The sequence below is a fragment of the Allobacillus halotolerans genome, assembly GCF_018967645.1.
GTDB classification, from domain to species: Bacteria; Bacillota; Bacilli; order Bacillales; family Alkalibacillaceae; genus Allobacillus; species Allobacillus halotolerans.
Window position 1 is genome coordinate 1 of record NZ_JAHLZF010000019.1, and the last position, 52894, is coordinate 52894.

The window sequence follows — 52894 nt, forward strand, 5'->3', positions numbered from 1 at the left end:
TAGTATGGAGGAGTGAGATGTGGAATTATAGGTGTGGTTATCTTTACGCTTACCGACAAACGCGTGGAACCGCTCGATAAACGCGCCGAGCCGCTCGACAAACACGGCCAACCGCTCGATAAACGCTGACAACCGCTCAACAAACGCGTGGAACCGCTCGACAAACGCGTGAAACCGCCCGACAGCTACATAAGGTTCGTAGGAATACCTATGTGAAGAAGGTTATTTCTCGAATTATCATCTATTCTGTCACAATTCATTTAAAAAAATTTCAATTCGCATTATAATAAGATATGGGAAAGAAAAAATTGCAGATTAATGAGGAGGATACTTGAATGGATTATCGTATTGAACGAGATACAATCGGGGAAATGAAGGTTCCAAGTGATAAGTATTGGGGAGCACAAACACAACGTAGTTTTCAAAATTTTCCTATCGGAGATGAAAAAATGCCTGTTGAGATTATCAACGGCTTTGCGATTTTGAAAAAAAGTGCAGCTCGAGCAAATGAACAACTCGGATTGCTTGATTCCGTCAAAGCGGATGCGATCGCACATGCTGCAGATCGAATTTTAAGCGGAGAGTTAACTGAGCACTTTCCATTAGTTGTTTGGCAAACGGGTAGTGGAACTCAGTCAAATATGAACGTAAACGAAGTCATTGCGTATGTTGGAAATGAGTGGCTTGAAGAGCAAGGAAAAGAAGTCCGACTGCATCCGAATGACGATGTCAACAAGTCACAAAGCTCGAATGATACGTATCCAACGGCTTTGCACATTGCTGCGGTTAAAAAAGTCGAAGAGCATGTTTTGCCTGCCCTACAGCAAATTAAACAAACGACGAAGCAAAAGTCGGACGAATATATGGACCTCGTGAAAATTGGACGTACTCACCTGCAGGATGCGACACCAATCACGCTTGGTCAGGAAATCAGTGGTTGGTTCCGCATGCTTGAAAAAACGGAATCCATGATCGTTGATTCGTTAAAATATGTTCGTGAAATTGCACTTGGTGGTACAGCGGTAGGCACAGGAATTAACGCGCATGCTGATTTTGCGGATGTCGTTGCTCAAAAAATCAATGAAGAAACAAATGGTCAATTCGTTTCAGCGAAAAACAAATTCCATGCATTGACAAGCCATGATGAATTAGTTCATACACACGGCGCATTAAAAGGTCTTGCAGCTGACTTAATGAAAATTGCCAATGACGTCCGCTGGCTAGCAAGTGGGCCACGTTCTGGTATCGGTGAAATTACAATCCCAGCAAATGAGCCAGGAAGTTCCATCATGCCAGGAAAAGTCAACCCAACTCAGGCTGAAGCGCTAACAATGGTAACCGTTCAAGTGATGGGGAATGACACGGCAATCGGTGTTGCTGCAAGTCAAGGGAATTTTGAATTGAATGTGTACAAGCCGGTGATTGCTTATAACTTCTTGCAATCTTGTCAGCTTCTTGCTGATAGTATGATCTCATTCGATGAACGTTGTTTAGCAGGTCTTGAACCTGATCACGAAAAAATCGAGCAGTTCTTGAATGATTCATTGATGCTAGTTACCGCATTGAATCCACATATCGGTTACGAAAATGCCGCAAAGATTGCGAAGAACGCACATGAAAAAGGATTGACTTTAAAAGAATCTGCCGTTGAGACTGGCATTCTTTCTGAAGAAGATTTTGAACGCCTTGTTAAGCCAGAAGAAATGACGAAGCCTAACGTGAAATAAGCTAACAATATTTACCGTTTAATTTTACTCATATTATTTTCACCTCCTGAAGAAACTAGAGATACACAGGAGGTGAATGATAATGGCTTCTAACCAAGGAAGTAATTCAAATCAATTGGTTGTACCTGGTGTTGCCCAAGCTTTAGACCAAATGAAGGTAGAAATTGCCCAAGAGTTTGGTGTGCAGCTTGGTCCAGACTCCACTTCACGTTCCAACGGTTCTGTTGGTGGTGAAATCACAAAACGCCTAGTTCAAATGGCTGAACAGCAACTAGGTGGAGGATCTCAATAACCACACAAACAAAAGAGGGTCATGAATACCATGACCCTCTTCATTTATACATATTACTTATTCAGATTCATTTTCTTCTCCAGGAGTCGGAAAGGGTGCGTCATTTTCAAGAATTGGATGGGCCTCTGTGATTTGATTCCGTTCCCCTCGAATATAACCACCGGCCATTCCTTCATTGATCATTCGGTCGATGTCGAGGTCATAAGCATTACGGCCCTCATTTTCCAAATCAAGCGTATATTGATTGGCATCAGAAGAGTTGTCTGCAGCAATCTCTTGATTATACGCTGGCACTTCATCGGGTATATCGCTAGCGGTGATTCCATCTTCACTTTCTTCGGCTTCAGTAACACCGTCTAAATTTAAATCTTGAGCTTTTCGTATTGGATGCTCTTTTCTTTGTTTTTTTGACATGAACAATCCCTCCTCATATATTATCTTTTGACGAAACGGTCAGAACATACCGTAAGCTTACTGGAAAAGAGTTTGTAGTTTGTGCTTAAACAGGTACCAAAAGGGAATGTATGATAAAGAAGAAGTGTCTTAATAAAGCAATGATTTTTATATAAAATTCTCTAGCGCAAAAACACAAGTTCGATAAGGAGTCTTCAATCATGAATTTCTTGATCTTATGTCTCACCATGATTTCCATTGGTGCCTTAATTGGTGGCGTAACAAATTTATTGGCGATTCGCATGCTATTCCGTCCGTATGACGCAAAATATTTTGGAAAATGGAGAATTCCTTTCACACCAGGTTTAATTCCAAAGCGTCAGGATGAACTAGCTAATCAACTCGGACGATTAGTGACCAATTATTTGGTGACAACGGCATCCATTCAATCGAAATTAAGGGAGCCGATGTACCAAGAGCAATTGGAAAGATTCTTGTTACGAAATTGGTATGATTTGAATGAACAAAAATTAACTTTACATCAGCTCATCGATAAAACAGGAGTTCTTTTAACTGAAAAGCGAATTGAAGAAACGATCGAGCAGGCTCTTGAGAAACGACTGAAAGACTTTTATGAGAAGCATAAAAGTAATCCAATCGATCAGTATATTAGCGATGAAATGAATGAGCAGGCACTTCAATTCATCCCACAGATCCGCGTGCAATTACTGGAAAAAGTTGAACGATATATACAAAGTACAGAGGGTAAGCACCAACTTTCTCTTTTTGCCGATCGTTTTTTACGTGAAAAAGGATTCTTAGGAAGAATGGTCATTCAATATTTAGGCGAAAAACGAATAAGTGAGAAATTGTTACCTTCCATTCTTCAAGCCCTGCAATCCGAAGAACTCAAAGAAACAACGGACCGCTTATTGGTGAATGAATGGGAAAGTATCAAAAAATATGAACTTGAAACGATTCGGGAAAAAGTCTTTCCTGAAATCGACGAAAAGCAATTCGCACAAAAGCTCGTCCAAGTCTTCAATGTAAATAAGCAGATTAATCGTCCGCTTTCCGACATGTTGTATCCCTATAAAGAACGTATTGAAAAGACTGTTATCCCTCAAATCGCAAAGCAAACGATCGACCTTTTAGCGACACGGCTACCACGTATGATGAAGCATCTCAATTTAGCAGGTCTCGTTGAAAATGAAGTGAAGAATTTTGAAATCAAGCAGCTGGAGGGTATGTTAATCGAAATCACAAAGCGAGAACTAAAAATGATTACGTATCTCGGCGCATTATTAGGAGGCGCAATCGGTTTCTTTCAAGCGATTCTCGTGTCGATCATTGGTTGATGGACTATTCCTATACACAGAAGATGTTTTTTGTTACAGTTAAAAGAGTCAAAAGGCATGAAAATTGAGGAGGAATCATTGTGGCAAATATTTATGATTTAGCTTATGACTTAGAAAAAGGCTTGCGAGATAGCCAAGAATTTCAAACATTAAAAGAAGCTTATGAGAAAGTAATGGGCGATCCATCCGCTAAGCAAATGTTTGATAATTTCCGTGAAACACAATTGAACTTGCAACAAAAACAAATGCAAGGTGAAGACATTTCCGAGGAAGAAGTTGAAAAAGCGAGACAAGTAGTTGAACTTGTTCAGCAAAACGAAGACATTAATAAGTTAATGGAAGAAGAGCAACGGTTAAATACGGTTATTTCTGACATTAGCCAAATTATCACAAAACCATTAGAAGAGCTTTACGGAACAGGCAACAATGACGTTCAGTAAACGGAAAAAGACCCCAAGCGGCCATTAAGCGTTTGAGGTCTTTTTTTATTATTAATGACATTGTGTATCATTAACGATGAAATAGCAAAAGACGGCCATCCGGCGATACGAGACGATGGGTAATATCTGCATGTCCGTTTTCGTTTAACTTTTCTTTCCCCATATTCGTGGCCGCTTCATCATTTTCTGCTTCAAAGGATTCATTCAATAATGCTTCACCTGTTTGAGCGTAAACGGTTAAATAGTATGTTTGCATGTACTTTTCCCTCCACTTGTATACCCATTTACTTTTAACTATATGGATTTTTGATCATTTTGTAAATAGTGAATACTTATTCACCAATTTACCGAACGTGCATTCGTGTAATTTTTCTGGTAAAATGGAAACAAGAAAATGAGGAGGTTATCTGATGAAACCAACCATTCGTTTTATTCATGCAGCGGATTTGCATCTAGACAGTCCATATGTAGGTATGCAGAATCTGCCTGAACCCATTTTTAAAGACGTCAAAGAAAGTACTTTATTGGCATACAACCGATTAATTGAGTTAGCTATAGAAGAAAAGGTCGATTTTGTTTTGTTTGTCGGCGATTTATTTGATCAGCAATCGACTTCCATTAAATCTGTCATAACATTGAAAAGAGGACTTGAGAAGCTGAAGGAACATGGAATTTATGCTTATATTAGTTATGGAAATCATGATTTTGGTATAGGCGAAAAGGTTGATCTGACATTTCCGGATAATACATATGTTTTTCAGTCAGAAGAGATTCAACGTTTTCCATTTAATAAGAATGGAGAAGAAGTCGCGCAAATTTACGGTTTCAGCTATGAAAAACGAGCAGTCAAAAAGAAGATGATTCGTGAATTTAACTTCGACCGTCCAGATGTTTATCAAATCGGAACGTTACACGGCAGTATTCAATCCAATACAGATCACGATGTTTATGCACCTTTTCAATTAGAAGACTTTGAAAAACATCAAGCTGATTATTGGGCGCTCGGCCATATCCATAAGCGAGAGATCCTTTCAGAAAACCCGTATATAATCTATCCAGGCAATATCCAAGGCCGTCATATTAATGAACCGGGTGAGAAAGGTTGTTATGTAGTTGAAATGAGTCCACACCGGACAGAAGTGGAATTCCACGCATTACAGGAAATCATTTTCGAACAACGAATAATTGAAGATTCTCAAGCAAACAACTTAGAAGAGCTAACGGAAGAGCTTTTTCGGATTAAAGAAAGTTGGAGAAACTCATCTCACAAGTATATTATTCGACTACATTTACATTTACCTGAAACATTTGCATCTACGGTAGAACAACAACAAGTCGATGAATTACTTGAATTATTGAATGAACAAGAAGATACAGAAAAGGATTGGATATGGATCCAAGCGATTTATTGGTCCGTTGATTGGACTTACGATCGTGACGAAATGAAAGCTTCCAATCAGTTTATCGGAGAAGTGTTACAAGCGATTGACGACGATGAAGATCCAATCCGTCATTTAGATATTTTAGCGAACAATCGTGTCGTCAAAAAACATGTAGAGCCCTTTACGAAAGAATCTCTAGAAACAATGAAAAAAGAGGCAGAGCAAATGATTGTAAAAGAACTTATTAAAGATGGTGAATCCTAATGCAAATGAACAAGTTGGAAATCGTTTCTTTTGGGAAATGGAACCGAAAAGTTATTCACCTTAACGAAGGGTTGAATATAATTTGTGGACCGAATGAATCAGGAAAAACATCGATTCGTACGTTTGTAACGTATATATTATTTGGACTTGATAAAGATGTTCGAGAACGGTTCATCTCCAAGTTGGACGGACAGCTTGGAGGAAGAATCCATCTTGTCCGTGATGGAGAAGCGTGGATTGTCGAACGATTCTTGCATCGTCACCGAGGTCAAGCTGTTCTTTATCGGAATGGCGAGCGTGTGACGGAGGACGAAAAGAACCATTTTTATAAAGGAATGGATAATAACTTATTTGCGTCTATCTTTTCCTTCCAAGCTCGTGATTTACAGGCAATCCGACAGAAAAAAGCGGATGAAGTAGGTAAGGTGCTGTTTAATTTAGGATTAACAGGATCAGACCGAATTGTCACTTTGGAAAACAGCTTAGAAAAAAAGGCGGGCGAACTGTTTAAGAAAACAGGTCGAAAACCTTTACTGAATGTTAAAATCAACGAGTTAAAGGAACTCCTCAAGAAAATTGATGAAGTAAAGGCGGATGAAGAGGCTCATCAATCGCTCAAAGAAACGTTGCGACGAACAGAAGAGGAGCTTTCAACCTATGAACAGGAGCAAAAGTCCTTACAAGAATCAATACGCCACCATGAAAAACTACATTCGATTAAAACACAAATTTTAAATCATCAACGATTATCGGACGACTTGAAATATGAACAATGGGTAGAGAATTTTCCACCTGATGCGAAAAGCAGATATGATGATTATAAGTCGGAAGAATTAAAGTTTAAAGAACAGAAGAATATGCATTTGGCTCGTATTGAACGATTGCAGTTGGAAAAAGAATCGCTTCAAAAGCAAATGAAACAAGCCAATTACCCACTGCCATTCGATTCAATCGAGAAGTTGGTTGGGGAATCAAAGCAACTTGAACACACGTTGGAAGAGCTTAACGAAAGCATGCGAAAGGAATACGAGCAATTCAATCGTCTGATGAATCAAGCAGGATTATCTTTTGGACCGAGTGATGTCATTCATATAGATAGTAATCAATATACCGGGGAAACATGGAAAAACATAGCCAAAGAACAAGAAGAATTATCCGAGAAGTCAGCGGATTTACAGGTAAAGAAGCGGACCTATGAAGAAGAAGTAGCGGAACTAGAAGGATTGTTGAATGATGTCACGGAAAAACAGTTACCGCATGACGAAAAAATTGAATTGGAACAGCAACGTGATGCACTGAAAGCAGACCAATCTGCGGGTGAGTGGAGAAAACAGCTTCAAGAAGAAAAAAGCAAGCAAGCAAACGAATTGAATGCCAGCAAGCAAATGTTTAAGAAAATGACATGGGGCATACCAGTAGTGACTGGACTTTTGATCGTTCTCTTTCTAGCTTTATTATTTGAAGGCAATAACAGTGACTGGTTTATTGTTGCTGTACTTTTTAGTATTGGCTTAGTGGGTGCTTTTGTCGGCTTCAACCAATCGAAGAAAATAACTAAAAAAATAGCACAACTACAAGAAGATCAAAGTGAAATGTTGATTCAAACCGATCCTGAGCAATTGAAAAATATTGAACTTACACTCATTGAACAAGACGAGCTCGCTAAAAAAGCAAACCAATTAGAGACGAAGCTTGAATATGCAAAGAATAATCATAAAGAATCCGTAATCGAACAAGATTATTTAGACCATCGAATGAAGCAAATGGAGAAAAAACGAGATGAGGAAATAAATCGTTTCCCATTTTTATCTGCAACAAATAGTTCTTTTTGGCCGAGCCTTTACCAAACCATCACCCAAGCAAAAGAATTAGCAGAGTCTATAAAGAAACAGGAAGAAAAGAAACGAAAACAAGAAGCTCAATTAGAGGAAAATCATAAAGTTGCTCAATCCATTCTTGATCTCTATGACTTAAAAACAGATGAGCGTTCAATATGGGCTCAGATACAAACACATCTTACACGTGAAAAAGATAATGAAAAAGCCCTTCTACGAATCGATCACGATCTCGCAGATCTACAACAGGAACTGAAAGATTTGCATGCGCGATTTGAACCACACGAGGAAGAATGGAAGAATTTATTAGAACAGACCAATGCAACAGACGAGGCTACATTCATTCAGAACGTCACTCGCTATCAAGAATACATCGATAAGTTGCAAAAAAAAGAAGAAGCATATGAATTTGTTTATCAAACATTTTCGGAACAGACGGATAAGATTTTACGAACAGACCATGCATGGGATAAAATTGAAGAAGAATTACGATTTCAATCCATGCGTTTGGATGAAATCCGTGATACAATCAACGAGTTATTAAATCAGCGAGCTGAATTGACAGCACAAATCAAACAATTAGAAGAAGATGGAGAGCTATCAGAATTAATCCATCAAAAGTCTATGCTTGAGGAAGAAATAAGAAGACAATCCAAAGAGTGGGCTACCTATCGCTTGGCCCACAGTTATTTGAAAGAAACAAAAGATCGTTATCAAAATGTTTATTTTCCGGGAATCATGAAAGATACGAGCAAGAATTTCTCTAAGCTTACCGGGAATAAATATGCTGAAGTACAATTTTCATCAGAGTCAGAAACCATAAATGTTTGTGATCAAAATGGTGAATGGTATGAAGTAGGTCAATTATCAGAAGGCACGGCAGATCAGTTATATATTGCTTTGCGGCTGGCATTGAGTAAAGCGCTACACGCAGCAACGTCTTTACCTTTCTTATTGGATGATGCTTTCGTCAACTTTGACCAACAAAGGAAGCAGCATATGTTCTCTCTTCTACAAAAGCAATCATTGGAGCATCAAATCATTTACTTCACATGTGAAACGAATGATACGGATGCTAAGTATGAAGCTAACCGTATTGACTTGACGGATCAAGAACAAAGTCAGAATGGACGTGTGGAACTATTCACATAAGGTTTATAAGTGAAGGTCGGGAGGGTGTACGTTGACAGATGATCGACAAAACAATCAAGATTGGAAAGATTATGAAGAGCTCATTGAACGATATATCCAAGTTATTGCTAAAAACATGAATTTATACGGAATTACGCCGTCTGTCGGACGATTGTATGGAACTTTGTATTTTGCTGAAGAGCCGATGACGCTTGATCAAATGAGAGATGCGCTATTAATGAGTAAGACAAGTATGTCAACGGGTGTGAAAGCATTAGCGGATATGAAAATGGTCACACCGACTTTTCGAAAGGGCATCCGCAAAGACCTCTATCAGACTGAAAAAGATTGGTATAAATCTTTTACATCATTATTCACTACAAAGTGGCGCAGACAAACGGAAAATAATCTCGAAGAAGCAGAAGAAGCGATGCGGCAATTGGAAAAGCTCCAAGAGGAAACGACGGACCCAGCATTAAAAGAAACGATACAATCAGATATTCAAAAACTGGAGTACTCGTATGAATACTATGAGTGGCTCATTCGCTTTGTCCGTGTCGTGGAAACCGGTGAAATCTTTGATTATGTGCCTAGAAAACCGAAAAAGTAAGTGAAACAAAAAGGGGGATAACGGGGTGAAACGAGGTATTGTTGAATTTGATGTTGGGGAACTCTTTGAAGGTTATCTACTGATTAAGACGGTAGACCGAGGGATTACTTCAAACGGAAAGCCTTTCTTGACGATTATCTTTAGAGATCAGTCAGGTGAAATGGATGCAAAGTTATGGGATATCACCAAAGATGATGAGCAAATGTATATTCCTGAATCAATCGTTCATCTGCATGGCGAGATTCGTCAGTTTCGCGGAAAATCACAGTTAAATATTCGTCAAATCCGCTTGACGAATGAAACAGATCAAGTTCGTCTAGAAGACTTTCTTGAAAAAGCTCCTGTTGAGATCGATGAACTAAAGTCTTACATCACGCAAATCATTTTTGAGATGAGTAACCCGAATATACAGCGTATTGTCCGCCAGATTGTCAAAAAATATCAAGACCAATTATTCGTGTTTCCGGCAGCAACGAAAAATCACCATGAATACACTTCAGGTTTAGCCCATCACATCGTTTCGATGTTAAAAGTAGCTAAGCAATTAAAACAGCTGTATCCAGAGATTAATATTGACTTATTGTATGCAGGGATTATTTTACATGACATTGGGAAAGTCAAGGAGTTATCGAACCCCATTTCACCCTCCTATACGCTTGAAGGAAAATTATTGGGGCATATTACAATCATGGTTGATGAAATTACCGCGACGGCTAGCGAATTAGGAATTGAAGGGGAAGAAGTATTAATGCTGCAGCACATGGTGTTAAGTCATCATGGGAAATCAGAATGGGGCTCGCCTAAACCGCCGCTGATTCGCGAAGCTGAAATACTTCATATGATTGACTTGATTGATGCGAAAATGAATATGATGAATCGCGCACTGGATAAAACGAAACCAGGGGAGTTTACGCCTAAAATTTTTCCGCTTGAAAACCGTTCGTTTTACCGACCGACTTTTGAAGAGAACTAATCAAATTTTAAAAGATGAAACTTTTTTCAGCCTACAACCGTAATTAATCTTAACGAAGCGCTTTGTAAATAGTGATGAAATGTTTTTGACTTCGCCTGAAGGCTCGTCAATCGACGAGTCTTTTTCTTTAATGAATGAATTTGGAAAATTACGAACATAATGAATGGAGGAGATTTAATGGAAATACACCAATTTGTAAAAGACATTAAAGATGAGATAGGAAAAGTTATTATAGGAAATGAAAATACAGTGGAATTGATATTAAATGCATTGATCAATGAAGGGCATATACTCCTTGAAAGTGTACCTGGAACCGGCAAGACAACGTTAGCAAAGAGTATTGCAAGAACCATAGATGGCGATTTTAACCGTATTCAGTTTACACCGGATGTGCTTCCGTCAGATGTCACAGGCATTCATTTTTTCAATCCAAAAGATCAGCAATTTGAACTGCGCGTCGGACCTGTTGTCACAAACGTTTTGCTTGCTGACGAAATCAATCGTGCAACACCGCGAACGCAATCAAGTTTGCTAGAGGTCATGGAAGAGAAGCAGGTCACAATCGACCGGGAAACTGTAAAAATTGAACCACCGTTTATCGTGTTGGCGACGCAGAATCCAATTGAATCGCAGCAAGGAACATTTGATCTGCCGGAAGCCCAGTTGGATCGTTTCTTTATGAAATTGGAAATGTCTTATCCTCAAGCTGAGGAAGAACGTCGAATCATGCAAGCTCATCGGAAGGAGACTGAGAGACCAACACCGAGTCCAATATGCACAAAAGAAAATTTGAAAAAGGTCAGCGAGGAAGTTCGTCAAGTACATATCTCTGAAGCGGTTGAAGATTATATATTGGATATCGTCAGATCAACCCGGGAACATCCTTATATTGAGGTAGGTGCCAGTCCAAGAGGAACAATTGCCTTAATGAAAAGTGTGCAAGCCGAAGCTGCGATGCGGAATCGCTCCTATGTTACACCAAATGATGTGAAGAAGATGGCACCACTTGTATTGTCTCATCGAATGGTGTTGACATTGGAAGGAGCGACAAAACATAATCAACAAGAGATTATGGGAGAGGTGTTGCAACAGGTAAACGTACCCGTTGAGCATAGCATCGAACGATGAAACAATTTCAGAAAGATCGTAAAAGCGACCGATTTTTTTATGGGTTCGTAATTATTGGTTCCTTTTTTATCTTTTTTAGCTTTTTCGGTATTTTTGGCATTTATTCTTCGTTAATGCTTGTCGGTATTTTTTTCTATATTATTTACTTGGTGAATCATCTTTATGAAAAATACATTGATCGCAAATTAAAACTCATTAATATACGACAATTAATCCGGCTGTATCCGGGTGAAACTGGACAATTAGAAATCCACTTGCGTCAAGACGGGTGGTTACCTATGTTCGGCGCCCGGCTAATGATGACTTATGATCAAAATATACAGATGGACCAGAAACCAATGTATGAATCTATGAATACTTCGACAGTTGAAAAACGTTTAAACTTATTTGGGAGAGAGACGAAGAAGATTTATATTCCTTTTACGGCGGCAAAGCGAGGAGTAGCGAGAGTTCGGTCACTACGTATTGAAATCCCCTCTCTTTTCGGGTACGGAAAAATTACGCTGAACTTAAAAGAATTAGTCAAAACAGAGATTCTTGTGTATCCAGAAGTAAAAGAGGTTCATATGAATCAACGAAACAAGCATCAAAAAATGGGGGAGTATCAAACGAACTTTTCTATCTATGAAGACCCAGTTACTAGTTATGGAACACGGGATTATGCACCAGAGGATCCGCTGAATCGTATTCATTGGAAATCAACAGCGAAGAAGCAAGTGTTCCAAACGAAAGTCGTCGAACGAGTCAATCAGCGTTCTTGGTTGATTTTATTGAATGTACGAAGTGAGGATAGTCCTACCTTCACGGAACAGATTGAAGGTTTGATCAGTTCGGTTGCATACCTTTGTCGACACGCCACGATGAAAGATATACCATACGAGCTATTGATTAATGTGCCTAAGCGAGGCAACATACCGATTTATCATGTGCCTAATGGAGTAGGAAGGGATCATTATGTCCAATCCTTGGAAGTGTTGGCTCGCGTGAATACACAAGGGCTCACCGCCTCTTTTGATAGTTGTCTAGCATACGGAAAATCAATTGCCCATTTTCATCCTTATGTATTCCATGTAGGTGTTTATGAGCAAGGTCATTTATCTAGCTATCAAGAAATGGAGAAAACAGGTACTTCAGTCTTTGTGATGCATGAAAGGTTTCAATCCGTTTGGCTTGAACCAGTTAAGAGCCATCAGGGGGTGGCCAAATGAATACGTACATTACCATTGGTTACCGTTTTTTGGTTGATGCCTGTTTGATCATGATGGTCATTTATTATTTAAATGTCGACGTCGGCAGGGAAATAAATGTGTCACAGTTAGTCGGATCAGTTGTCATTTTTTCTATAATATATTTTATGTTACACCGAATGCTGAACGGACAACTAACGTTATTTCACTTTGCTTTACTCGTTGTAATTTCGTTCATTGTTAATGCCTGGCTGGGCTTATTACTGTTTCATGCAGTGATCATTGCAAGTTTTCTCACGTGGCGATTGGCGCTTTATTACTTCAAGCCGGATACAGATCAAGAAAAAGGAATGTTGATCACCAGTGTGCTGCTTGGATTTTTTCTTTATTTGCCAGCGGCCTTTCTTGAGAATCCAGATGCTCCTTTCGGTCTATATTTTATTCTCATGAAATTTTTAATTGTGATGGGTGGAAAAATGTTAATTAGAATTATGAACGTAGGAGAAGATGATCATTCTGGATGGACAGCGAAACTAAGCTATGTAGTAGGGATTCCAAGCGGCATTTTAGTAGTCACCTTGGGCTTATTTTGGTTAACGCCTTTCATTATCAGAACTTTTTATTCGCTTTTTAGTTGGCTCACATACCAAATTGGTCTCGGTGCATCTCCGTTATTTGATTGGTTTAATCGACAAGAAATGAATGTAGACGTAACGCCTAGTGGTAAAGAAGAAGATGTTTCACAAGAGGATCAAAATGTTTTGGAACAAGTCCGGGATCAAACGGAAACAATCAGTGCCGAAACAATTATGTATATCATCATTGGTTTATCCTTAATCATCGCCGTTGCATTCTATTATCGGAATCGAAATCGGTTCATTCGAAGAAAGACCAAAATAAATGATAAAGACAAAACAAATATTGAAACCGAGAAGTTACCATACCGCTTCAGTGAGTTAAAAGAGAAGCGAAAAAAGAAAGCACCTAAAAGCGAAATCAGAAAAGCTTTTTTTGAACTCGAGCGATGGGCGGCGAAACATCAGTTAGGCAGATATTATGATGAGACTGTGGAACAGTGGTTGCAACGTCTGCAATTGGATCCAAACCGCTATAAAGATGTTGTTCATTTGTATCAGAAAGTGCGTTATGGAGAACAAAGTGTGACGGAAGACCAGACGCGTCATTACAATGACCAGTTAACCGATTTAAAGAATACACTGAAACAAAAACTGACTTAGAGAAATGTACTCTCTAAGTCAGTTTTTTGCTCTTTATTCATTATCGGACTCCGAATCGTCTTTCGCTTCTTCAGAATCTTGCTTTCCGTTATCTTCATTGGATGAATCGCCCTCATCATCTGTTGATTCAGATTCACCTGATTTGTTGGACCCAAATAAACCTTCATAGTCATCATCAGAGATGTCAATATTTCCGTTATCCAAAGCTTCTTGTACCTTGGAAGTATAACTTTGAGAATCGACCTTGCTTGCCAAAAGTTGCTCGCGTAATTGATCTTTCATTTCATCAAATGGCTGAACTTCTGTTTCTGATTCACGAACATCTTCTACAAGGATTACGTGCCAACCGAACTGAGATTCAACCGGTTCACTGATTTCATTTGTTTCCAGTCCATACATAGCATCTTCGAAAGGCTTGACCATTTCACCAGCTGTTGTATACCCTAAATCTCCACCGTTCGCTGCAGAACCATCTTTCGAATATTCCTTCGCTAACTCTTCAAACGATGCACCATCTTTATATTTTTTGATGATTTCTTCAGCTGTTTCTTTTTCATCGACTAAAATATGTCTCGCTTTACGTTCTTCTTGCATACGTTCATAATGTGTTTCGATTTCTTCATCGGTAATTTCAATGTCAGCAGTCGCTGCTTCGAATTCCAACTTACTAATATAAAGTGCTGTACGGAATTCTTCTTCGTTTCGATACCCCTGTTGATTAATGAACTTAGTGAACTGAGGTCCCAGTTGAGTTTTAAATTGCTCAACTTCCTGTTCGAATTCTTCTTGGTCGATATCAAATTGACCTTCCAGTACAAGTTTCTTCGTCATGCTTTGTAGGGTTTCTTCTCCGTATTTTTCTTCCAACTCAGCATGGAATTCTTCTTTCGAAATAGATCCATATTCTGTTTCGACCACCGTTTCAGAGTCATCTGACTGGCAGGCTGTCAAAACAATCGCAAATCCACCGATTGCCAGTCCTTGAACTATTTTTTTCATCACGATTAACACTCCCTGTATGTATTGATTCTTAGGTCGTTTATGATTGTCAATAAACAACAAAATCATACCTAATCACAAAGATAAATATACCATAAAAATCTTTTTCTGAACATGAGCTAAATTCCGTTAATTGCCTAATCACTCATTTGGTCATTTACATAGTATAGAGTAGTTAAGCAACCAAGGAGGTGAATTTATGTCAGGCAAAGGAGGATACTACGGCGGTGGCTTTGCGTTGATCGTCGTATTGTTTATTTTACTAATTATTGTTGGTGCCGCTTGGTTCTAAGGGATAACGTGAAAAGTGACTGATCTTGGATACGTTCCAAGATCAGTTTTACATATCGACCGTACGATCTTAATCAATATGCTATCCGATCGAAAGCAACCGCGTATACGTATATCAAACGTTCACCATAAAATTTGCCAATAAAAAAGACGAGTCGTTCGCCGACTCGTCTTTTGAATTTGATTTTAGTATAAGTGAAAAACTTCATAATACGAAGAGAATAATAGAATTAGCATCGAGACATTAATTGTCCGGTATACTTTACTGCTTTTTTCTGCTGACATTTCTGATTTGGTACAAAACTTATGCGTCAATGAATTGAATGAGTAGAAGATAAATACAGCGAATCCAATGTAAAAATAAATCATTTTCTTGTACCTCCCAACTTCGGTCTAAACAATTTAATCTCGCACCAGTATATCAAACTCATTTTGTGATTTTTCAATAACTGATTTTTTTGGAGCCCGAAGTATTGAAAATAGCGTCAACCAATCGTGTAAAGACATGCCGATATGAATGGCTGCCATGAACAATAGGATTGGATGATAAGCTGGAATATAATAAGCAAGTATAATTAAAGGTAGTGTAATAATCAAAGTTGGTGCAATAATTGATAGAATTGATGTTCTCTTTGATAACGTTGATTCCATTTGTGCTTTCAATGAAACAATAATTTTATATTTTATTTTCCATTTGAGATGGATTGTTTTATTCGTAAATAATATAGGAGCCACATGCATTAACTTATGCATGATTGGCAACAAAAATAAACTGATAACTACAGTCGCAAAAGGAGGTTCAATTAATTGAACGTGTTGAAATACAATCGAAAACGGCATATATAAAACGATAAAGGCTGAAATTGCTGTTAAGATTGATAGAAGAAGTAACCTATTTTGACCGATTTCTTTCGTGACATTAACTGTTTTCCAGCAAGTCATGTTAAAACCCCCATTCGAGAGAAAGAGTGATAGATTCCTTTATATGCTCTATGCATATTCCTCTCGAATAATACGCCCTATAGAAAGAAAATTCAAGCCTATTTTCTTAAAATCAATATTTTCTTTTTATCCCTGATAACGAACGATTTAAAATATCGATGTAATCCGCACCATATAGCTCTTCAACAATCGTTTCCAGCTCTTCGAATTCAGGGAACTGTCCACCTTCTGATTGAAGAGACAAAGAGGCATAAACAATGGAATTTTTATCAGGATCCATTGCTTGCATTGTTTCGATGAAGAGCTCTCGACCTTCATCAGTCAATTCTACGTATGTGCTTCTTTTATCATTTACCCGCTTGGACAGACTGACCAACCCTCTTGCTTCTAACTTTTTAGAGAAATTAAATGCAGTTGAAACATGCATCATACCTAGTTTTGATACTTCGGAAATCGAGACGCCATCCAAATGGTAAGCGATCAGTAAAATATGATGTTCATTGAGGTTCAAATTAAATGGCTTGATCCAGTCTTGCCAATCTTTTTCAATACGCTTCCAGATTGCTTTCGTCAATTGAGCCATCTTATGCGCGTAAATCAAAGATTCTTGTAAGGAATAAGATTCATTTTTCACGTTGACTACTCCTTCGAATTTAAAAATGAAAGGTGAAAACAGGAAAGTTGGGATAAAATTCTTGGATCTGATTAATGAAAACTTCTTTCATTATAATAACATACTTATTTAGGCGTTGTATAAGGACAGATGAATAAATGAGGTTTATCAAAAGAAATAACCGGGTATTGTTATTATGAAGACTGTGAAATAAACTTTATGCAAGATGAATAAGAATTACATATAAAAAAAAGACCATCCTAGTCGCTATAGAATAGTCATTCAATCTCGTGATGATTCAATTGTTCAAATACCTCTTCAAGTGATTTGTGGAATAAAATGGCCTCATGGATTTTTTCTTCAATAAACACACGCTCCTCAGAGTTACTTAAACCTCGTAGTTTATTTTCGATAAAATTCAGATTGTTCTTTTGTTGTTCAATCGCATCAAGCCATCTGCGTACGTATGTTTTCATAAATTTATGATAAAGATCTTCTTTCGCTTTATATAAATCTTTTCGTTCTCCTTTTCTCCAGACTCTTTCAATTAAATTATAATCAAGCAATGTCCGAGTTGCGTTGCTCATTGCTGTTTTGCTTTTACCTAAAGCTTCTTTCATCTCGTCTAAGTTCATTGGACGATTACTTAAGTAAAGAGTTACAAATAACTGTGACTCTGATGGGTTTAAAGCAAACATCTCCAATGTTTTGGAGAATTCCGAGATAACTTCATTATGAATATCTGTAAGCTGTTCAGTATAGTTTTCCATTGTCATAGATAATGACCCCCTGGCTCTGCTCATATTCACCATACTAAACAATTACAAAAAATGAAAACCTCAAAGTTGAGAGAAAAACGACGTTATATGAAGTATTTAGAAGTATTACCTTTGATAAGTTCGTACAGTTTAAACTGTACAGAAATAATGGACTGATACGACTGTTTTTAGACATTGAACTTTCACACACTAACCTCTATAGTATAAAGAGTGTCGTATTACAGTTCGGTTACAAATTAGTCCATTAGTAGTACATTTAATAGAATAAGAGAGGTGAGAGAATTGCCTGTAATTGAAGTAGATAATTTGTCGAAAATTTTTGGGAAGAGATCAAAAGAAGCTTTATCCTTATTGGATGAAGGCCTTTCCAAAGATGAAATTTTAAAGAAAACAGGCTGTACGGTTGGTGTAAACCGTGCGAAATTCCAGGTAGAAGCTGGAGAAGTATTTGTTATTATGGGACTCTCAGGAAGTGGTAAATCAACACTCGTTCGTTTATTGAACCGGTTGATCAATCCAACTGCCGGAGATGTTTATGTTCATGACGATAATCTATCAACAATGAATAAAGAGGAACTACGTCGTGTGCGTCGTGAAAAAATGAGTATGGTTTTCCAGAAGTTTGGACTATTCCCGTTCCGTACCGTACTTGAAAACACAGTATTCGGAATGGAAGTTCAAGGGATGGATAAAGAGGAACGTGAAAAGAAAGCAACAGAAGCACTTGAGCTCGTTGGACTTGGAAGCTTCATACATCAATACCCAAGCCAGCTGTCCGGTGGTATGCAACAACGTGTAGGACTAGCCAGAGCTTTAGCGAATGATCCAGAGATCTTGCTCATGGACGAAGCGTTTTCTGCACTAGATCCATTGATTCGTAAAGATATGCAAGATGAGCTAATGGATCTGCAAGAAAAAATGCAGAAAACAATTATCTTCATCACTCACGATTTAGATGAAGCATTGCGTATTGGTGACCGAATTGCATTGATGAAGGATGGTTCCATCGTTCAAATCGGAACACCGGAAGAAATCCTGATGAATCCAGCAAATGATTATGTAGAAAAATTCGTTGAAGATGTAGATCGTTCGAAAGTATTGACGGCTGAAAATATTATGCTCCGTCCAGAAACGGTCGATTTTGACAAACATGGCCCTCGCGTTGCATTAGAAAGAATGCGTGAACAGGGACTTTCTAGCATTTACGTCATTGACCGAACCCGACAGTTAAAAGGGTATGTCAATGCGAATGATGTATTGGAAGCAAGAAATAATCAAATCACAAGTTTAAAAGAAATCATTCGAGATGATATGCCGACGGTGGAAAAAGAAACACCGATTCAAGAGATCTTTGATGTTATCCATGATTCCCCTGTACCTGTCGCAGTTACAGAAGAAGGGAAATTACGTGGAATCATTATTAAGGGAACGTTAATCGCCGCCTTGGCAAATGTGAATGGAAATGGGGTGGAAGACAATGCTTGATTTTATTCCAAGTCTTCCAATAGCTTCATGGGTAGATGACGCTGTTAAATGGGTTACCAATACATTTGAATTCTTTTTCGATCCAGTCAAAGATAATTTTGGATGGTTATTGGATATATCAGCAGAATATCTATCTATGATTCCGCCAGTAATTGTTATCCTTTTAGTTGCTGTACTGGCATTCTTTATGAGTGGCAAGAAGTTAGGTTTGGCAGTATTTTCAATTATTGGATTACTGTTTATTGAAAACCAAGAACTGTGGAGCGAACTAATGTATACATTCACATTAGTGCTATACTCCAGTTTGTTGGCAGTTGTGATTGGTATCCCAGTGGGTATACTAATGTCTAAGAGTAATACGGCTGAAAGCATTATCCGGCCAATCTTAGACTTTATGCAGACGATGCCTGCATTCGTTTATTTGATTCCAGCAGTAGCATTCTTTGGAATCGGTATGGTTCCTGGTGTATTTGCGTCCTTTATTTTTGCGACACCACCAGTTGTCCGTTTTACCAACCTTGGGATTCGTCAAGTATCTACAGAGTTGGTTGAGGCATCAGATGCTTTTGGTGCAACCGGTCAACAAAAGTTATTTAAAGTAGAACTGCCGATGGCAAAGCCAACGATTATGGCAGGAGTCAACCAAACAATTATGTTGTCATTATCAATGGTTGTTATTGCATCAATGATCGGTGCATCCGGACTAGGAAGAGACGTGTTGTCTGCACTTCAACGTGCGGAAGCAGGTGCTGGTTTCGTAGCCGGCTTTGCGATTGTTATCTTAGCGATCATTATTGACCGTTTGACTCAAAACTTTAATAAATCGAATCAATAAATAACGTAAATTTTATTAGCGTAGATTCAACCATGGGATTCCCTTTCTCACACTGAGAAAGATCCAATATATTTATTATTTAGTAAAGGGGAGTATTAATTATGTTTAAAAACGTTGGAAAGCGTTTTGCGTTCATCGCTGTTTTAGCATTGACGCTTATCGTAGCAGCATGTGGCGGTTCAGATGGTGATAGTGAATCATCTGGAGATAACGGTGATTCATCAGGCGGCTCAAACGTAGGCGACGGTAAATCAATCGAGCTTGTTTACGTTGAGTGGGATACGGAAGTCGCTTCTACACATGTTATTGGAAAAGTATTGGAAGACTTAGGTTATGATGTGACACTAACTCCACTTGATAACGCTGTTATGTGGCAATCTGTTGCGAATGGTGAGTCAGATGCTATGGTCGCAGCTTGGCTACCAGCTACACACGGAGATCTATTTGAAGAGTACAAAGATCAAGTTGTTGATTTAGGTGCTAACTTTGATGGTGCGAAAATTGGTATGGTAGTACCTTCTTACATGGACATCGACAGTATTGAAGACCTACCAGAAGTTGCTGATGAATTAGATCAAACAATTACTGGTATTGAGCCAGGTGCTGGTGTTGTAAAAGCTTCTGAAAATTCCGTTGAGGAATATGGTTTAGACGGATGGGAAGTACAAACTTCTTCTAGTGGTGCGATGGCAACAGCTTTAGGTGAAGCTATTGACAATGAAGAACCAATTGCTGTTACTGGTTGGTCTCCACACTGGAAATTTGCTGAATACGACTTGAAATATCTTGAAGATCCAAAAGAAGTATACGGTGGTGCTGAAGAAATTAAAACAATGGCACGCCAAGGACTTGAAGAAGACCTTCCAAACGCTTACAAAGTTTTGGAGAACTTCTCTTGGGGCGAAGAAAAATTCAATAACGTAATGCTTGAAATTCATAATGGCACAGATCCTGAAGAAGCTGCTGCAACCTTTGTAGAAGAAAATCAAGATCTTGTTGATGAGTGGACTGCAGACGTCGAGTAATCGACTGTTTGACTTCAAACACATATACCGGCAGAAATGCTGGTATATGTGTTTTTTTGCTCAAAAATTTTTGTTAGGGTAAACACACAAATTCGGGTAAGTTTCGATAACGGCCGTTGGTGTCAGGCGATTCGCTTACGGCGAGTGCTTGTACGAACAAGACATAAGGTGACATTTGAGATAAATTGCATGTCTTCTATACCGTCGGGCACAGTTCGAGCCTTTCTCGGCCGAAAAGCACAAAAATAAAAGGCTGGAACAAGTCAAAGTTATAAACTCATCAGCGTAGGAAATATACGGAGACTTCTGCGGTCAACTAAATGCGGCCACGTCCTGTGGCCAACGTTGACACTAGCCCGTCCTGGGCGTCGGGAGCAAAAGCCTAGGTGAGACCCCGCAGTGCGAAGCACGAGGAGGCTCAACAGCTGCCCGCGATATAGAAGACACTGCGGTTTACCGCAGATGTCGCCTTATGCCCTATGGGTAAAAGCGCAGTATATTTCCGAAGCGGGTATTTCCGCTACACTAAATTAGAATGTTCGTATCTGGATTAACTTTAAAGATTTTGTTCCAGCCTCACTATATCGTATAAATAGAAATAGTGGGTAAAATCATCCGTAGATGATCTTACCCACTAATCTTAGTGTGTTTATTTTTCGATAGGCAGAAGACTCTTTCTTCAAAAATGCAACAGGCATTTTTGGCGAGAGTCGTTCAATGCTACTTTCGGCTTTCACTTATCCTTTTGTCTGATTTGAAGAACTGTTCATTTTTTCTTCCAACTCTTTGATACTATCTTCAATTTGCATTAAATGATTTTGTAAGCTTTCTTGATGGGGTTCAATGGTGTCTTTCCAACTCTCCACAGAAACTTTTATATCTTGGGAAAGGTCTTTCATCAACGCAGCGCCTTCACGAGAAGTTTTTGTAATTTGTTCTTTCAATCTCTTACCGTCTTCTTGTAGTTGATTTGCTAAATCCTTCAGTCGGCTGCTTTGATCTTTCACTTTTCCCCGAAACTCCTCACCAGAATTCGGAGCGGTTAATAAAGAGATCGATGCGCCAACAACACTACCGACTACAACACCAAATACAAGCGATTTTCCGTTTACCATATTACCTAACCCCTTTCTTTTCTCACTGTCATTATATCATTTTTCCCGAGGTTGATTCGAAATAATCATCACATTCAGAAATGTTGTTTTAAAAATGATGTATTTCATGACGACGAAAAAATGGCTACCAAATTGTATACAACAACTTGGTAGTCATTTTGCATGTCCTGTGTGATTTATAGCGCTGAAGAGATTTTCTCTGCAAGCTGTTGCAGTTTCTCAGGTGTATAGTCATCATTATGTTGTTCCCAGCTTACCTTTAAGCCGTCATTTTCGTCAAAACGAGGTAAGAAGTGTAAATGAAAATGAAAAACACTTTGGTCGGCGAAAGAACCATTGTTGTTTACTAAATTCATTCCTTTTGGATTGAATGCTTCTTTGATGCCGTTCGCAATTTTGGGCGCAACTTTAAATAAATCGGAGGCTGTTTTTTCATCCATTTCATAAATGTTTTCGTAATGCTTTTTAGGAATTAATAAGACATGACCTTCTGTAACTTGTCCGATATCCATGAAAGCATAGACGTATTCATCTTCATAAACCTTTGCCGATGGTAGTTCGCCATCGATAATTTTGCAAAAAATACAATCAGACATGAAACTCCTCCTTATTAATTATCTACTTTTATTGTAGCGTAACTCATTGTCGAATGACAGGAGAAAAACACATATTTATCAAAAGCGTATTAATTTTTGTTATGATGGAGGAAGATAGTTTGTGTGGAGAAGTGAGGGATTTAGTTGGAAGAATTGTTGCGGATTGAGAATTTAGTTGGCGGCTACACGAGAGACGATGTGTTGCATGGCCTGTCCTTTCATGTAAAAAAAGGTGAAGTTGTTGGTTTGATCGGTTTGAATGGAGCTGGAAAGAGTACAACGATTAAACATATTATCGGTTTGATGACACCTAAGCAAGGTAGCATCGAAATAAATGGGCAGACAATCCAGGATGATTTAGAAACGTATCGACGAGAGTTTGCCTACATACCTGAGATGCCTATGCTTTATGAAGAATTGACATTGGATGAACATTTGCATTTAACGGGAATGGCTTATGGATTAGATAAGGAAACATATGATGAGCGGGTAGGCTTTTTGTTGAAGGAATTCCGGTTAGAGTCTAAACGAAATTGGTTTCCGGTGCATTTTTCCAAGGGGATGCGCCAAAAAGTGATGATTATGTGCGCTTTTTTGGTTAATCCTTCCCTTTATATTGTGGACGAGCCGTTTGTCGGCTTAGATCCTTTAGGAATTCAGTCTTATTTAGATACGATGAATGAAATGAAGGAGCAGGGAGCGGGTGTCTTAATGTCGACACATATTTTAGCAACCGCTGAGCGTTACTGTGATCGGTTCATTATCTTGCATGATGGGAAGATTCGTGCGAGCGGCACACTAAAGGAATTGCAAGATGAGTTTATAATGCCGGGTGCTAGTTTGGATGATCTCTATGTACGTTTAACGAGAGACGAGGGATAAGATGAACACCAATCAGTTATGGAAGGAACGATTCAATCAACATATAAAAATGCTAAGCCGTTATCTGAAGCTGATGTTCAATGACCATTTAGCATTTGCGCTAATATTTTTTGTAGCGGCTTTTGCTTACTTTTATCAGCAATGGTTGCAAACAGTTCCGCCAGATTTTCCAGTCGAGTGGATTATGGCCATTATATTTGGATTCTTAGTCACATTCAGTTCCGTCCGCACATTTTTGAGACAAGCTGATGAAGTGTTTTTGCTACCTATCGAAAATGAGATGAAGCCATATATAAGAAATGGTTTTATCTACAGTTTAGTGATTCAAAGTTACTGGATTGCTCTCTTTTTATTTGCCTTAACGCCACTGTTGATGGTTGTCAAAGCGGATATTACCATTGGTCGAGTGTTGGTGTTGTTTGCATTCTTTATTGTTTTGAAAATAGGCAATTTATTTGCAGGCTGGTTTACTCAAAAAACACGTGATACATCTTATCATTATCTTGATTACGGTGTACGTTTAGTCACCAATATATTACTAATATTTTTTGTCGTGTCTGAAATTTGGCTTCTAGCTGCTGTTGCGGTAATCGTGTTTATCGGCATCATGTTGGTTCACTATTTTCAAGTCAATGTAAAAAATAGTTTTCCGTGGGATTTATTGATTGAGAAAGAAGAAGAAAAACTTCAGTTCTTCTACCGGATGGCCAACCTTTCAACGGATGTGCCGAATTTAAAGCAAAAGCCCAAGAAACGTCATTGGCTCGTACGTTTAGTCACAAGTTCACTATCTTTTAAGCAAGAGCAAAGTTTTTTCTATTTATATAGTATTACCTTTTTGAGAAGCCGAGACTATTTTGGAATGTACTTTCGATTAATTCTTTTATCGATCTTCTTCGTTTATTGGATTCCACTATTCTGGGGAAAGATTTTCTTTAGCCTTTTATTGTTATTCGTCAGTGGATTTCAGTTCATAACGATTTATCACCACCATAAAGGGCTGGATTGGATTAAACTCTATCCAGTGTCTGAAACTGTGCGAAAAAAAGCAATCCATCAACTGATTTTATTGTTAATGATCATTCAAATTCTAGTGATTTTCCCTGTTTACATTTGGTTTGGGAATATCGGGAATGCATTGATTTTTACTGGTTTGGCCATCGTATTAACCATTTTGTTTGAAACATTTTATTTAAAAAATCGAATGAACCGAATGAGTGATTCTTAAATGAAACTGCAAACGTGTCTTCAAGGTGAAGACCGTTTGCAGTTTTTTGATTTCTGATCCATGAGCACTAATATTGTTCTGGAACTCCTCTTATGAAAAAACTTAATTGGTGGAACCTCTATCCAGTTTGTCCGCACACGATTTGGGGAAGGAAATTAAACATCTTAGAAATTTCGCAAATCTTCTCGTTGGGGGTTCATGGATGGACAAAAACAGAAAGACTTTCAGAGAACTCATAAAAGAAAAAGCGAAAGCAATAGGACCAGGTGCACTCATCGCAGCATCCTTCATAGGTCCTGGAACTGTTTCAACGGCAACTGAAGCAGGAGCCTCATTTGGTTATGCCCTCATCTGGGCAATTGTATTTTCGATTATCACAACGATATTTTTACAAGAAATGGCCGCTCGTCTCGGCGTTGTATCGGGTAATGGTCTTGGAGAAGCCATCCGGGATCAATTTGAAAGACCGTTTCTAAAATATAGTGTGGTCATTGTAATAGGGTTTTCAATCGGTGTCGGTTGTGCAGCGTACTTAGCCGGTGATTTGACAGGTGGTGCCCTTGGGATATCCATGATGACTGGTATTCCGCAAAATTATATTGCACCTGTGATAGGTGGCATCATTTTGATTCTTTGTTTAACAGGCAGTTATAAACGGTTTGAAAAAATATTAGTCACATTAATTGCCATCATGAGTGTGACCTTTTTGACTACCATGATTGTGATTCAACCAGATTTATCAGAAGTATTTCAGGGGGCATTTGTTCCATCAATCCCATCTGGTTCCATTGTTGTGATTGTTGCATTGATTGGTACGACAGTTGTTCCTTACAATCTTTTTATGCATGCTTCCAGTGCAAAGGAAAAATGGAAGAGTCCTGATGATTTAAAAAAGGCTAGATGGGATGTTTTATTGACGATTAGTATTGGTGGTTTAATTACGATTGCGATTATGGTAACAGCAGGTGCGATTATTCGTGGGACTGAAGAGGCAGGAATTGAAGCACTCGCGACTGCATTAGAGCCAACACTCGGTAGTTGGGCCAGTGTATTTATAAGCATTGGCATGTTGGCTGCAGGTTTTTCATCGGCAATGGCTTCCCCGCTTGGAGCAGCTTATACAATAGGTGGCCTGACGAAATGGGGGACAAGCTTTGACCACTGGCAGTTTAAAGCAATATTTTCTACTGTGATCAGTATTGGAATTATCACTTCAGCAATCGGATTCGAACCGATGCAACTGATTCTGACTGCACAAGCATTAAATGGATTAATTTTACCAATCATAGCAATTTCGTTGTTGATTGTTGTGAATAACAAGAATGTCATGGGTAAGCACGTCAATTCCTTGAAGTTAAATATGATTGGCGGAGCGATTGTCGTTATCGTCAGTGGTCTTGGAATTTACAGTTTGGTTGATGCGGTTTCTTCATTCATGAATACAGTTTAATGACTGAGCTCAATCAATTATCCGAATTTGCGCACTTACAGTTCGATGTAAGTGTGCATTTTTTGTGTGAATAACATTTTGATCCTTTAATGCGTTCTTATACGGAAGTTCACAAAGTGGCCGTTTAGTGATAAAATCGTCAAGGTTTCGTATAAAGGGAGCAGGATAGAAATGATAGAACGAAAGAGAAGAACAACATCAAAAAATTATTTGGAACAAATGATTTATGTCATTATAGGGTCATTTATTGTCTCGTTTGCATATAATGGTTTTTTACTGCCGAACTATATTGCTGCAGGTGGCGTGAGTGGGATCAGTACAATTACGGAAGCGCTATTTGAATTAGAACCAGCTTATGTGATTTGGGGCATTAATATCCCGATTCTCATCACATCATATTTTTTATTGGGAAGAGCGGCTACATTCCGTTCACTTGTTGGCTCATTGGTATTGCCTTTCTTCGTATTTTTGTCGAGAAATATTGAACCATTTGCGACAGATCCACTTTTAGCAGGCCTTTTCGGTGGGTTAGGTGTCGGTATCGGTTTAGGAATTGTATTTTTGGGCGACGCATCAACGGGAGGAACGTCGTTGATCGCTCAGTTCATTCACAAATTTACGAATCTATCACTTGGTGCAAGTCTAGCAATCATTGATGGGTTAATCGTCATCACAGCCATGATCGTGTTTGATATTGAACTCGGTCTGTATGCATTGATTGGACTTTACTTGACGAGTAAGTCTATTGATCTCATTCAAACAGGCTTTAGCCGGTCGAAGGCAACATTCATTATTTCGGATGAGTATTTGGATGTTCAAGAAGCGATTTATACGCGTGTCGATCGTGGAGTGACACGTATCACTGCGCAAGGTGGCTTTACAGAGGATCAACGGCCTATATTAATGTGTGTCGTGAATCATAATGAAATTGCTGCGTTAAAACGCACCATTAGAGCTGTCGACCCGAAAGCTTTTGTCATTGTGATGGATTCATCAGAAGTCTTAGGCCAAGGATTCCAAGTTGAATAATGGATAAGTAGAAAAATAGACGCGAACAAAGATGAACAATCTTCGTTCGCGTCTATTTTAATAATACTTACTTTTCTTGAGCCTTTCGGTAGCCATGCAGTAATGCTTTCGCTGCTATAGGTAATGCTCTTTCATCGATATCGAATTTTGGATGATGATGTGGGTAGGCTTCCCGGCCTTCAATCTTTGCTCCAGTAAAGAAATAGGCACCAGGACGTTCTTGTAAGAAATAGGAAAAGTCTTCGCCGCCCATCACAGGAATAATCTCATATGCTTCTTTTACGCCAGGTATTTCAGTGCCTTCTTCAATATAATAATTGGCTTCTTCCACATGGTTAATGACAGGAGGATAGCCTTTGACATAGTTTAGTTCATAGTCAGCACCGTAGCTTAATGCGATTCCTTTTAAGATGGCATGCATTTCTTCGATGACTTGTGTTTGAACATCCTCATCTAAATAACGAACCGTTCCAGTTAGACGAGCTGAGTCAGCGATCACATTAAAGGTCGATCCCGCATGAACTTCACCAAGGGTGAGAACGGCTGCTTTTAATGGATCAATTCGGCGGCTGACGATTTGTTGCAATTCGACGATTGCTTGGCCAGCCATGACGATCGCATCTTTGGTTTGGTGTGGCATTGCGCCATGACCGCCCCTGCCTTGGATAGTAATTTCAAAACGATCGGCTCCAGCCATAAAAACACTTTTCGAAGATTCAATCGCATGAACGGGTGTTGTTGCCCAAAGATGAGTGCCAAATATCACATCTACACCATCAAGCGCTCCATCTTCAATCATTGGTTTTGCTCCGCCTGGTTCTAATTCTTCAGCAGGTTGATGAATTAGAGTTAATGTTCCTGGAAGTTCATCCTGAAAAGGAAGGACAGCTTCTGCAACTGCCAGTAACGTTGCCGTATGACCGTCATGGCCACAAGCGTGCATCACACCGTCACGTTTAGATTTGTAAGGTACATCATTTTCTTCTTGAATCGGTAATGCATCAAAGTCAGCTCTTAAAGCGATGTTTTTACCTGGTTTCCCACCTTGAATGGTTCCGATAATGCCATATCCACCGACATTTTTTCGGTAAGGAATCCCAAGTTTGTCATAACGATTCGCAATAAAGGCAGCGGTTTCTTTTTCTTCAAAAGATAATTCAGGATGTTGATGTAAGTAACGACGATCTTCCACCATTTGATCTGCCAACTGATCAATCTTTTCGTAAACCTGATTCCACACATCATTCACTCCCCACACACTATTTATAAATAGTATATCAGACGAGGGAAGAACTTAGAAAAGGATTTTTTTATTCGAGGCTTGTCATAGGCTAGCTCGTAGTCAGTTAGATGGTTAAAAATCGTGAGGGGAGTTAGCCGCGTCTGCGCTAAGTGAATGTTGAGAGATTAAAAACCCTGAAGCGGACGTGATTAACCCTGAAGGAATAGCAAAAAACCCTGAAGCGGAAGTGGTTAACCCTGAAGGAATAGCAAAAAATCCTGAAGCAGACGTGATTAACCCTTAAGGAGTAGCAAAAAACCCTGAAGCAGACGTGATTAACCCTGAAGGAATAGCAAAAAACCCTGAAGCCAACTCAATTAACCCTGAAGATTACAAAATAAATCACAAACTAACGATTAATTATTATTCGGAAATCGAAAAAAGTTACGTAGCACACAAAGTTACCCCTGTACATGGTTGCGACTACCACGCACAGGGGTTGAACAGTTCTTATTAATTAAAAAAATTAACTAAGTCGAGGGTCTTCTAATAAGCGTTGCATTTCTTCTTTGTGACCTGTTTCATCAGCAATGAAATCTTCCAGTGTAACGACTAATTCCGTGTACCCAAGTTCCTCTGCTTGCTTCTTACGTTCTTCATACCGTTCAATTGTATCTTTTTCATTTTGTAACGCTTCTTCAAGCATCTCTTTTACGTCAGTCAGTTGCTTAACTTTAGCTGGAGTGGTGGTCGGTGTGCCGCCTAGCGTCTTAATCTTTTCAGATAAATATAATGCGTGTCCGATCTCATCAGTGCTTTCTTCTTGGAAAAAAGGCTTTAAAACTTGTCGGTACATACCAGAAACAACTGCCGCATTATAAGTATACATAATGACTGCTGCATATTCGTGCGCTAAATCATCATTCAATCCGTCGATTAATTTCTGTACATTTTGGTCCAAACAAAATCATCCTTTCTGGAAAAATTACTATATTACTTATATACCCTTTGAAATTTGTATTAAACAATGAATCAGCCTCAAGACGGAGAGGAAAACAACCTAAAGAATGTAGGCACGCTATGAATTTTCTTATAAGATGAAGATAATTAAATTTGTAACTATTCAAACAATAATTAAGCGGCTATAATCAAATCATAAGTAGGTGGAAAAATGTATACATTCTTTAAGTGGATGTTTTCTTTATTTTTAATATTTATTGGCGTAGCTTTAGTTCTACGAAATCTCGACATTATTTCCCTGGAAATATTCGACGAAATTTGGGGTGCTTGGCCACTACTCGTCGTATTATTCGGGCTGATTTCCTTCATACACTCATTTCAGGCTCATAAATTTGGTAGTTGGAAGGTTGGTTCATTTCTCATCATATTCGGTGGTTTGCTTTTTGCCGGAAATTACAACTATATCGATTTTAAGTTTTGGGATATCTGGCATTTATGGCCTTTGATTATCGTGTATATCGGTGCTTCGATGTTACTTGAGAATAAAGGGGCCCATGTAGAAGTGAATATGCCGAAGAAGGATAAGAAGATTAAAGAAAGTGTTACCTCTCATCAGCAACAAGACGACAGTCTGAATTATTCTAGAGAGAAAGAAAAAAAGCAAAAAGTGAAATATGCTCAAAAATCCAATCAATTAATCGCAGACCGTAGCTTCAGTAGGGATAATTGGGAGGTCCAATCGATGAGCTTAAAAACGGGTATTGGAAATCTCTACTTTGATTTTTCAAAAGCCTATATTCCTGACCAAGAGTCGAAGATTATATTGAAGGGCTATATAGCGGACATTCAGATGAAAATACCGGAGGAGATTCCTGTGAAAATTTATTCGAAAATATCGATTGGAGAGACGCGTGTTGGCGATGAAGATCAATCCGGATTCAGCAATTCAATTGCGTATAAAACCGAAGACTATGATCAGGCAACACGGAAGCTAAATATCGTGATGAACTATCAAATCGGCGATATTCAAGTCGTTTTTGTCTAGGGGATGGAAGCATGTTTAAACAGTTAAAAAGTATACGATTTCAAATGATTCGTAAAGAATTGAAAGTCATTTATTTCTCATTGTTTATTTTGGCGTTATGTCTCTTTTTTCTATATTCCGTCTATCAACCGATTTGGTTAAGCTTACAAGCTATTTTTCTATCCCTAGGTTTACTCGTACTTATTATGACTCCTGTCGGTATTTATCTAACCTTACAATCTACCAACAACATTAAAAAACGGTTGGATGTCTATTCAGTCTTCCTATCAACATTGTCTGAAGGAAAGTATGAGGCCGAGCTATTAAATCTCGAAGAAAACGATGAACTTGATTTGATTGGAAACGAATTGAACGGTTTAGCGAAGAAGTTAAAGGATCAAGTTCGTTCCCTTCAAAAATTAGCCGATGAGAAAACAGATTTGGCGAATCAAGCGCACGTGGCAGCTACGATTGAAGAACGTCAACGTTTAGCAAGAGATTTACATGACGCCGTCAGTCAACAGTTATTCGCATTGACGATGATGTCGCAAGCAACCGTCAAAACGATAGAAAAAAAGCCTGAAGAAGCGATAGAGCAGGTAAGGGAAATTTCTGAAATTGCTTTACAGGCACAAAATGAGATGCGTGCTTTGTTACTGCATTTGCGACCAATTCAATTATCCGGCGAATCATTAGAAGAAGGGATTAAGAAGCTTACGAATGAATTGAAACAGAAATCGAATTTGCAATTTGATGTGAACATTGATGAATTGCCAGAACTTTCCCAAGCGAAAGAAGACCATTTGTTTCGATTACTTCAAGAAGCGCTATCCAATGCATTACGACATGCAAATGCAACGAAAATCACTGTGAATATTAAGGAAAAGTCCGACGCCATACACATACATATTAGTGATAACGGGATCGGGTTCAACCTTGAAGAACAATCCCAATCAAAAACTTCCTATGGCTTAAAAACAATGAGAGAACGCAGTGAAGAGATTGGCGGAACGTTCCGAATTCGTTCCAAAGAAGGTCAAGGTACGTATATTGATGTTCGTATACCTAAATAAGAAGGCGGGAGAGGTTGTTATGGAACCAATCACAGTCGTTTTAGTGGATGATCATGAAGTTGTCAGAAGAGGTATGAAGACGTATTTGATGACGGAAGAAGATATTGAAATCGTTGGTGAAGCTTCAAGCGGGAATGAAGGGGCTCGGCTCGTTTTAGACTTGAAGCCCGACGTTGTATTGATGGACTTGATCATGGAAAATGGCACCGGAATTGAAGCGACCGAAAAAATCATTGCTGAAAACCCATCTTGTAAAATCATTATATTGACTAGCTTCTATGATGAAGAACAAGTCATTCCAGCATTGGAAGCGGGGGCTTTTAGTTATATGCTTAAAACGTCCGCTGCAGAAGAAATTGTCTCGGCCATTCGAAAAGCGAAACGTGGAGAAAATGTTATCGAACCAAAGGCTGCAGGAGCGATGATGAATAGGTTTCGAACACCAAACAAGGATGCACATGATGAATTAACGCAACGAGAGCGGGAAGTTTTAATATGTATTGGAAATGGTTTGACCAATCAAGAAATCAGTGATGAATTATTTATTGGCATAAAAACAGTCAAAACACATGTCAGCAATATTTTAAGTAAACTAGAGGTACATGACCGAACACAAGCCGCCGTTTATGCGCACCGGAATGGTTTAATGACAAAGCAAACGTAAAATAAATGTAGTAGTTCAGTTTTAAGTGATAATATTAATGCACTTAAAAGTGAACTGCTTTTTCTATATGAGTTCATAGCAACAAAGTATAGTTTCAATTTATCTCTCGTTCTAATTTAAAAAAGTTCAAATATGTATCCAATTTCAATCAAACGAATGGAACAAACAAGCTAAAAGTTATTTCACAGTCTTTTTTTTACTTTAAGGTTCTGTTAAAGTTTAGTGTTGATTTTCTATTGATATAGAACTGAGTTGTTGAATTGTGGATAGCGTTGGTGGCGACTCCTGCGGGTCAACTAAGAGCGAGGTTGGGACAAAATCTTTAAAGTTGACTTAGATACGAACATTTAATTTAGTGTGGCGGAAATACTCGCTTCGGAAATATACTACGCTTTTACCCATAGGGCATAAGGCGACATCTGCGGTAAACCGCAGTGTCTTCTATATCGCGGGCAGCTGTTGAGCCTCCTCGTGCTTCGCACTGCGGGGTCTCACCTAGGCTTTTGTTCCCGCAGAAGTCTCCGTATATTTCCTACGCTAAGTTAGATTGTTATTCGTGTTTCTGAGTTTATAACTTTGATTTGTCCCAGCCCCAACGTTGACACTAGTCCGTCCTGGGCGTCGGAACAGCACGAGTCTCGAGACCCCACAGGCCGTGGTCTTGGGCCGATGAGGCTCGAGCCGTGCTCGCTGTAAAGAAGACACTGCGATTTATCGCAGATGTCGCCATTATGCCCTTTGGGTAAAAGCGTCCACCGATAGGGGATCACAATATCAACAACGGACTTTAACAAAGCCTACTTTAAAGGCATACTAAAACGAGTGCTAATCCACGTCACAATTTTTGTTATGGTTTGTTTCAATCTAATTCAACTGTTTAAATTTCATGAAAAATTCAGTTTAATAATGGAATAACAAATTATACATGTGTACATAATGTGCATAACGTACATAATATGCTATTATAGGAGGTGAAAGGAGATGATTAGAGTGAGTGCAATATTGAACGCAACAGATGTCCGGAAGAATTGGGGTCAATTTAACGATGATGTCGTTAGAGAAGGACCCAAATTTGTCAAAAGGAACAGAGATAAATGGGCTGCATTAAGCTCAGAACATTTAAAAGTAGCTTTCTCTGACTATACTTTTACAATCAGGTACTTGCAGGAAGAAGACGGTACTATTACCGCTTCTCTTGATAAATTTGATATTGTTGAGAACGGTGACACCGAAAAAGAAGTTCTCGACTTAGTTGTAGATGAATTGATTGAGTATGCAAATGAATATCAAAGTAATTTTAATCTGTATTTCGATTCTCCGAATAGACGTGATCAGTTCCCTTATATTATGAATGTTTTAGCCCAAGATAGTAATGATGATGTCAAAGGACTAGTTTCATGCCCAGTTGGAGAGAAATAGAGCGCTTTTGTAGACGAGACGGCTGGGAAGAGTTCAAGAAAAAAGGTCATCACATCTATTTTAGGAAAAAAAATAACGATGGAACTGTAAAGCGTACAAAAGTATCTAGGGGAACAGGAGAAGTCAAAGGTCATTTGTGGAAAGAAATTCTAAAAAAGCAATTACAAGTGACAGAAGAGGAATTTAATGCTAAGAAATAACTGATAAATAAATATATAAGTTGCTTTTTTCATCATTTTAATAGCAAATAATACATCAATTGGCATCATATAATTTCAACTAAAACTAAAAAGCCTTGGCGAAAGGGTAATGGACCTCAACGCCAAGGCTTACTTCATTTAAAGGATTATTCGTCCTCTGGTTGGATAACTTGGTATTTCTTCGCGTACGATGGACCAGCAGAATAAGATGGTTTTTCTTCTTTTTTATCCGAAGAAGATTTGTGTGATTGCTTAAATGATTGAGAGTTTTTCCACGTCTCAAAATCCGATTCTTTTTCCCATTGTGTTAATACGACGTACGTTTGATTATTATGCGGTCGTAGTAATTTAAACGCTTGAAAACCGGGTTCATTTTCGATCATTCCTGCTCGGTCTTTGAAGCGGCTTTCAAACAGCGGACGGCCTTCATACGTAACAGGAATATGATTCATGACGAAAAACCCCTTTGATGACAGGGTGCCAGCCTCACCAATAACTTCGTATTCACGCGCTTCACTGAATGGATTTTCACCACTGTTTTCCAGGACAGCTAAATACTGATCTTCATCTTGGGCAATAATAATTTCATCAGATTCTTTTTGTAATTCAGCTAAGTAATCATAGGTTCCGTTTGTCATCCATAGTTTCTTCATTAAAAATGCCTCCTTGGTCAATAAGGTGATATTTTTGTCGCATTACGTCGACTGTAATATAATGAAAAGAGTTTAATTGGAAATTATTGAGGTGGAAAATTTGGCATTCACGATAAAGAAAAAGTGGAAATGGGCTTTGTATGCCATACTAGCTCTTCTTGTTTTAAGTGTGCTCGGTTATCTGTTTATTTTACTAGGTGGAAGATTCGTTGTCGATGAAAAGCATTTTGTTTTTTCGGAATCCACCGTCATTGAAACCGAAGACGGAGAGCAAGTCATGAAATTATATGATGAAAATCGAACGTATGTGGCGAGTGATCAAATCCCCGATCATGTGAAAGAAGCTTTTGTCGCTATTGAAGACAGGCGGTTTTATGATCATAGTGGGGTGGACTTCCGGTCGATTGCACGTGCTGTTTATACCGACGTCGTTACATGGAGCAAAAAAGAAGGCGCCAGTACGATTACTCAACAATTGGTTAAAAATACTTCGTTAACGAACGAAAAGTCCTGGCTACGGAAAACAAAAGAAGCGATGGGTGCTATCTATTTGGAACGAATCAAGTCGAAGGACGAGATATTAGAGTATTATTTAAATGAAATTTATTTCGGACATGGCATATATGGAATCGAGGAAGCCTCACAATTTTTCTTTTCCAAGTCTGTTAATGAACTATCGATTTCCGAAGGCGCAATGCTGGCTGCTTTACCGAAAGCACCCAATACGTATTCTCCGTTAAAAGATAAAGAGAAGGCAATTGAGCGAAGAAATCTTGTCCTATCAAATATGTATGAACAAGACTATTTAACTGCCGAAGAATTAAAACGGGAGCAGGGAAAAACGATTGGGCTTAATCAAAGTGATCGCCAAGATTCTCCGTGGTTGAATACGTATATTGATTTAGTCATGAACGAAGTAGAAAAAGATTATCACCTGACGAAGAACGAAATACTAACAGGTGGTTATGATATTACAGTAGGAATTGATTTAGCCATCCAAGAAACGACCTACCATGAACTTCAGAAAGATGATTATTTTCATGGTTCACAAGAGAACATCCAAGCTGCAATGGTTGTTTTAGATGAAGAAAACGGACTGATTCGGGCTGCACATGGCGGACGAAACAATAATCGTGGTGATTTGAATCGACTTCACGTAAGAAGGCAACCAGGCTCAACAATGAAACCAGTGATTGTTTATGGTCCGGCTTTGGAAAAAAGTATTTACGAACCGTATACCTTAATCGATGATGTGCAAAGAAGCTACGGGGATTATCGTCCGAAAAATTACGATGGTGTTTATGAAGGCAAAGTAACGATGTATGACGCATTAATAAAATCGAAAAACGTGGCAGCCGTCGACCTTTTGAATGAAATAGGCGTCAATTATGCAAAAGATTATCTTGAAAATGTGGGTATCCAATTTGAAGAAAAAGGTCTTCCAATTGCATTAGGCGGAATGGAAGAAGGGCTAACTCCGGTCCAGATGGCTTCACTATACAGAACGTTTTATGATGAAGGGCGTTACATCACACCGAAATCTGTTGTTGAAGTAAAAGACCGTGATGGAAATGTGTTGGAGCGTGACGAAGACGAAGTGAAGCGGCTCTTCTCTAAGCAAACATCTTGGTATTTGACACGAATGCTTGAAGGGGTCGTCACAGAAGGTACTGCTAGCTTTGTGGATTATAATAAAGCACTGGCAGGTAAAACAGGATCGACACAACATCCGCATCGAAGTGGTGCGTATAAAGATGCTTGGTTCGTCGGTTTTAACACAGATTATACGATTGCCACATGGATTGGTTATGATCAAAGTGATGAAGAGCATTATATGACCCAAGGAAGTAAAGCACCAACTCAATTAACGACGTCAATATTCCGGCAATTGGATGAAACGCATTCGTTTCCTGTAGCTTTTGAAAAACCAGAAAGTGTGAACGAATTGGAAAAGCCTGTCCGTTTGACGAAAGTCACGGATTTAAAGGCAAATGTATCTGTGGGTTGGCGCAGTGGCATCCATGTCAAACTAACGTGGACACCATCAACAGATGAGCGGGTCGTCTATCATATATACAGAGAGTCGGGTAATGGACCTAAGAAAATTGGCGAAGTAACAGGCGAAGGAAGTTACCGCGTCAACAGTGTGAAAGTTTTTCAAAATCCATCTTACTTTGTTGTGCCGGTCAATCCACAAACCAATGTGGAGGGCGAGCCATCCAATACAGTAACCGCTTTTTGACCGTTGATTGACATCGATGGTCACTAACCATGAACTTGACTGAAAAGTGTCTTGATATTCGTCAAATTCATGACATTTGCGCTCTTTTCCTATACACACATCTTTATTTATTTTATAGTGAAGATTGAGAGTGGATCGTATATGAAGGGTGATATAGAATGACAACGTTTAATGATACTATTTTGAGAGCTTATAATGGAGAAAAAACAGACTACACACCGCTTTGGTTTATGCGCCAGGCGGGAAGATCACAACCAGAATATCTTAAGTTAAAAGAAAAATATTCATTGTTTGAAATTACACATCAGCCAGAACTATGCGCCTATGTGACAGAGTTACCTGTGCAAAATTATAATACCGATGCGGCAATTTTGTATAAAGACATTATGTCACCATTGCCACCAATGGGAGTAGACGTAGAAATTAAGTCAGGCATCGGGCCTGTCATTGATGACCCAATCCGAACGATGCAGGATATTCAGTCGTTACGTCCGATCAATCCAGAAGAAGATTTGCATTATGTCATGGACACCATCCGTATACTAACGAAAGAAAAATTATCCGTGCCGTTAATCGGTTTCAGTGGTGCTCCTTTTACATTGGCTAGTTATATGATTGAAGGTGGACCTTCAAAGCAATATAACAAGACAAAAGCCATGATGTATAGTGAACCGAAAATGTGGTTTGCTTTGATGGATAAATTAGGCGATATGGTCATTGATTATACGAAAGCACAGGTAAACGCAGGTGCAAAAGCGATTCAAATTTTTGATTCCTGGGTAGGAGCTGTAAATGCGCAAGATTATCGCGTATTTATTCGTCCGGTCATGGAAAGAATCTTTGAAGCGTTAAAACAAGAAGGCATTCCGACAATCTTGTTTGGAATCGGATCGCGTCATTTATTGAATGAGTTTAATGAACTTCCTGTATCAACGATTGGACTGGATTGGCGCACATCGATCCAAGAAGCAAGAGAAATGGGTATTGATAAAACACTTCAAGGTAATCTAGACCCAGCATTTTTGTTGGCCGATTGGGAAACGATTGAAACACGTACAAAAGAAATTTTAGACCAAGGAATGAATCAATCCGGCGGTTATGTCTTTAACCTTGGACATGGAGTTTTCCCTGAAGTGAAGCCTGAAACGTTGAAACGTTTGGCAAGCTTTATTCATGAATATACACGAAGCTAAGTGAAGGAGTTGAACGAATATGTCTAAAAAGACAGTAGGACTTTTAGTTATGGCATACGGCACACCCTATAAAGAAGAAGATTTAGAGCGTTATTATACGCATATTCGTAGAGGGAGAAAACCGACCGATGACATGGTGGAAGACTTAAGAAGCCGATATAATGCCATCGGTGGAATTTCACCATTAGCCCGGATTACAACAGAGCAAGCTGAAGCACTCGAAGCAAAATTGAACGAACAAAGTGATGAAGTAGAGTACAAGTATTACTTAGGTTTGAAACATATTGACCCATTTATCGAGGACTCCCTTAAGCAAATGGCTGATGATGGGATTAAAGAAGCGGTAAGTATCGTATTAGCGCCTCATTATTCCACATTCAGCATTAAATCCTATAACGGAAGAGCGCAAGAGGAAGCTGAGAAACAAGGAATCGAATTGAAGTCTGTTGTTGATTGGTATAACGAACCAGGCTTCATTGAATATTGGGTCGAACAGATCAATAAGATATATGGTGAAATGTCAGAAGAAGAAAGAAATAATGCATGCTTAATTGTATCGGCACATAGTCTTCCAGAAAAAATTCTTCAAGATGGTGACCCTTATAAAGAGCAATTAGAAGAAACCGCTCGCTTGATTACAGAACAGGCAGGCATTGAAAACTATGCTATAGGCTGGCAAAGTGAAGGGAATACACCTGAACCTTGGTTAGGACCGGACGTTCAGGATTTGACGAGAGATCTTTTTGAAGAACATGGTTATCAAGCTTTCGTCTATGCTCCGGTTGGCTTTGTATCCGATCACTTAGAAGTTTTATACGACAATGATGTAGAGTGTAAAGAAGTTTGTGATGATGTACAGGCGGCCTATTATCGTCCGGAAATGCCAAATACACATCCGAAATTTATTGAAACATTGGCAAAAGTCATATCAGAACTGTAAACAAAAAGGAGTGGCAATAATGGAGCGCAAGCGACAAACAGTAGCCATCCTAGGTGGCGGGATTACAGGACTGACTGCTGCTTATTATTTAATAAAAGAAGATCTGCCCGTCAATATTGTGCTGATTGAACAAGATTCAAAACTAGGTGGAAAAATCCAAACGTATCAATCGGATGGGTTCACGATTGAAAGAGGACCAGATTCATTTTTGGAACGAAAAGTAACTGCCAAAAAACTGGTTGAAGATCTTGGCTTGGAACATGAATTGATTCGCAATGCGACTGGACAAGCTTATATTCTGTCAGAAGACCACTTGCATGCCATGCCGAAAGGTGCTGTCATGGGGATTCCAACGGATTTCGATGCTTTTGAACAAACAACGTTAATTTCCGATGAAGGAAAAGAGTTGGTCAAGCAAGAGTTGACGAAGGAAAAAATGGAGCCAAAGGATGATTTATCCGTTGGTGAATTTTTCCGTTATCGATTAGGTGATGAAGTGGTTGATAAGCTGATCCATCCATTGATCTCTGGTATTTATGCAGGAGATATTGACCGGCTAAGTTTGCAGGCGACTTTTCCTCAGTACTATCAATTGGAACAGAAATATGGCAGTTTAATTGAAGCTTTACGAGAAACGCAACCGAATAAAGCATCTAAAAAGCCAAAACAAGGGCAATTTTTGACATTGAAAGATGGGTTAGGTTCATTTGTTGATGCATTGCACAAAGCAATTGAACCAGTAGTAGATGTCATGCTTGATACAGAAGTGAAAAGTGTGGAGAAAGACGGAAATGGCTATCAGATTCAGTTGGATGACAACGAAAAGATTGTTGCAGATCAAATCATTTCCACACTTCCTTTTAAAGCATCTAAGAAAGTTTTCAATGACCCTGAATTGTTCGGACAAGTGTTGGAAGAAGAGAATACTTCAGTAGCCAATGTGGCAATGGCTTTTCCTTACGAAGCAATCGAACAATTGCCTGAAGGGACTGGATTCGTTGTTTCCCGGAAAGGTGATTATCGAATTACAGCTTGTACATGGACACATAAAAAGTGGCCACACACGACGCCAGAAGGAAATCTACTTCTCAGAACTTACGTCGGTAAACCTGGTGATGAAGAGATTCTTCATAAAAGTGATGACGAAATCATTGATATTGCGATCAATGATTTGAATCGCGTGTTTACCATTAAACAAAAACCATCTTTTCAAGTAGTTACTCGATGGGAGAATGCAATGCCTCAGTATACTGTTGGGCATATCGGCAGAGTCAACTCGCTTGAGAAATCTTTAAAAGATAAGCTACCTGGTGTATATGTTGCCGGGAATAGTTACCGTGGCGTTGGCCTTCCGGATTGTATGGACCAAGCGATCGAGGCGGTCAACCAAATTAAGAATAATCACTTTTAATAACAAAGAAGCTGCTTCTAACAGTCTGACAACGGACCGATAGAACAGCTTCTTTTTGTACATTTTAAATAAAAACTACCTCGAAGAAATGTGGGTGGCATTTCCTCGTGTCGGAATTTTGTCTGTTTGCAGATTCAAACAGATGGGTTAGGATTGGATTAAGAATAGAACGAGCTAACAATTCACATTGTTTTAAACTACTATATAACAGGAGTACATTTTTCGCATTTATTCGTATAGCAATCTGCCTGTTCTACCATTGGTTTCTTACAGCTGTAACAACGTTTCTTCGGTAGGTTTTTAAAAAATTTTACAGGTGATTCGAGCATTTGAATGCCTCCTTATGTTTATTTACTAGTAGTATACTGTATTAAAACAAAAATGTTAACTATAATCTGTATCATAACAATAAAACAGGAGGAAAGAACTATGAAATTTACTGTAATTGGGTATTGGGGAGCGTACCCGGAAAAAGAAAGTGCGACATCTTGCTATGTATTGGAGAACAATGGGTCGACCATTGTAATGGATCTGGGAAGTGGTGCTTTGTCTCGTTTGTTTCAATACTACCGCTTAGAAGACATTGATGCAGTTGTTCTTTCGCATTTTCATCATGACCACGTAGCTGATTTAGGTTCTTTACAATACGCTTTGTTGGTTCAACAGCATTTAAATGAAACAAACACGAAAATACCGATCTACGCGTCAAAAGATAACCCGAAAGACTTTCATCGATTAACACACAATGGTACAGTCGGGAAAGCTTATCAAGAAGGACATGATCTAACCATCGGTTCTGTTCATTTTTCATTTTTGAAAACAAAACATCCAAAACCATGTTATGCGATGCGGATAACAGATGGAGAAAAAACAATCGTATATACAGCCGATACTTCATTTTTTCCAGAACTCATTGATTTCACAAAAGATGCAGATCTGCTCGTTGCAGAAACGAGTTTTTACAAGGGAATGGATGGAAAGAAAGCGGGTCACATGACAAGTGAGGAAGTCGGAAAATTAGCCGAAAAAGCAAACGTAAAAGAATTATGGCTCACACACTTACCACATTTCGGTGACCATGAACAGTTATACAATGAAACAAAAGAGCAGTTCGAAGGAACAATTCAGTTAGCCAAAGAAGGACTTAGCTTTTCAACATAAAATCTTTAACGCGAACCGTACTCAAGTTGAATATTCAAATGTAGTTATTTACAATGAAGTTGAACATAAAAAAGGGAGTGATTAAGCAATGTTGTATTATATCGATGCAAATGACGGAATTAACGACCCACGTATCAACCTAGCTTTTGAAGAATATGTTTTGAAGCATTTGAACATCACGAGTGAAGATCAGTACTTGCTTTTTTACATCAATAAGCCTTCCATTATTATTGGTCGGAACCAAAACACAATTGAAGAAATAAACAAAGACTACGTAGAAGACAACGATATTCAAGTTGTTCGCCGACTCTCTGGTGGTGGAGCTGTCTATCATGATGAAGGAAACTTGAACTTCAGTTTCTTGGCAAAAGATGAAGGAGATAGCTTCAGTAACTTCAAGAAATTTACGCAACCGGTTGTTGACGCACTGAATAAATTAGGCGTCCCAGCAGAATTGACTGGAAGAAATGACTTAACGGCTGACGGGAAGAAAATTTCCGGTAATGCCCAGTTTACGACGAAAGGAAAAATGTTTTCTCACGGTACACTGATGTTTGACTCAGAGGTGGAAAACGTTGTTCGTTCGTTGAAAGTAAAATCAGAAAAAATTCGTTCTAAAGGAATCAAATCAATCCGTAGTCGAGTGGCGAATATTTCAGACTTTATGGACGAGAAAATGACGACAGAAGAGTTCAAGGAAGTTATTTTGAAATACATTTACGATACAGAAAACTTAGATGAAATTCCTCGCTACGAATTAACGGATGAAGACTGGGATAAAATCAACCAAATCTCTAAAGAACGTTATCAGCAATGGGATTGGAACTATGGAAAATCACCTAAATTCAATATTCAGCATTCGAAGCGTATTGAAGGCGTCGGCTCATATGACTTCCGTCTCGAAGTGAAAAAAGGCATTATCGAAGACGTAACTATTTTCGGTGACTTCTTTGGTATCGGAGAAGTACATGAGCTTGAAGATAAATTAAAAGGTGTCCGTTACGATCGCGAATCCATTTTAAAAGCAGTTGAAGATGTAAATGTACAGCATTACTTAGGAAAAATTGAGCAAGAAGACTTTCTTTCTCTCGTTTACTAAGCTTGATTAATTTAGGGTCATCCAAAACAGGGATAGAGCGTAATTTTAAAGCTCTATCCCTGTTTTGTACCTTTCTAATCGACGGAAGCAGGTAATGTTTGTGCTCTACCGTTTAATAGAGTGCTTCTAATCGACGATAGCGCTCAAATTTTGTACTCTACCGTTGAATAGAGCGCTTCATATCTCAAATCCAGAAGTCCCAACGTACAACTATTTGCCTACCTCTTATGTAGTTAATTTCTTTTCCGTTCAATCCCAAACGACTATGTACTTTCAATCCAACTCATCCCTTACCCTTTTCATTGCTAACCGACCATCAGCTATATTGAATTAAAAGTTAAACATGGTATGATAGATATAGATATACATATTCAAATATTTGAATATGTAAGAAGGAGTGAGATTGATAAGATGTGGGACGATTTACAAGCGTTCAAAGCAGATTTCTTTAAAGCATTAGCACATCCTTTACGAATACGAATCTTGGAATTATTGGCGGATGGTCAAAAAAGTGTCAATGAAATACAAACCATCCTAAATAGTGAAGGATCAGCTGTTTCTCAGCAATTAAGCGTTTTACGTAACAAAAATATCGTGACTGGTACGAAGCATGGGAAACAAGTCGTTTATTCATTAAGAGACCCATCCATCATGAAGCTTTTGGATGTGGCGAAGGAGATTTTTAATAATCATCTCGTCAGTACGATCTCTATTTTAGAAGAATTAGATACCAATGATGAGAATACGAATGAGAAAGAAGTGAAACGAAATTCATGAATCGTTTCTATGAGAATATAATCAAAAATTACTCGTTTAGTGATTTAAAAAAAGATTTGATCTCTGGCCTGACAGTAGGGATGATTGCGATTCCGTTGGCGATGGCTTTTGCCACGGCTTCTGGTGTGAGACCGGAATATGGACTTTATACAGCGATCATCGCTGGAATTTTAATTTCTTTATTCGGAGGTTCGAAATTCCAAATCGGAGGGCCTACGGGAGCCTTTGTTCCAGTGTTATTAGGTATTGTGACCATCTACGGATACGAAAATCTGTTGATTGCAGGTTTACTGGCAGGCTTCATGTTACTATTCATGGGGCTTTTTAAATTGGGGTCGTTAATTAAGTTTATGCCCAGGCCGGTTACGGTTGGATTTACCGCAGGTATTGCAGTCATTATTTTTACTGGTCAAATCGCGAACTTTTTAGGGATTACTCCGATTGAACAACATTCAAGGTTTATATTGAATATCCGTGAAATTTGGAATCATCTCCATTTAACTCAAGTTTCTAGTATTTTTATTGCTTCGTTATGTATGGCTATTATTTTACTCACGCCTAAACTGTTCCCTAAAATACCTGGAGCTATTGTCGGGTTGATTGTTTCAACTGTTATTGCAACAGTCTTTTTTACGGATCAAGTACCGACAATTGGTTCTGTATTCGGGAGTATTCCATCAAGTCTTCCGGAGTTTCAATTTCCTGAATTGACATGGGAACGAATTCAACCGATGCTCGTTCCCGCATTGACGATCGCTGCTTTAGGAGGAATTGAGTCTTTACTATCAGCTGTAGTTGCGGATGGTATGGCTGGTAGTAAGCATGATAGTAATCGAGAATTAGTAGGTCAAGGAATTGCGAACATCGTAACACCGTTATTTGGCGGGATTGCAGCGACTGGCGCAATTGCACGGACAGCGACGAATATTAAAACAGGAGCAGTCACTCGAATGTCAGGCGTATTTCATGGTGTGTTTGTGCTGTCGACTTTACTCCTATTTGCGCCGTATGCATCTCTTATCCCACTCGCGAGCATGGCACCCGTTTTGATGATTGTTGCGTGGAATATGAGTGATCGTCGTCATTTCGCTCATTTATTAAAGATGAAAACCGGAGATTCACTCATTTTAGTAGCCACTTTTTTATTGACTGTTTTCACAACGATTACGACAGCTGTCATGACTGGTCTCGTCCTTGCGCTCATTATGTTTGCAAGACGCATGAGTAACTTACTTGTCGTCTCCAAAGTGTTGCCGGATCATTCACATGCAAATGAGCCTGTTGAGAGTTATATGGTTGATGCGACTAGAAATTGTCCGCAAATTGAAATTTACACAATTGAAGGACCGCTTTTTTTCGGTGCTGCTCAAGTATTTGAACAGCGTGTCATGGATTCAATCCACTATCGACCAAAAGCTTTATTGCTAAGAATGAGCAAAGTTCCTTTCATGGACACAACAGGGATTGCTAACCTTTCTAATGTTGTGAGTCATTTTAATAAACAAGGTGGAACGATTATTTTGTCGGGGATTAGCCCCAAGCTAAAGGAAATCTTAAAATCTTCCAATCTATACGATGACATCGGAGAAGAAAATATTTTTGAGCATACCGGTCAGGCACTTGATCATGCGATATCGATTATCGATCATCCAAAATGTATAGGTTGTAAACAGTTCGCATTTCATGAATGTCATCAATTGTCTGCGGGGAAGAAACTGATTACGGAATGACGACTCATTTTCAATAAAATCGAAGAGAATCAAAATGAAAGAAGTAGTTCTGTTTTAGTGAAGAAACATACAAAATCGCAATCCAAACAACTTAATAACAGAAGCTATCGTCATTGTGCTGTTTCTAATTCGTAAGCTTTTCACTATGGGGTTTTTATAAATCAAATAAGTAATTGTAATTTTCATGATAAAATAAATGTAAAATTGTAAAAGAGCGACTTAAAATTTACAGGGAGCTTAGCTAAAGTAGGGGGTTAAAGAACTTGAGTGATATATTTTGGGAAATAGGAGTGGCTATATGACAGAAGATAATTTTAATCGGTTTTTAACCATTGGTATTGCGTTATTTGTAATCGGATTTATTCTTTTGTTCTTCAGTACTAGCATTGGTATATCGATGGCTGACAATTGGATGATGAATCAAGGTGGAGCAGATCCTGCTAAGTACCAAATAAGGGCTGAAAGCTATATAAATATCTTTGTAGTTTCTGGAAGTATACTTTTCGGTATTGGACTTCTCACTCTCATCCTAACTTATTTTATTAAGATGGTTTTTTCGAAAGAATAGTAAGCATTGTTTGCGATAAACAATGCACAATCGGTTTCTTAAAATGAATAAGTTAATATAAAAGAGAACGCTTGGGATTTTAAAACCCAAGCGTTTTTGTGTTTGCTATTTACACTGTTGGTTATAGCGCTATACATATACCATATCAATGTGTTCTTTAACCCGTTAAATTAGTAATTTTCTATAGTATCGGAACTACCTTGTAGAACAGTTCAATCTTTTTATTTTTTTCTGAAAAATGAAAGGGGTTTCTTGATGAATCGTGTCAAATAAACTATAATAGAATAATGAAAATTGAATGACTATTCATTCATTTCTAAAGAGATACATAATAAAGGAGGAAGGGTATGAATTTAAGTGATCAACTTTCCTTGACCGCAAAGGAAAATTTAACGAAAACGGCTTATATTTTTAATGATGAAGAAACTTCTTATCGAGAATTGGAAGGTGCTGTAACGAAATTTGCATCTAGCTTGAAAGAACTTGGGTATGAGAAAGGAGACCATATCGCTTTAGTTGTGGGTAACACACCTCATTATATTATCGGTCTTTATGGCGCGATGCGATTGGGTGTCACAGTTATACCGGTCAATCCTATTTATACTGTTGAGGAAATGGCTTACATTATGACGAACGGTGATGTTAAAGGTGTCATTACGTTGGATGTGTTGATGGAAAAATTTGAGCATCTCGATCAAAAAGTTTCAGGGATTGAACACTATATTGTCGGTGCAACGAGTCCTGACAGTGATTTAAGTGCATCAACATTGGCAGAAAAAATTTCTTCTTTTGAAAAATTAACGAAGGAAGGTAGCTTGGAACTCGACCGACCTACATTGAATGAAGATGATACAGCTGTCGTTCTCTATACTTCTGGAACGACGGGTAAACCAAAAGGTGCGATGCTTACACACAAAAATCTTTATTCTAATGCACGGGATGTAGCGGAATATTTAACAATTGATGCGAATGATCGTGTCGTTGCTGCGCTCCCAATGTTCCACGTCTTTTGTTTAACTGTTGCACTAAACGCTCCATTAGTAAATGGCGGGACAGTTTTAATCGTACCGAAATTTTCACCTGAAGAAGTATTCCGTGTTATTAAAGAACATCAAGCAACAATCTTCGCAGGTGTTCCGACGATGTATAACTATCTCTTACAATATCCAGATGAAGAGGCTAAAGATTTCTCAAGCATTCGTTTTTGCATATCCGGTGGTGCATCGATGCCAGTCGCCTTATTAGAAAAATTCGAACAACGTTTCAACATTCGTCTATCTGAAGGCTATGGATTATCGGAATCTTCTCCGGTTACTTGCTTTAACCCATTGGACCGGCCACGAAAAGCGGGATCAATCGGGAGAAGTATCACGAACGTGGAAAATAAAGTGGTGGATGAAAATGGCGAAGAGGTACCAGTTGGTCAAGTCGGCGAATTGATTGTCAGAGGTCCGAACGTGATGAAAGGCTATTATAAAATGCCTGAAGAAACCCAAGCGACGATTAAAGATGGGTGGCTATACACAGGCGATATGGCGCGTATGGATGAGGAAGAGTACTTCTATATTGTCGACCGGAAAAAAGAATTGATTTTGGTCGGTGGGTATAACGTTTATCCAAGAGAAATAGAAGAGGTTCTGTATGGTCATGGCAAGGTGAGCGAAGTTGCCGTCATCGGCGTTCCGGATGAAAACCTCGGAGAAGCGATTATCGCTTATGTCGTCGTGAACGATGATCAAGTAACAAGAGAGGAACTAGTTGCTCTCTGTAAAGAAAAACTTGCCAAATACAAGCAACCAAAAGAAATTGAATTCCTTGAAGAGTTACCGAAAAATACGACCGGTAAAATTCTCAAACGTAATTTAAAACACCAGTTACAGCAGTAGATGAACAGGGGGTGGGGTGCCCCCTGTTTTGTTTTGATTTGCGCCTGAATACCTTTTAATATTAAATTTTTAAAGTTTTTAATTTTTTGAAAAGGTTTTTTAAAATATACATAGAATTATTAATTATATTACCACTGTAGGAGGATTAATCTTATTTAAGGGAGGTGGATATATTGAAAAAATCAATTACAAACAACCTATTATCTAAAATTATAATAATTGTAATTACACTCACACTTTTTCTGAATATTAGTTTTTTAATTGAGTCAGAAGCGATTCTTCCAGGGTGTGGTATTAAAAGCCTGTCATCCGTTCAAGAATTCGATCGGAATTCATCAAAGTATTCTACTCAAAGTGACAGTGATTTAATTACTATACAGTGTGGAAATGCAGGTAATACATGGAATGGAATTAAATCATCAGCACGATTAACAAGGGAGACAAGAGATGTTGTTAACTATGAAAAAAGTGGAAAATCGCGCCAAAGAGATATAGACTTTGATAAAATGCCCGGAAAACTACAATATCCGCCAGGTGCAATACTAAAAAAACTTCCGGATGGTAGAACATTGGCATCTTATAATAGTAAAGATGGTTACGCTTCACTTTCGTTCCCTTCTACTCTCAGGATGGATAAGACCGACAAAGTAAGATATAAATAAGGAGATAATCTTATGCAAAATTTAATTTTACATGCTTGGCAACCTATTACAAATTTAAAAAAACACTACGTTAGTGATGCCAGAGTTGAATTGAACGACGAAGGGTTATTTATTCACTTGCGCGATATTGATGGAAACAAGGTGCTGATCGTGTATGATAGGAATCTTTCCTATATGGAAAACTATGTTTGGGCCTTCAGACATACAGGAGACGGTCCCAGAAACAATCTTAGAATTCCAATTAAGAAAGCATTAGAAAGGGCAACGGATCTTAATATACAAGCAGAGACTTTTTACAAAGTGGAAAACTCTGACTTCATTGAATGGTTTGATCAACTGGCATGGGCTGGGACTTCAGAATTTCCCGATGTTGAACACCATCTATATGGTACGATGAATGATGTCATTGAAGTGATTGCTGATTACGAACCAAAATTTATTATTATTTAGTCAGAAATATTACTATTTAGTTTTCATCTGATAAAGTGAATCGATGATCTCTGACTAATAAATGCTCATTACACTGAATGTGATAATGAGCATTTTTGATTGGTAAAACTTCTCTCAAATAAAAACGCATTCATTTAAAAAATTCTTCAAAACGGGTTGCTTTTTGAATTCAAGAGGCATATACTTGTTAGCAATAAATAAATTTTGCTTTAACACATAAAAGCATGTGCGCATAAAAGCAGAAAAGGGTGAGAGTGAAATGAAAAAGTTACAAGCATTGTTGATTTTACTGGTCGGATTATTGGTATTGAGTGCGTGTGGTTCATCCGATGATGAATCAAGTGCCGAGGAAGTGAGCAAGGACGACGCTGATTTTGTCGTCGGGATTTCGCAGATTGAAGAACATCCAGCATTAGATAGTGCAACAGAAGGGTTTAAACAGGCACTAAAAGATGCTGAATTAGAAGTCCATTTCGATTTTTCCTCGGCACAGGGGGATGCGAACACCAATCAATTGATCGCTGAAAAATTCGTCAGTAATGATGTTGATTTGATATTTGCCAACTCGACGCCGAGCGCACAAGGTGCATTGAACGAAACAGAAGAAATCCCAATTGTATTTACTTCGGTAACAGATCCTGTTGGCGCAAACTTGGTTGAATCATTTGAAAACCCTGGCGGAAATGTAACGGGGACGGCGGATATGCATCCAGATAATATAAAAAATACGTTGGAGCTTGTCAAAGACATGGGTCTTGAATCCCTTGGGTTGATCTACAATGCGAGTGAACAGAACTCGAAAACACAGATCGAATTAGTAAATAAAGAGGCGGAAGCTGTCGGTGTGAATACAGTTGAAAAAACGATCTCTTCCTCATCAGAAGTGAAGCAAGCAACCGAAGCTTTGGTTGGCGATGTTGATTCGATTTTGATTATTACAGACAACACAGTCATCAGCGCATTGGACGCCGTATTACAAGTCGGTCATTCTGAATCTATTCCAGTGTTTGTTTCTGAACATGATGCTGTTGAGTCCGGTGGTTTTGCCGCATTTGGTTTTGATTACTTTGATATTGGCTACGAAGCAGGCGAGAAAGCTGTTGAAATTCTGAAAGATGGCAAAAACCCAGGAAACATACCAGCAACGTATCCTCAAAATTTGAAATTAAGAATAAATGAGGATGCTGCAGAAAAAATGGGTGTCGAATTGACAGATGAATTAAAAGAGAAAGCGGAACTTATTTCAGGCGAATAAGTTCTAAGTGAACGCTAGGTTAAAAAGGAGAATCGCTCATGATTACATCATTGTACGGTGCTTTAGAAACAGGTTTAATATATGCCATCATGGCGCTCGGTGTCTATATTTCGTTTCGGATATTAGACTTTCCGGATTTGACGGTGGATGGGAGCTTTGTGACCGGTGGAGGTGTCGCGGCCATTTCGATTATCGGAGGCGTTGACCCAATTGTTGCGACCTTACTCGGATTTGTTGCCGGTTTCCTCGTCGGCTGTATAACAGGGCTTTTGCATACGAAGGGAAATATCAATCCCCTTTTAGCCGGGATCATCATGATGATTGGACTCTATTCCGTCAACTTAAGGATTATGGGTCAGGCCAATCTTTCCTTGTTAAATGAAACAACATTATTTTCACAGCTAGAAGGGATATTTGAGAGTCTATCATTGGATGCAGTTTTCTTTGCGCCGTATGAATGGCTTGGTCTAGGCGCTTACACACCGCGAACATTTTATGCGATTGTGATGATGTTACTCGTTGTTTTTGTCGTAAAAAAATTGCTCGATTTCTTTTTACGAACGGAAACAGGATTAGCACTCCGAGCAACCGGTGATAACCAAACGATGGTTCGAAGCTTTTCGGCGAACACGAATGTGTATATCATTTTAGGAATTGGTTTAGCCAATGCGCTCGTTGCCTTAAGTGGGGCGTTGGTCGTTCAGTATAACGGTTTTGCTGATGTGAACCTCGGTGTCGGAATGATTGTCGTCGGGCTTGCTTCAGTCATTATCGGTGAAGTTTTATTCGGAAAGAAAACGATTGTCCGTACGACTTTTGCAATCATTTGTGGCGCAATTGTGTACCGAGCCATTTATGCGATGGCACTTCGGGTTGACTTCCTTGAAGCAAGTGACATGAAATTGATTACAGCATTGATTGTCGTTGCCGCATTGGTTGTACCGAATATGTTGCAGAAAAGCAGTGAGAAACGTCAATTCAAAAAGTCCCAGAAAGCACTTACGAGAGTGAAACAGCAGAAGGGAGAGGTGCAGGTTGCTAACGTTAAATCAAATTCATAAAACATTTTATGCCAATACACCGGATGAAAAGCGTGCCATCTCTGACCTTACGCAAACCTTGAACGAAGGCGACTTTGTAACGGTTATTGGTAGTAATGGAGCGGGGAAGTCGACGTTATTGAACCTGCTCGCTGGAACCATATTGCCTGATGCTGGCAACATTCATTTAAACGATCAGAATTTAACCCTTTTATCTGAAGAAAAACGTGCCAAATGGATCGGGCGCGTTTTCCAAAACCCAATGGCAGGGACAGCACCGAATATGACGATCGAAGAAAACATGATGATCTCTTTAGGACGGACACAAAAAAGAAGCTTGTTTAGAGGGATGACGAAGAAAAAACGTGAGGAATTCAAAGAGCATTTGGCTACTTTGGAGATTGGCTTGGAAAACCGCTTGAATACAAAGGTAGGACTTTTATCAGGTGGGGAACGGCAAGCCTTATCCTTATTGATGGCGACCTTCACAGAACCGCAAATCTTATTGCTGGATGAGCATACAGCAGCATTGGATCCATCCAAACAGGAACTGATTTTGTCGCTGACGCGTGAGTTGGTTGAAAAGCATTCTTTGACGACGATTATGGTCACGCACCAAATGGAGCAAGCCATCGACTTCGGGAATCGACTATGGATGATGGATGAAGGAAAAATTATTTTTGAAGCGGAAGACGAAGAGAAGGATAAATTAACGGTTCCAGATTTATTAGAAGCATTCCAAGAAATCCGCGGAACAAAACTGGCGAATGACCGGGCGTTATTAGCGAAATAAAGAATTATATTTTACAAGTTTATTTTATTTTTTTAATCATTAAGGTAAAGAAGAAGGGGAGAGGTCGAAATGAAAAAGCTTCAAGCTTGGTTGGTCTTATTAATAGGATTGTTGGTGTTAAGTGCATGTGGTTCGTCCGATGATGAATCAAGTGCGGAAGAAGTGAATAAGAACGACGCTGACTTTGTCGTTGGGATTTCCCAGATTGAGGAACATCCTTCTTTAGACAGTGCCACAGAAGGATTTAAACAGGCGTTAAAAGATGCTGGATTAGAAGTGCATTTCGATTTTTCTTCAGCACAGGGGGACGCGAATACCAATCAGTTGATTGCTGAAAAATTCGTCAGTAATGATGTTGACTTGATTTTCGCCAACTCGACACCGAGTGCGCAAGGTGCATTGAATGAAACGGAAGAAATTCCAATTGTATTTACTTCGGTAACGGATCCTGTTGGCGCAAACTTGGTTGAATCATTTGAAAATCCAGGTGGAAATGTAACGGGAACGGCGGATATGCATCCGGATACCGTTAAGAAAACGCTAGAACTTGTCAAAGATATGGGCTTTGAATCACTTGGATTGGTATACAATGCCAGTGAACAAAACTCGAAAACACAGATCGAATTAGTAAATGAAGAGGCGGAAGCAGTCGGTTTGAATACAGTTGAAAAAACGATCTCTTCCTCATCAGAAGTGAAGCAAGCAACGGAAGCCTTGGTTGGCGATGTTGATTCGATTTTAATCATTACCGATAACACAGTCGTCAGTGCATTGGAATCCGTATTACAAGTCGGTCATTCTGAATCACTCCCGGTTTTCGTATCCGAACACTCTTCTGTTGAAGGCGGTGGGTTTGCCGCATTTGGTTTCGATTACTTTGATATCGGCTATGAAGCGGGCGAGAAAGCTGTTGAAATTTTAAAAGACGGTAAAAACCCAGGAGAAATTCCAGCAACATACCCACAAAACTTGAAACTTCAAATCAACGAGGATGCAGCGGAAAAGATGGGTGTTGAATTGACAGATGAATTAAAAGAGGAAGCGGAACTCATTTCAGGCGAGTAAGTTTCAAGTGTTGAAGGTCTGGAGATTAACATTTAACAACGACGGTTAGTCGTTGAAGTTCATGACCTGGACGCTCCATCAAAAGTGAAATTCGGTCGAATAGAAGCGCTCTAATCGCCCGAATGATTTGCCATATCTGAAATCTGGTCGAATAGAAGCGCTCTAATCACCCGAATGATT

General features: G+C 38.8%; 53 protein-coding genes. 40 read left to right on the top strand and 13 right to left on the bottom strand.

The window, feature by feature from the left end:
* Positions 1-335: 335 nt before the first annotated feature.
* Positions 336-1727, top strand: coding sequence for a class II fumarate hydratase (fumC, locus tag KQ486_RS11395; protein WP_144162654.1), 1392 nt, complete (start codon positions 336-338; stop codon positions 1725-1727).
* Positions 1728-1809: 82 nt separating this feature from the next.
* Positions 1810-2019, top strand: a complete 210-nt coding sequence (locus KQ486_RS11400) for an alpha/beta-type small acid-soluble spore protein (RefSeq protein ID WP_216687696.1) — start codon at positions 1810-1812, stop codon at positions 2017-2019.
* A 57-nt stretch (positions 2020-2076) separates the two neighbouring features.
* On the opposite strand, the gene KQ486_RS11405 is transcribed toward KQ486_RS11400, so the two are convergent.
* Entirely contained in the window at positions 2077-2433 is a 357-nt protein-coding gene (locus KQ486_RS11405) for a hypothetical protein (RefSeq protein ID WP_216687718.1), read from the bottom strand.
* 200 nt (positions 2434-2633) lie between these two features.
* Here KQ486_RS11405 and KQ486_RS11410 point away from each other — a divergent pair, with 200 nt between their 5' ends.
* Together KQ486_RS11410 and KQ486_RS11415 are read left to right on the top strand one after the other, a co-directional pair.
* Positions 2634-3770 (top strand): DUF445 domain-containing protein, encoded by a 1137-nt coding sequence (locus KQ486_RS11410; RefSeq protein ID WP_144162659.1) that lies wholly within the window; start codon positions 2634-2636, stop codon positions 3768-3770.
* 80 nt (positions 3771-3850) lie between these two features.
* A complete protein-coding gene (locus KQ486_RS11415; protein ID WP_144162661.1) occupies positions 3851-4210 on the top strand; it encodes a YlbF/YmcA family competence regulator in 360 nt (119 codons plus the stop codon).
* A gap of 70 nt (positions 4211-4280) precedes the next feature.
* Here KQ486_RS11415 and KQ486_RS11420 read toward each other — a convergent pair whose 3' ends face one another.
* Complete coding sequence (locus KQ486_RS11420) at positions 4281-4466, bottom strand: YhzD family protein (protein ID WP_144162663.1); 186 nt, start codon at positions 4464-4466, stop codon at positions 4281-4283.
* Positions 4467-4620: 154 nt separating this feature from the next.
* On the opposite strand from KQ486_RS11420, the gene KQ486_RS11425 reads away from it, so the two are divergent.
* From KQ486_RS11425 to KQ486_RS11455, 7 genes are all read left to right on the top strand, one after another.
* Positions 4621-5856, top strand: coding sequence for a metallophosphoesterase family protein (locus KQ486_RS11425; RefSeq protein WP_216687697.1), 1236 nt, complete (start codon positions 4621-4623; stop codon positions 5854-5856).
* Complete coding sequence (locus KQ486_RS11430; protein WP_216687698.1) at positions 5856-8843, top strand: AAA family ATPase; 2988 nt, start codon at positions 5856-5858, stop codon at positions 8841-8843. Before KQ486_RS11425 ends, KQ486_RS11430 begins: the two co-directional genes overlap by 1 nt.
* Before the next feature lie 31 nt (positions 8844-8874).
* Positions 8875-9432, top strand: a complete 558-nt coding sequence (locus tag KQ486_RS11435; protein ID WP_144162669.1) for a GbsR/MarR family transcriptional regulator — start codon at positions 8875-8877, stop codon at positions 9430-9432.
* 25 nt (positions 9433-9457) lie between these two features.
* The gene (gene yhaM, locus KQ486_RS11440) at positions 9458-10405 is read left to right on the top strand and encodes a 3'-5' exoribonuclease YhaM (protein ID WP_216687699.1); all 948 of its coding nucleotides are present in this window, start codon (positions 9458-9460) and stop codon (positions 10403-10405) included.
* 177 nt (positions 10406-10582) lie between these two features.
* On the top strand, positions 10583-11533 hold the full coding sequence (locus KQ486_RS11445) for an AAA family ATPase (protein WP_216687700.1): 951 nt from the start codon (positions 10583-10585) through the stop codon (positions 11531-11533).
* Positions 11530-12741 carry a DUF58 domain-containing protein gene (locus tag KQ486_RS11450; RefSeq protein WP_216687701.1) on the top strand — a complete coding sequence of 404 codons (1212 nt, stop codon included), beginning with the start codon at positions 11530-11532 and terminating at the stop codon, positions 12739-12741. Before KQ486_RS11445 ends, KQ486_RS11450 begins: the two co-directional genes overlap by 4 nt.
* Complete coding sequence (locus KQ486_RS11455; protein ID WP_216687702.1) at positions 12738-13958, top strand: DUF4129 domain-containing protein; 1221 nt, start codon at positions 12738-12740, stop codon at positions 13956-13958. The genes KQ486_RS11450 and KQ486_RS11455 overlap by 4 nt, the downstream gene beginning before the upstream one ends.
* 33 nt (positions 13959-13991) lie before the next feature.
* On the opposite strand, the gene KQ486_RS11460 is transcribed toward KQ486_RS11455, so the two are convergent.
* Positions 13992-14957, bottom strand: coding sequence for a peptidylprolyl isomerase (locus KQ486_RS11460; protein WP_246569310.1), 966 nt, complete (start codon positions 14955-14957; stop codon positions 13992-13994).
* Between the two features lie 199 nt (positions 14958-15156).
* Between KQ486_RS11460 and KQ486_RS11465 the strand changes: the two genes are divergently transcribed.
* Complete coding sequence (locus KQ486_RS11465) at positions 15157-15249, top strand: YjcZ family sporulation protein (protein ID WP_144088324.1); 93 nt, start codon at positions 15157-15159, stop codon at positions 15247-15249.
* A gap of 185 nt (positions 15250-15434) precedes the next feature.
* Here KQ486_RS11465 and KQ486_RS11470 read toward each other — a convergent pair whose 3' ends face one another.
* The 4 genes from KQ486_RS11470 to KQ486_RS11485 form a co-directional block, all read right to left on the bottom strand.
* Positions 15435-15617 carry a hypothetical protein gene (locus KQ486_RS11470; protein WP_144162681.1) on the bottom strand — a complete coding sequence of 61 codons (183 nt, stop codon included), beginning with the start codon at positions 15615-15617 and terminating at the stop codon, positions 15435-15437.
* 33 nt (positions 15618-15650) lie between these two features.
* Positions 15651-16190: a DUF3267 domain-containing protein gene (locus tag KQ486_RS11475; RefSeq protein ID WP_144162683.1), complete on the bottom strand. Its 540-nt coding sequence runs from the start codon at positions 16188-16190 to the stop codon at positions 15651-15653.
* Between the two features lie 112 nt (positions 16191-16302).
* A complete protein-coding gene (locus KQ486_RS11480) occupies positions 16303-16824 on the bottom strand; it encodes an HTH-type transcriptional regulator Hpr (protein WP_144162685.1) in 522 nt (173 codons plus the stop codon).
* Between the two features lie 257 nt (positions 16825-17081).
* Positions 17082-17579 carry a GbsR/MarR family transcriptional regulator gene (locus KQ486_RS11485; protein ID WP_246569306.1) on the bottom strand — a complete coding sequence of 166 codons (498 nt, stop codon included), beginning with the start codon at positions 17577-17579 and terminating at the stop codon, positions 17082-17084.
* A gap of 285 nt (positions 17580-17864) precedes the next feature.
* On the opposite strand from KQ486_RS11485, the gene KQ486_RS11490 reads away from it, so the two are divergent.
* The 3 genes from KQ486_RS11490 to KQ486_RS11500 all read left to right on the top strand — a co-directional run bounded on the left by KQ486_RS11490 (position 17865) and on the right by KQ486_RS11500 (position 20927).
* Positions 17865-19067, top strand: coding sequence for a quaternary amine ABC transporter ATP-binding protein (locus KQ486_RS11490; protein ID WP_144162687.1), 1203 nt, complete (start codon positions 17865-17867; stop codon positions 19065-19067).
* Positions 19060-19902 (top strand): ABC transporter permease, encoded by an 843-nt coding sequence (locus KQ486_RS11495; RefSeq protein ID WP_144162689.1) that lies wholly within the window; start codon positions 19060-19062, stop codon positions 19900-19902. Before KQ486_RS11490 ends, KQ486_RS11495 begins: the two co-directional genes overlap by 8 nt.
* A 101-nt stretch (positions 19903-20003) precedes the next feature.
* Complete coding sequence (locus tag KQ486_RS11500; RefSeq protein ID WP_144162691.1) at positions 20004-20927, top strand: glycine betaine ABC transporter substrate-binding protein; 924 nt, start codon at positions 20004-20006, stop codon at positions 20925-20927.
* A gap of 737 nt (positions 20928-21664) precedes the next feature.
* Here KQ486_RS11500 and KQ486_RS11505 read toward each other — a convergent pair.
* Together KQ486_RS11505 and KQ486_RS11510 are read right to left on the bottom strand one after the other, a co-directional pair.
* The gene (locus KQ486_RS11505; RefSeq protein WP_144162693.1) at positions 21665-22042 is read right to left on the bottom strand and encodes a YtxH domain-containing protein; all 378 of its coding nucleotides are present in this window, start codon (positions 22040-22042) and stop codon (positions 21665-21667) included.
* A gap of 176 nt (positions 22043-22218) precedes the next feature.
* A complete protein-coding gene (locus tag KQ486_RS11510; protein WP_216687704.1) occupies positions 22219-22638 on the bottom strand; it encodes an HIT family protein in 420 nt (139 codons plus the stop codon).
* 144 nt (positions 22639-22782) lie between these two features.
* On the opposite strand from KQ486_RS11510, the gene KQ486_RS11515 reads away from it, so the two are divergent.
* From KQ486_RS11515 to KQ486_RS11530, 4 genes are all read left to right on the top strand, one after another.
* On the top strand, positions 22783-23520 hold the full coding sequence (locus tag KQ486_RS11515) for an ABC transporter ATP-binding protein (protein WP_216687705.1): 738 nt from the start codon (positions 22783-22785) through the stop codon (positions 23518-23520).
* Position 23521: 1 nt separating this feature from the next.
* Complete coding sequence (locus tag KQ486_RS11520; RefSeq protein ID WP_216687706.1) at positions 23522-24748, top strand: ABC transporter permease; 1227 nt, start codon at positions 23522-23524, stop codon at positions 24746-24748.
* A gap of 202 nt (positions 24749-24950) precedes the next feature.
* Positions 24951-26198, top strand: a complete 1248-nt coding sequence (locus KQ486_RS11525) for an Nramp family divalent metal transporter (RefSeq protein WP_216687707.1) — start codon at positions 24951-24953, stop codon at positions 26196-26198.
* A gap of 171 nt (positions 26199-26369) precedes the next feature.
* Positions 26370-27227, top strand: coding sequence for a YitT family protein (locus KQ486_RS11530; protein WP_144162703.1), 858 nt, complete (start codon positions 26370-26372; stop codon positions 27225-27227).
* Positions 27228-27294: 67 nt separating this feature from the next.
* Here the strand turns inward: KQ486_RS11530 and KQ486_RS11535 are convergent, their stop codons facing one another.
* A complete protein-coding gene (locus tag KQ486_RS11535) occupies positions 27295-28467 on the bottom strand; it encodes a M20 family metallopeptidase (protein ID WP_274236957.1) in 1173 nt (390 codons plus the stop codon).
* 508 nt (positions 28468-28975) lie between these two features.
* On the bottom strand, positions 28976-29410 hold the full coding sequence (locus tag KQ486_RS11540) for a ferritin-like domain-containing protein (RefSeq protein ID WP_144162709.1): 435 nt from the start codon (positions 29408-29410) through the stop codon (positions 28976-28978).
* Positions 29411-29620: 210 nt separating this feature from the next.
* Here KQ486_RS11540 and liaF point away from each other — a divergent pair, with 210 nt between their 5' ends.
* The 5 genes from liaF (at position 29621) to KQ486_RS11565 (ending at position 33789) form a co-directional block, all read left to right on the top strand.
* Entirely contained in the window at positions 29621-30454 is an 834-nt protein-coding gene (gene liaF, locus KQ486_RS11545; RefSeq protein ID WP_144162711.1) for a cell wall-active antibiotics response protein LiaF, read from the top strand.
* 11 nt (positions 30455-30465) lie between these two features.
* Positions 30466-31506 (top strand): sensor histidine kinase, encoded by a 1041-nt coding sequence (locus KQ486_RS11550; protein WP_144162713.1) that lies wholly within the window; start codon positions 30466-30468, stop codon positions 31504-31506.
* Positions 31507-31525: 19 nt separating this feature from the next.
* Complete coding sequence (locus tag KQ486_RS11555; protein WP_144162715.1) at positions 31526-32170, top strand: response regulator; 645 nt, start codon at positions 31526-31528, stop codon at positions 32168-32170.
* A 981-nt stretch (positions 32171-33151) separates the two neighbouring features.
* Entirely contained in the window at positions 33152-33589 is a 438-nt protein-coding gene (locus KQ486_RS11560; protein ID WP_246569307.1) for a RelB antitoxin-like protein, read from the top strand.
* Positions 33568-33789: a type II toxin-antitoxin system HicA family toxin gene (locus KQ486_RS11565; RefSeq protein WP_144162718.1), complete on the top strand. Its 222-nt coding sequence runs from the start codon at positions 33568-33570 to the stop codon at positions 33787-33789. Before KQ486_RS11560 ends, KQ486_RS11565 begins: the two co-directional genes overlap by 22 nt.
* A 146-nt stretch (positions 33790-33935) precedes the next feature.
* Here KQ486_RS11565 and KQ486_RS14565 read toward each other — a convergent pair whose 3' ends face one another.
* Positions 33936-34442, bottom strand: coding sequence for an antibiotic biosynthesis monooxygenase family protein (locus tag KQ486_RS14565; RefSeq protein ID WP_144162720.1), 507 nt, complete (start codon positions 34440-34442; stop codon positions 33936-33938).
* A gap of 100 nt (positions 34443-34542) precedes the next feature.
* Between KQ486_RS14565 and KQ486_RS11575 the strand changes: the two genes are divergently transcribed.
* The 4 genes from KQ486_RS11575 (at position 34543) to hemY (ending at position 40228) form a co-directional block, all read left to right on the top strand.
* On the top strand, positions 34543-36684 hold the full coding sequence (locus tag KQ486_RS11575; RefSeq protein WP_144162722.1) for a transglycosylase domain-containing protein: 2142 nt from the start codon (positions 34543-34545) through the stop codon (positions 36682-36684).
* Between the two features lie 158 nt (positions 36685-36842).
* Complete coding sequence (hemE, locus tag KQ486_RS11580) at positions 36843-37877, top strand: uroporphyrinogen decarboxylase (RefSeq protein WP_144162724.1); 1035 nt, start codon at positions 36843-36845, stop codon at positions 37875-37877.
* Between the two features lie 19 nt (positions 37878-37896).
* Positions 37897-38817, top strand: a complete 921-nt coding sequence (gene hemH / locus KQ486_RS11585) for a ferrochelatase (RefSeq protein ID WP_144162726.1) — start codon at positions 37897-37899, stop codon at positions 38815-38817.
* A gap of 19 nt (positions 38818-38836) precedes the next feature.
* On the top strand, positions 38837-40228 hold the full coding sequence (gene hemY / locus KQ486_RS11590; protein WP_216687708.1) for a protoporphyrinogen oxidase: 1392 nt from the start codon (positions 38837-38839) through the stop codon (positions 40226-40228).
* Between the two features lie 200 nt (positions 40229-40428).
* Here hemY and yhfH read toward each other — a convergent pair whose 3' ends face one another.
* Positions 40429-40557, bottom strand: a complete 129-nt coding sequence (gene yhfH, locus KQ486_RS11595; RefSeq protein WP_144162730.1) for a protein YhfH — start codon at positions 40555-40557, stop codon at positions 40429-40431.
* A gap of 100 nt (positions 40558-40657) precedes the next feature.
* On the opposite strand from yhfH, the gene KQ486_RS11600 reads away from it, so the two are divergent.
* The 12 genes from KQ486_RS11600 (at position 40658) to KQ486_RS11655 (ending at position 52714) form a co-directional block, all read left to right on the top strand.
* Complete coding sequence (locus KQ486_RS11600) at positions 40658-41389, top strand: MBL fold metallo-hydrolase (RefSeq protein WP_144162732.1); 732 nt, start codon at positions 40658-40660, stop codon at positions 41387-41389.
* Between the two features lie 91 nt (positions 41390-41480).
* Positions 41481-42488 carry a lipoate--protein ligase gene (gene lplA, locus KQ486_RS11605; RefSeq protein WP_144162748.1) on the top strand — a complete coding sequence of 336 codons (1008 nt, stop codon included), beginning with the start codon at positions 41481-41483 and terminating at the stop codon, positions 42486-42488.
* 411 nt (positions 42489-42899) lie between these two features.
* Positions 42900-43265 (top strand): ArsR/SmtB family transcription factor, encoded by a 366-nt coding sequence (locus tag KQ486_RS11610; protein ID WP_216687709.1) that lies wholly within the window; start codon positions 42900-42902, stop codon positions 43263-43265.
* Complete coding sequence (locus KQ486_RS11615) at positions 43262-44995, top strand: SulP family inorganic anion transporter (RefSeq protein ID WP_216687710.1); 1734 nt, start codon at positions 43262-43264, stop codon at positions 44993-44995. Before KQ486_RS11610 ends, KQ486_RS11615 begins: the two co-directional genes overlap by 4 nt.
* 298 nt (positions 44996-45293) lie before the next feature.
* Positions 45294-45563, top strand: coding sequence for a hypothetical protein (locus tag KQ486_RS11620; RefSeq protein ID WP_216687711.1), 270 nt, complete (start codon positions 45294-45296; stop codon positions 45561-45563).
* 347 nt (positions 45564-45910) lie between these two features.
* Positions 45911-47449 (top strand): fatty acid--CoA ligase family protein, encoded by a 1539-nt coding sequence (locus KQ486_RS11625; RefSeq protein WP_216687712.1) that lies wholly within the window; start codon positions 45911-45913, stop codon positions 47447-47449.
* Between the two features lie 173 nt (positions 47450-47622).
* Positions 47623-48111 carry a hypothetical protein gene (locus tag KQ486_RS11630; protein ID WP_144163850.1) on the top strand — a complete coding sequence of 163 codons (489 nt, stop codon included), beginning with the start codon at positions 47623-47625 and terminating at the stop codon, positions 48109-48111.
* Between the two features lie 12 nt (positions 48112-48123).
* Positions 48124-48561 (top strand): hypothetical protein, encoded by a 438-nt coding sequence (locus KQ486_RS11635; protein ID WP_144163851.1) that lies wholly within the window; start codon positions 48124-48126, stop codon positions 48559-48561.
* 259 nt (positions 48562-48820) lie between these two features.
* Entirely contained in the window at positions 48821-49816 is a 996-nt protein-coding gene (locus KQ486_RS11640) for an ABC transporter substrate-binding protein (protein ID WP_144163852.1), read from the top strand.
* 38 nt (positions 49817-49854) lie between these two features.
* Positions 49855-50877 (top strand): ABC transporter permease, encoded by a 1023-nt coding sequence (locus KQ486_RS11645; RefSeq protein WP_216687713.1) that lies wholly within the window; start codon positions 49855-49857, stop codon positions 50875-50877.
* Complete coding sequence (locus KQ486_RS11650) at positions 50852-51649, top strand: ABC transporter ATP-binding protein (RefSeq protein WP_216687714.1); 798 nt, start codon at positions 50852-50854, stop codon at positions 51647-51649. Before KQ486_RS11645 ends, KQ486_RS11650 begins: the two co-directional genes overlap by 26 nt.
* A gap of 69 nt (positions 51650-51718) precedes the next feature.
* On the top strand, positions 51719-52714 hold the full coding sequence (locus tag KQ486_RS11655) for an ABC transporter substrate-binding protein (protein WP_216687715.1): 996 nt from the start codon (positions 51719-51721) through the stop codon (positions 52712-52714).
* Positions 52715-52894 lie beyond the last annotated feature (180 nt).

Excerpts from the sequence above, each read along its gene's own strand:
- fumC (WP_144162654.1), top strand. The coding sequence starts at position 336 with ATGGATTATCGTATTGAACGAGATACAATCGGGGAAATGAAGGTTCCA.
- KQ486_RS11400 (WP_216687696.1), top strand. The coding sequence starts at position 1,810 with ATGGCTTCTAACCAAGGAAGTAATTCAAATCAATTGGTTGTACCTGGT.
- KQ486_RS11405 (WP_216687718.1), bottom strand. The coding sequence starts at position 2,433 with ATGTCAAAAAAACAAAGAAAAGAGCATCCAATACGAAAAGCTCAAGAT.
- KQ486_RS11410 (WP_144162659.1), top strand. The coding sequence starts at position 2,634 with ATGAATTTCTTGATCTTATGTCTCACCATGATTTCCATTGGTGCCTTA.
- KQ486_RS11420 (WP_144162663.1), bottom strand. The coding sequence starts at position 4,466 with ATGCAAACATACTATTTAACCGTTTACGCTCAAACAGGTGAAGCATTA.
- KQ486_RS11425 (WP_216687697.1), top strand. The coding sequence starts at position 4,621 with ATGAAACCAACCATTCGTTTTATTCATGCAGCGGATTTGCATCTAGAC.
- KQ486_RS11430 (WP_216687698.1), top strand. The coding sequence starts at position 5,856 with ATGCAAATGAACAAGTTGGAAATCGTTTCTTTTGGGAAATGGAACCGA.
- KQ486_RS11445 (WP_216687700.1), top strand. The coding sequence starts at position 10,583 with ATGGAAATACACCAATTTGTAAAAGACATTAAAGATGAGATAGGAAAA.
- KQ486_RS11450 (WP_216687701.1), top strand. The coding sequence starts at position 11,530 with ATGAAACAATTTCAGAAAGATCGTAAAAGCGACCGATTTTTTTATGGG.
- KQ486_RS11455 (WP_216687702.1), top strand. The coding sequence starts at position 12,738 with ATGAATACGTACATTACCATTGGTTACCGTTTTTTGGTTGATGCCTGT.
- KQ486_RS11460 (WP_246569310.1), bottom strand. The coding sequence starts at position 14,957 with ATGAAAAAAATAGTTCAAGGACTGGCAATCGGTGGATTTGCGATTGTT.
- KQ486_RS11465 (WP_144088324.1), top strand. The coding sequence starts at position 15,157 with ATGTCAGGCAAAGGAGGATACTACGGCGGTGGCTTTGCGTTGATCGTC.
- KQ486_RS11470 (WP_144162681.1), bottom strand. The coding sequence starts at position 15,617 with ATGATTTATTTTTACATTGGATTCGCTGTATTTATCTTCTACTCATTC.
- KQ486_RS11475 (WP_144162683.1), bottom strand. The coding sequence starts at position 16,190 with ATGACTTGCTGGAAAACAGTTAATGTCACGAAAGAAATCGGTCAAAAT.
- KQ486_RS11485 (WP_246569306.1), bottom strand. The coding sequence starts at position 17,579 with ATGACAATGGAAAACTATACTGAACAGCTTACAGATATTCATAATGAA.
- KQ486_RS11495 (WP_144162689.1), top strand. The coding sequence starts at position 19,060 with ATGCTTGATTTTATTCCAAGTCTTCCAATAGCTTCATGGGTAGATGAC.
- KQ486_RS11500 (WP_144162691.1), top strand. The coding sequence starts at position 20,004 with ATGTTTAAAAACGTTGGAAAGCGTTTTGCGTTCATCGCTGTTTTAGCA.
- KQ486_RS11505 (WP_144162693.1), bottom strand. The coding sequence starts at position 22,042 with ATGGTAAACGGAAAATCGCTTGTATTTGGTGTTGTAGTCGGTAGTGTT.
- KQ486_RS11510 (WP_216687704.1), bottom strand. The coding sequence starts at position 22,638 with ATGTCTGATTGTATTTTTTGCAAAATTATCGATGGCGAACTACCATCG.
- KQ486_RS11520 (WP_216687706.1), top strand. The coding sequence starts at position 23,522 with ATGAACACCAATCAGTTATGGAAGGAACGATTCAATCAACATATAAAA.
- KQ486_RS11525 (WP_216687707.1), top strand. The coding sequence starts at position 24,951 with ATGGACAAAAACAGAAAGACTTTCAGAGAACTCATAAAAGAAAAAGCG.
- KQ486_RS11530 (WP_144162703.1), top strand. The coding sequence starts at position 26,370 with ATGATAGAACGAAAGAGAAGAACAACATCAAAAAATTATTTGGAACAA.
- liaF (WP_144162711.1), top strand. The coding sequence starts at position 29,621 with ATGTATACATTCTTTAAGTGGATGTTTTCTTTATTTTTAATATTTATT.
- KQ486_RS11550 (WP_144162713.1), top strand. The coding sequence starts at position 30,466 with ATGTTTAAACAGTTAAAAAGTATACGATTTCAAATGATTCGTAAAGAA.
- KQ486_RS11555 (WP_144162715.1), top strand. The coding sequence starts at position 31,526 with ATGGAACCAATCACAGTCGTTTTAGTGGATGATCATGAAGTTGTCAGA.
- KQ486_RS11560 (WP_246569307.1), top strand. The coding sequence starts at position 33,152 with ATGATTAGAGTGAGTGCAATATTGAACGCAACAGATGTCCGGAAGAAT.
- KQ486_RS11565 (WP_144162718.1), top strand. The coding sequence starts at position 33,568 with ATGCCCAGTTGGAGAGAAATAGAGCGCTTTTGTAGACGAGACGGCTGG.
- KQ486_RS14565 (WP_144162720.1), bottom strand. The coding sequence starts at position 34,442 with ATGAAGAAACTATGGATGACAAACGGAACCTATGATTACTTAGCTGAA.
- hemE (WP_144162724.1), top strand. The coding sequence starts at position 36,843 with ATGACAACGTTTAATGATACTATTTTGAGAGCTTATAATGGAGAAAAA.
- hemH (WP_144162726.1), top strand. The coding sequence starts at position 37,897 with ATGTCTAAAAAGACAGTAGGACTTTTAGTTATGGCATACGGCACACCC.
- hemY (WP_216687708.1), top strand. The coding sequence starts at position 38,837 with ATGGAGCGCAAGCGACAAACAGTAGCCATCCTAGGTGGCGGGATTACA.
- yhfH (WP_144162730.1), bottom strand. The coding sequence starts at position 40,557 with ATGCTCGAATCACCTGTAAAATTTTTTAAAAACCTACCGAAGAAACGT.
- KQ486_RS11600 (WP_144162732.1), top strand. The coding sequence starts at position 40,658 with ATGAAATTTACTGTAATTGGGTATTGGGGAGCGTACCCGGAAAAAGAA.
- KQ486_RS11610 (WP_216687709.1), top strand. The coding sequence starts at position 42,900 with ATGTGGGACGATTTACAAGCGTTCAAAGCAGATTTCTTTAAAGCATTA.
- KQ486_RS11615 (WP_216687710.1), top strand. The coding sequence starts at position 43,262 with ATGAATCGTTTCTATGAGAATATAATCAAAAATTACTCGTTTAGTGAT.
- KQ486_RS11620 (WP_216687711.1), top strand. The coding sequence starts at position 45,294 with ATGACAGAAGATAATTTTAATCGGTTTTTAACCATTGGTATTGCGTTA.
- KQ486_RS11625 (WP_216687712.1), top strand. The coding sequence starts at position 45,911 with ATGAATTTAAGTGATCAACTTTCCTTGACCGCAAAGGAAAATTTAACG.
- KQ486_RS11635 (WP_144163851.1), top strand. The coding sequence starts at position 48,124 with ATGCAAAATTTAATTTTACATGCTTGGCAACCTATTACAAATTTAAAA.
- KQ486_RS11640 (WP_144163852.1), top strand. The coding sequence starts at position 48,821 with ATGAAAAAGTTACAAGCATTGTTGATTTTACTGGTCGGATTATTGGTA.
- KQ486_RS11645 (WP_216687713.1), top strand. The coding sequence starts at position 49,855 with ATGATTACATCATTGTACGGTGCTTTAGAAACAGGTTTAATATATGCC.
- KQ486_RS11655 (WP_216687715.1), top strand. The coding sequence starts at position 51,719 with ATGAAAAAGCTTCAAGCTTGGTTGGTCTTATTAATAGGATTGTTGGTG.